Here is a 57671-nt window from a genome sequence, read left to right as displayed (position 1 = left end):
AGCGACTGGTGGGTGTGCATGCCGGAGCCGTTGTCACCGAACAGCGGCTTGGGCATGAACGTGACGGTCTTGCCGGCCTGCCACGCGGTGTTCTTGACGATGTACTTGTACAGCTGCATGTCGTCGGCCGCGTGCAGCAGCGTGTTGAACTTGTAGTTGATCTCGGCCTGACCGCCGGTGCCCACCTCGTGGTGCCCCTTCTCCAGGCTGAAGCCGGCCTTGATCAGGTTTTGCAGCATCCTGCCGCGCAGGTCGACATAGTGGTCGACCGGGGCAACCGGGAAGTAGCCACCCTTGGGGCGCACCTTGTAACCGCGGTTGGGGCTGCCGTCGTTCTCGGTCGGCTCACCGCTGTTCCACCAACCCGAGATCGCGTCCACCTCGTAGAACGAGCCGTTGGTGCGCGAATCGAAGCTCACCGAGTCGAAGATGTAGAACTCGGCCTCGGCGCCGAAGTAGGCGGTGTCGGCGACGCCCGTGCTCTTCAGGTAGTTCTCCGCCTTGCGGGCGACGTTGCGCGGGTCGCGCGAGTACGCCTCGAGGGTGAAGGGGTCGTGCACGAAGAAGTTGAGGTTCAGCGTCCGGGCTTCAGTGAACAGGTCGATCTGCGCGGTCGCCGGGTCGGGCAGCAGCAACATGTCCGACTCGTGAATTGACTGGAATCCGCGAATCGACGAGCCGTCGAAAGCCAAACCATCGTCGAAAACGCTCTGGTCGAAGAATGAAATCGGAATCGTGAAGTGCTGCATGATGCCGGGCAGGTCACAAAATCGAACATCGACAAATTCGACGTTCTCGTCCTTGGCGAGCTTGAAGACGTCGTCGGGCGTCTTTTCCGTCACTGAGTGCTCCTTTGCTTGATAATCCGCGGCCTGACGCTATGAAGATGATGTTGCCCGCCAATCAACCCCGTGTTGCGCGGAGGTTACGTGACCACGCGTCCCACAACTCGGAGTGGAGCAACGGCGGGATCTATTGTGAGGCCCATGGACCGCAAAAGCGTATCTGGTCGGCCTCGCGGACGCAGTAGCCCGTCCCGGCCCAACGCGCCGAGGGGTCGATGATGCCGGAATCGCGCCCGGCATACCCCGGCGAGACGCTGGGCTTGCCGCAGAGCGGGCCGGGATCGCTGGCGTCGATGGGACGCCGCCTGGCGGCGCTGATGGTGGACTGGCTGCTCGCCTATGGGCTGGCGGCGCTGGCGATGGCGTTCGGTCTCTTCTCCGAACGAGTGTTGTCGACGGCGGTGCTGGTGATCTGGTTCCTGCTCGGATTGGTGGCGGTGCGGCTGTACGGATTCACCCCCGGTCAGCTGGCGCTCGGCCTTGCGGTGGTGGCGCTGGACGGACGGCTGGGCCTCGGGCGGGTCGCGGCGCGCGGCCTGCTGGTCGCCCTGGTGGTCCCGGCGTTGTTCACCGACTGGGACGGGCGGGGTATCCAAGACCGGGTGACCAACACGGCCGTGGTACGGCGTTAGGGATCTCTACTTGCGGCGGACGGTGCGCTGCACGCCGCGCATCTTGCCCGAGTTGGGCAGCGGCCCCTTGGGCATGATGGCGGCACCCGCGCGTGACCCCAGCGCGGCCAGTCGCGACTCCAGCGCGTCCATTTGCTTGACGGTGATGTTGGCCGGAAGCCGGGTCAGGTGGCGCTCCAGCTTGGAGAGCGGGACCTCGCCGTCGCCGCTGCCGACGACGATGTCGTAGATCGGTATGTCGCCGACCAGCCGCGCGGTGCGCTTCTTCTCTTGGGCCAGTAGCGGTTTGACCCGGGTCGTCGACCCCTCGCCGACGAAGATGACGCCAGGGCGGCCAATCACCCGATGCACCGCGTCGAAGTGGCCGGTGGCCGCGACACCCGGAGTGACCCGCCACTTGCCGCGCAGGTTGTCCAGCACCCAGGCAGCCGCGCCGGTTTGCCCCTCGGCTTGGCGGTAGACCGACTTCTGGGCCCGGCGGCCGAAGATGATGAACGCCACCAGCAGACCAAGCACCACGCCGAGCGGGATCAGGGTGAACGTGGTGATTCCGCCGACCAGCACACCCACCGTGACCGAGACGGCCACGATCACAACGAACGCGCCGATCATGTAGGGGAGCAGGCGCTTATCCTGTTTGCGCTGCATGTTGAAGGCCTGCCACAGCTGGCCGCGGCGCTCCTTGGCCGCGGCCTTGCGGGCGGCCTGCGCCGCTGCCCGGGCGGCCTTGTTCTCGGCGGTGCTGCGGGATTTAGCCATAATCACTAAGAATACGTACGCGCGGTTGGCCGATGGCCCCGAGTTACCCCACGGCGTCCGAGGTGCGGCTGCGTACGGCTTGCTGATACAGCCGGCCGGCCCGGTACGACGAGCGCACCAGCGGCCCGGCCAGCACGCCCGCAAAGCCCAACCCCTCGGCGTGCTGCGCAAACTCGTCGAACTCCTCGGGTTTCACCCAGCGCTGCACCGGATGATGGCGCGCCGAGGGTCGCAGGTACTGGGTGATGGTGACGATGTCGCAGCCGGCGTCGTGCAGGTCGGCCAGGGCGGTGCGCACCTCGTCGGGTGTTTCGCCGAGGCCGAGAATCAGGTTGCTCTTGGTGACCAGCCCGACGTCGCGGGCTGCGGTGAGCACGCCCAGGCTGCGTTGATAAGTGAAGGCGGGGCGGATCCGCTTGAAGATGCGCGGGACCGTTTCGACGTTGTGCGCCAACACTTCTGGGCGCGACTCGAAGACTTCCGCAAGGCGGGCGGGCTCGCCGTTGAAGTCGGGGACCAGTAGCTCGACGCCGGTCGACGGGTTGAGCTCTTTGATCGCGCGCACGGTTTCGGCGTACAGCCACGCCCCGCCGTCCGGCAGGTCGTCGCGGGCGACGCCGGTGACGGTGGCGTAGCGCAACCCCATCGTCTGCACGCTTTCGGCGACGCGCCGGGGCTCGTCGCGGTCCAGCTCGGCGGGCTTACCGGTGTCGATCTGGCAGAAGTCGCAGCGGCGGGTGCACTGGTCACCGCCGATCAGGAAGGTTGCTTCCCGGTCTTCCCAGCATTCGAAGATGTTCGGGCAGCCGGCCTCTTCGCAGACGGTGTGCAGACCTTCCCGTCGGACCAGGCTTTTGAGCTCGGTGTACTCCGGCCCCATCCGGACCCGGGTCTTGATCCACGGTGGCTTGCGCTCGATCGGCGTCTGCGCGTTACGCACTTCCAGCCGCAGCAGTTTGCGGCCTTCGGGGACGACAGTCACATCGCTGATGCTACGCGGGCGGCGTCGTGTGCCCGCACCGGTAAGACACCGTCGAGGGCATCGCACACGGCCCCGGCGACGGCCGCGCGGACCTCGTCGACGGCGACGGTGCGCCCGAGTTCGGCCGACAGCGACGTCACCCCGGCGTCGGTGATGCCGCAGGGCACGATGGGGCTGAACGCGGCCAAGTCGCAGTCGCAGTTGAGCGCGAACCCGTGCAGCGCAGTCGAACGCGAGACTCGGACGCCGATCGCAGCGATCTTGCGCGCGGGCCTGCCGGGCAGCCAAACGCCGGAGCGGCCATCGACCCGGCCCACGTCCAGGCCCAGATCGCAACACACCTTGATCAGCGATTCCTCAAGGCGTCGAACATAATTCACCACATCGAGGGGTTCGGCCAGGCCGATGATCGGGTACCCGACCAGCTGCCCCGGACCGTGCCAGGTGATTTTGCCGCCGCGGTCGGTGTCGACGACGGGAATGCCTTGAAGGGATGGGTCCGGTCGTTCGTGCGGCTCGGTGCGCCGTCCGGCGGTGTAGACCGCGGGATGTTCCAGCAGCAGCAGGGTGTCGCTGCCGCCGGCGACCCTGGCGTCCGCCAGGTCACGCTGCAGCTGCCACGCGGTGCGATATTCGACCGCCCCCAATTGGCGGACCTCGATCGCGGTGGTGTGCGACCGGATGGAACCCCTCACGCTGGCCAACGCTACGCGAACAGTTGGGGGTTCGCGGCTGTGTACTGCTCCAAGTATTGTTCGACGCTCAGTGCGGGTTGGCCGGTAATCTGCTCGACGTCGTCGGTGGACCGGTCGTAGCGGCCGGCGCGGTGCAACTGGGCCATCGTGGCGAGATGTTGCTGAACGTGTGCGGGCAGCCCCAGGGGCCGCAGCACCTCCTCGACCCAGGTGTCGTGCGCGACGTCGGTGCCGGTGATCGGTCGGTTCAGCCCGCGGGCGTACTCCGCGGCCAGTCCGTCGATGTCCAGGCTCTGCGGACCGGTCAACTCGTAGACGGCGCCGACGCGATCGGCCGGGTCCAGCAGCACCGCGCAGACCACCCGGGCAACGTCACTGGCCGCGATCGGCGAGGTCTTGCCGGCCCCGAACGGCAGCACCAGCAGGTTCCGTTCGCGCAACGACGGCGCCGCCAGCGAGGTCAAGAGCGGATTGTCCAGAAACACCGTCGGCCGCACATGCACCACCGGCACGCCCGACCAATTCATCACGTGCTCGGCGAGCCAGTGCAGGCGATGCTGACGGGACTCGCCGGTGCTCGTCAGCGTCATCTGCGACACCGTCATCTGCGACATGTTCACGATCACCTCGAGGCGACCCGATTCCAGCGCCGCCGCGCACACCACCGCGGTCGCCTGCAGATAGTCCGGTGAGACACTCATGGAAAAGAACATCCGGTCCGCTCCGGCCATCGCGTCGACGACGTCCTGCGGCACGGTCAGGTCGCCGACCACCACCTCGGCGCCCAACGCACGCAGCGAGTCGGCTCGTTCGTCGTCACGGTGCACCAGGGCGCGCACCTGCTCGCCGCGGGACCGCAATTCTTCGACCACGGTCCGGCTTACGCCGCCGACACCCCCGCCCGCTCCGGTGACCAAATACATGTCTAGTCCTGGTCGCGCCGGGCGGTGGCGTAAGCCAGCGCCTCGCCAATGGTGTTGTGGTGGAACTGAAAACCCGCGCGCTCCAAGGCGGATGGGATGGCACGCTGACCGGTCAGCAGCCCCTCGTCGGCGAATTCTCCGAGCGCGGCCCGGACAGCGAAGGCCGGCAGCATCATCGGAGTCGGACGGTTGATCGCGCTGCCCACGGCGGTGGTGAACTCGGCGTTGGTGACGGGCGCGGGGCCGGTCAAGTTCACCGGGCCGGACAGTGACGGGTGCGCGATGGCGAACAGCAAGGCCCGCACTTCGTCTTCCAGGCTGATCCACGACATGTACTGACGGCCACTGCCCAGCCGGGCGCCCAGGCCCACCGAGAACAGCGGGCGCATCCGGCGCAAAGCACCACCGGCCGCGGCCATCACCAGGCCGGTGCGGGCCAGCACCACGCGGGCGCCGCCATATTGGGCCGGCAACGTCGCGGCCTCCCAGTCTTCGCACAGCCGGGCGAGGAAACCCGTTCCCGCCCGGTCGTTTTCATCGACCACGCGGTCTTTGGTATCTCCGTAATAACCCACCGCGCTGGCGTTGATCAGAGTCTGGACGCCGGCCTCGGCGACCGCGTTGGCCAGCACCTCCGTGGGGGCGATGCGGCTGTCGCGCAGGCTCTGCTTGAACGCGCCCGACCACCGGCGCCGGCCGACGTTGACGCCGCACAGGTTGACGACCGCGTCGACATCGGTCAGCGGTTCGGGATCGAAATCACCGCTTTCCGGATTCCAGTGCAGCTCATCGGGATTGCCCGGCGTCCGGCGGACGATGCGCAACACCCGGTGGTCGGCGGCCCGCAGGGCCGCAGCCAAGGCGGAGCCGATCAGGCCGGATGAACCCGCAATCGCGATGACGGGCTTGGCCACTGCGCTAAAGCCCCAAATCGGCCTCGAACGCTGCCTCTTCGAGCCGGTGCTTGATCGTGGTGACGAATCGTCCGGCATCGGCCCCGTCGATCAGCCGATGGTCGTAGGTCAGCGGGAGGTAGCAAACCGAGCGCACCCCGATGGACTCGTTGCCCAACTCGTCGACGATCACCCGGGGCCGTTTGACGATGGCCCCGGTGCCCAGCATGGCGGCCTGCGGCGGAACCAGGATCGGGGTGTCGAACAACGCGCCCTGGCTGCCGATGTTGGTGATCGTGAAGGTGCCGCCGGACAACTCGTCGGGTTTCAGGTTGCCCGAGCGGGCGCGCTCGGCGATATCGGCGATCGCACGGGAGAGCCCGGCCAGCGACAGGTCGCCGGCATTGTGAATCACCGGGGAGAGCAGGCCCTGCTCGGTGTCGACGGCGAAACCGAGGTGCTCGGCGTCGTAGTAGGTGATCTCCTTGGAGTCCTCGTTGTAGCTGGCGTTGACGTTGGGGTGAATCTTCAGCGCGTCGATCACCGCCTTGGCGATGAACGGCAGGTAGGTCAGATTCACGCCCTCACGCTCGGCGAACGCCGTCTTGGCCCTGGCCCGCAGACCCACGATCTTGGTCATGTCGACCTCGTGGGTCTGGGTGAGCTGCGCCGTGGCCTGCAGGGATTCGCGGGTCTTCTTGGCGGTGAGCTGGCGGATCCGGTTGGCCTTCTGCGTGGTGCCGCGCAGGTGGGCCAGCGCGGGTGACGGCGTCGCAGCCGCGGGAGCCTTGGCTGCCGGCGCGGCGGGAGCCGGCGCGGCCGGTGCCGGCGCCTTCGCGGCCTCTTGCTTCTGCTGCGCGGCGGCCAGCACGTCCTGCTTGCGGATGCGGCCACCGACGCCGGTGCCCTTCACCGCGGAAAGGTCGATGTTGTTTTCGGTGGCCAGCTTTCGCACCAGCGGGGTCACGTACGGAGTGCCGTCACCCTGGGCTTCCACCGCGGGCTGGGCGGGTGCGGCTTGCGGAGCCGGGGTGGGCTCGGGCTTGGGTTGTGGCGTGGGCTCCGGAGCGGGCTTGGGGGCAGGCGGGGCCTCGGCCTTGGGTTGGGGCGCCGGTTCGGGCTTCGGCTCTGGCTTGGGAGCGGGCGGCGGAGAGGCAGAAGGAGCAGGCGCGGCGGAGCCGCTGCCGATCCGGGCCAACTCACCGCCGACCGCCACGGTGGCGTCTTCGTCGGCGGTGATGCTGAGCAGGACTCCGGCCACCGGTGACGGGATCTCGGTGTCCACCTTGTCGGTGGAGACCTCCACCAGCGCTTCGTCCACCTGGACCGAATCGCCGACCTTCTTGAGCCACCGGGTCACGGTGCCCTCGGTGACCGACTCGCCGAGCTCGGGCATCAGCACCGGGGTAGCGGTGCCGTCGCCGGAGCTCTGCGGCGCGGCCTGCGCAGCGGGTTCGGGCTGACGCTCGGGCTCCGGTTGAGGCGTGGGCTCGGGTTCCGGCTCGGGCTCCGGCGTGGATTCGGCCGCCGGTTGGCTGGGCGCCTGGGCGGGCGCGCCCGAGGCGCCGTCTTCGGCGGCCTCGCCGATGACGGCCAGCTCGCCGCCGACCTCGACGGTGTCGTCCTCCTGGGCGACGATCTTGGTCAGCACACCCGCGGCGGGTGCCGGGATTTCGGTGTCGACCTTGTCGGTCGACACCTCGACAAGCGGTTCGTCGAGCTCGACCGTGTCGCCTTCCTGCTTGAGCCAGCGGGTGACCGTCCCCTCGGTCACGCTCTCACCGAGTGCCGGCATCTGGACGGAGAAGGCCATCTCTTTTGACTCCTCGATTGCTCGTGGGTCGGCGCAGGACGACATCTGACTTACCACACCGTGGTGTACTGCAAGTTGACGTCGAAACTATCCTGTCATTGCCTCTGCGTCGGCACACAGCCAGGGCTGACCCGCTTGCTACGGTGTGCCGAATTGCCAGAGGTTCGCGGGGAGGCGGAGGTTCGATGCCGGCAACACAGCAGTTCGTCGACAGCGCGGACGACGTCCGCGTCGCGGTCTACGAAGAAGGCAACCCCAACGGTCCGACGGTTGTGCTGGTGCACGGCTGGCCCGACTCGCACGTGCTGTGGGACGGGGTCGTTCCGCTGCTGGCCGAGCGGTTCCGGATCATCCGCTACGACAACCGCGGGGTCGGCCTGTCCGGGGCGCCCAAGAGAGTCTCGGCGTACACGATGGCGCGCTTCGCCGACGATTTCGCGGCGGTGACAAGCGAACTGAGCGCCGGCCGGCCGGTGCATGTGCTGGCCCACGACTGGGGTTCGGTGGGTGTCTGGGAGTACCTGAAACGGCCTGGGGCCGGCGACCGGGTCGCCTCCTTCACGTCGGTGTCCGGCCCGAGTCAGGAGCAACTGGTCGAATACATCTTCAGCGGTCTGCGCCAACCGTGGCGCCCACGAAGGTTTGCCCGCTCGATCAGCCAGGCGCTGCGGCTCACCTACATGGTCTTCTTCTCGATCCCGGTGCTGGCGCCGCTGCTGATTCGGGCGGCGTTCTCGCTGCCCGCGCTGCGGCGCAACGTCGTCGATAACATTCCCGATGAGCAGATTCATCACTCCGCCAACATCGCCGGGGATGCGGCCAGTTCGGTAAAAACCTATCCCGCCAACTACTTTCGTTCGTTCTCCGGTCGCGGCCAGGCCATCCACGTCGTGGACGTGCCGGTGCAGTTGATCGTCAACACCCGTGACCGCTACGTGCGCCCGTATGGCTACGACGAGACCGCGCGGTGGGTGCCGCGGCTGTGGCGGCGTGACATCCGGGCCGGTCACTTTTCGCCGATGTCCCACCCGCAGGTGATGGCGGCCGCGGTGCACGAGTTCGCCGACCTGGCCGTGGGCAAAGCGCCCAGCCGCGCGCTGCTGCGCGCGCAGGTGGGCCGGCCCCGCGGCACCTTCGGCGACACCCTGGTGTCGGTCACCGGCGCCGGCAGCGGAATCGGTCGCGAGACCGCGTACGCCTTCGCCCGCGAGGGCGCCGAGCTGGTCGTCAGCGACATCGACGAGGCCGCCGTCAAGGAGACCGCGGCCGAGATCACCGCACGGGGCGGGGTCGCGCACGCCTACGTGCTCGACGTGTCCGACACTGGCGCGGTCGAGGCCTTCGCCGAGCTCGTCAGCGCCGAACACGGCGTGCCCGACATCGTGGTCAACAATGCGGGGATCGGGCAGGCCGGCCAATTCCTGGACACCCCCGCCGAACAGTTCGACCGGGTGCTCGACGTCAACCTCGGCGGCGTGGTCAACGGCAGCCGGGCGTTCGGGCGACGCTTGGTCGAGCGTGGCACCGGCGGGCACATCGTCAACGTGTCGTCGATGGCCGCCTACGCGCCACTGCAGTCGTTGAACGCCTACTGCACCTCCAAGGCGGCGACCTACATGTTCTCCGACTGCCTGCGTGCCGAACTCGAGGCCGCCGACATTGGCCTGACCACGATCTGCCCGGGCCTCATCGACACGAACATCATCAACACCACCCGGTTCGACGCTCCCGCCGGCAAGCACGACGGGCACGTCGACGGCCGGCGAGGCCAGCTGGGCAAGATGTTCGCGCTGCGCCGTTACGGGCCCGACAAGGTCGCCGACGCGATCTTGTCGTCGGTCCAGAAGAAGAAACCGATCCGCCCGGTCGCGCCGGAAGCCTATGCGCTCTACGGCGTTTCGCGGCTGCTGCCGCAAGCGCTGCGCAGTACCGCGCGCTTCCGGGTGATCTGAGGCGGCTTACCGCGCCGCGCCGTTCCCTAGCCCTTTTCGCAGATGTCTTCCAGCACGGCGAACATCGTCCGGGTCGGAACCCCGGTGGAGCCTTTCGGCGAGTACCCCCACGGGCTGCCGGTGTTGAAGGCCGGACCGGCCACGTCGATGTGCGCCCACTGCACGCCGTCGGCGACGAATTCGCGCAGGAACACCCCGGCCACCAGCATGCCGGCGAAGCGCTGGCCACTGATGTTGGACAGGTCGGCTACCTGGGACTTCAGGTCGTCCTTGAGGTCGTCGGGCAGCGGCATCGGCCAACCGTTCTCGCCCTCGGCCTGCGAGATCGCCGCGACCCGGTCGCGGAACTCGTCGCTGCCCATCACCCCGGGGATGCGGGCGCCCAGCGCCACCGTCTGTGCGCCGGTCAGCGTGGACGTCTCGATCAAATAGTCCGGGTTGTCTTCACATGCGCGCACGATGGCATCGGCCAGGATCAGTCGGCCCTCGGCGTCGGTGTTCTGCACCTCGACGGTGATCCCGCCGTACTGGGTGAGCACGTCGCCGGGCCGCTGCGCGGTCGCCGACGGCATGTTCTCGGCCATCGGCACGGTGGCGATCACGTCGATCGGCAGCTCGAGCTGCGCGGCCAGCGTGACGGTCGCGATCACGGCGGCGGCACCGCCCATGTCCGAGGTCATGTGATGCATCGAGGCGGCCGGCTTGATCGAGATGCCGCCGGTGTCGAACGTGACGCCTTTGCCGACCAGCGCAACCTTGCGGGCCTGTTTCGGTTTCTTGGCCAGCTTCGAACCGCGGTGGATCAACCGCACCAGCCGCGGGGGCCGCGACGAGCCCTGTCCTACACCGACAATGCCGCCGTAGCCGGCTCTTTGCAGCGCCTTGTCGTCCAGTATCTCCACTTCAAGGCCCACAGATTCCCCTAAAGCCCTTGCGCGCTTGGCGAATTCGGCGGGATACAGGTGGCTGGGCGGGGTGTTGACGAAGTCGCGCGCGGTGGCGACCGCGGTCGCGACGGCCGCACCGTGTTCGCTCTGCTGCTTGGCCTCTTTGGCCCCTTGTTTGTCCGAGGCGAGCACGGTGATTTTGCCCAGCCCTTGGTCTTTGGGCGCGGTCTTGCTGCTGCGGAAGGCGGTGAACCGGTAGCTGCCCAGGATCAGCCCTTCGACCGCGGCGGAGCCGACGCCCTCGCCGGGCAGCTCGGCGAGCGTGGTGATCACCGCTTCGGCCTTGCCCAGCGAGCGCGCGGCTACCCCGGCGGCCCGCCGGATGGTATCGGCGGGCCATTCGGATTGCGGCTTGCCCAGGCCGATCGTGAGCACGCTGGCCACCGGAAGCGACGGTATGACGAGCCGGTGTACCTGTTCACTGCCGCCGGTGGCGTCCAGCGCCCGCAGGCCGGCTTCGATGTCGGCGACGGCTTCGGTGGACAGGAAGGGCTCGGCGCAGACAACGGTCGCGCCCGGCCGGTCTTCGTCACCGGTCGAGACGACCGGCACGAGCAATACCGACGAACCCACACCACGTTTCGGCAGCGACGTGGCGACAGTGACGGAAGGAGCCTGGTATCCCGGTTCGGTACTCACGCGTAATAACCCTAGTCACCGGGGTAGGGGTTAGGTCGGCTACGTCCCCGCGTGCAGATCGAACGCGGCGACCGGAGCGTCAAAACCCTTGAGTGTCAACGGGCCTCGCGCGACCGCGGGCCACTCCGGCAACCTGTCACGCAGCTCGGTGGTGGCCAGGATCTGTTCCGGCGCCGCGGCGGCCACGAGTCGGGCGGCCAGGTTGACCGGGTTGCCGAAGTAGTCGCCGTTGATGGCCACCACCGTGCCGAATGCCAGCCCGGCGCGGACCTGTAGCCCCTCCTCGCGCGCCGCGGGGTGCTCGACGAGATCAACCGCCGCCCGCACCAGCGCCTCGGGCGCCGAACTCACCCACATCACCTCGTCGCCGATGAACTTCACTATCCGGCCGCCGTCGGCATGTACCACGTCGGAGACGGTGCCGGCGAACTCGTTGAGCATGTGCGACAACTCCGCCGGCGTCAGTGCCTGCGTCAGCGCGGTGAAGCCGGACAGATCCGCGAAGCCGACACCGCACACCACGGCCGAGGACGTGTCGCGAAGGACACCCTCGAAATGCGTTCGAGCGCTGGTCAGGTGATGGCGGTGCACGATGTCGATCAGTGCACCGAGTCGGGGGATGAACTCGGCGACCGACCGGTAGGCCTGCGCGGTGGCGAGTTCATCGCGGGTGTGAGTCATCTGGATGTCCGGCGTCCCGGCGCGGATCATCGTCGCCTCGGCTTCGGCGAGCCGGGCCATCGCGGCGCCCAGTACCCGCAGCAGGCCCAATGCGCCGTCCTGGCCGACCACGGTCTTGAGTGCCAGCCAGGTGGCCAGGGCGTCGACGTCGGCCTGGCTCAACACCGGAATATCGGGACCGGCGACGGTCAGGCCGAGTAAAGCCCAGGCGCGCGCGACGTCCTCGGCCGCGATCCCGAGTTCGTCGGCCGCGGTCTGCAACGTGTAGATCGGCCGTCCCGACCAGGACAGCACGTCGCCGGCCAGGCCGAACAGCCGGCCGCGCAGTTCGGCTTCCACCATCTCGTCGGTCGTGAAGCCAAGGTCGTCCAGATACTTGATCAGGTCGGCCCGCTCGCGCGCGTTGGCCACCCCGGCGGCCTCTAGCGCCTCGAAGTCCAGGAGATCGGCCACCCACCTGAGTGTGCCAGGTAGGGGTGACGATTAGGGTCGGATGGCGTGAGCGATGCGCCGGAGCTACTCAAGGGACCACTGGAAGACCGCCATCGCGAGTTGGGCGCCAATTTCGCCGAGTTCGGCGGCTGGCTGATGCCGGTGTCCTATGCGGGCACGGTCAGCGAGCACAACGCAACGCGCAACGCCGTGGGCCTGTTCGACGTCAGCCACCTCGGCAAGGCGCTGATCCGCGGTCCGGGCGCTGCCGAGTTCGTCAACTCCGCGCTGACCAACGACCTGGACCGGATCGCGCCGGGCAAGGCGCAATACACACTGTGCTGCACGGAATCCGGTGGCGTCATCGACGACCTGATCGCCTACTACGTCGACGACGACGAAATCTTCCTGGTGCCCAATGCCGCCAACACCGCCGCGGTGGTCGAGGCGCTGCAGGCCTTCCAGACCACCAATGCACCCGCCGGCCTGACGATCACCAACGAGCATCGCAACTACGCGGTGCTGGCGGTGCAGGGACCGCGATCGACCGACGTGCTCGGCGAGCTGGGCCTGCCGACCGACATGGATTACATGGCCTATGCCGATGCCACCTTCTCTTCGGTGCCGGTGCGGGTCTGCCGCACCGGGTACACGGGCGAGCACGGCTACGAACTGCTGCCGCCCTGGGACACCGCGGGCGTGGTGTTCGACGCGCTGGTGACGGCGGTGTCGAACGCGGGCGGCGAACCGGCCGGCCTGGGTGCCCGCGACACGCTGCGCACCGAGATGGGTTACCCGCTGCACGGGCACGAGTTGTCGCTCGACATCTCGCCGCTGCAGGCCCGATGCGGCTGGGCGATCGGCTGGAAGAAGGACGCATTCTTCGGCCGAGATGCGCTGCTGGCCGAGAAGGCGGCGGGGCCGCGACGGCTGCTGCGGGGTCTGCGGATGTCGGGCCGCGGTGTGCTGCGGCCCGCGCAGACGGTGCTTGTTGGGGATAAGCCGGTCGGGGTCACCACATCCGGGACGTTCTCGCCGACGTTGCAGTCGGGCATTGCTCTCGCATTGATCGACACCGACGCGGGGGTCGAAGACGGCCAGCAGATCACCGTCGACGTCCGCGGCCGCGCCGCGGAGTGCGAAGTGGTGCGTCCGCCGTTCGTCGAGCTGAAAACCCGCTAGCCGCCGCCGGTTCAGGGGGCAGAAACCGGTTGGTGCGCGCATATACAATCGGCGCATGACGAGCGGCCTTCTCGAGTTCACCGTTCAACGCGCGCCTAATCCCGCTTCGGGCGTTGAACGTGACTCCATCCTGGCCGACCCCGGTTTCGGCAGATTCTTCACCGACCACATGGTCTCAGTCGACTACGACGAGGCCCAGGGCTGGCACAACGCGCGGGTGGTTCCGTACGGCCCGATTCAGCTGGATCCATCGGCGATCGTGCTGCACTACGCGCAGGAGGTGTTCGAGGGGCTGAAGGCATACCGGTGGGCCGACGGCTCCGTTGTGTCGTTTCGCCCGGACGCCAACGCCGCCCGGATGCGCTCGTCGGCCCGGCGGATCGCGATACCCGAACTGCCCGCCGACATCTTCCTGGAATCCCTGCGCCAGCTCATCGCTGTCGACAACGCCTGGGTGCCGCGCGCGGGCGGCGAAGAGGCACTTTATCTGCGGCCGTTCATCTTTGCGACGGAACCGGGACTGGGGGTACGGCCGGCCAAGCACTACCGGTACCTGCTGATCGGTTCACCGGCCGGCGCGTACTTCAAAAACGGCATCAACCCCGTCGACGTCTGGGTGTCAACGGATTACGTGCGGGCCTGCCCCGGCGGCACCGGTGCGGCCAAGTTCGGCGGCAACTATGCCGCGTCGCTGGTGGCTCAGGCCGAAGCCGCGGAAAACGGTTGCGACCAAGTGGTTTGGCTGGACGCCGTCGAGCGTCGCTTCGTCGAAGAGATGGGCGGCATGAACCTGTTCTTCGTGCTGGGCAGCGGCGGCACCTCGCGGCTGGTCACCCCGGAGCTGTCCGGCTCGCTGCTGCCCGGCATTACCCGGGATTCGTTGCTGCAGTTGGCACTTGATGCCGGGTTCACGGTCGAAGAGCGCAAGATCGATATCGACGAGTGGCAGAAGAAGGCCACCGCGGGGGAGATCACCGAGGTATTCGCGTGTGGTACTGCCGCGGTCATCACGCCGGTCGCGCGGGTGAAGTACGCCGACACCGAGTTCACCATCGCCGATGGTGAACCGGGCGAAGTGACGATGGCGCTGCGCGACACACTGACCGGCATCCAGCGCGGTACCTTCGCCGACACGCACGGCTGGATGTCCCGGCTGGGCTAGGTACACGGCTGGCGAGTGTGCGGCCAGCTTCACGTTCGGCACCGAGTGCGCGGCCAGCCGCACACTCGGCCTGAGTGCGCCCGGCTAGAAGCGGACCAGCGCCGCAAGCGTCACCGCGCTGACCGTCGTGGTCAGCTCGATCGCCGCGCCCAGCACGTCGCCACTGATGCCGCCGAAGCGGCGCACGCAGTGCCCGACCAGCACCGCGCCGAAGCACACCCCCAGCAGCACCGCGGCCGGCCCCTGCCACGGTCGCGGACCCGCTACCAGCGAAACCCCAACCAGCACCACGATCCAGCCGGCGACGACCGGGATCGGTTGAGTACCGGCGACCTGGGCGCCCAGGGCGCTTCCGCCGGCCGCCGGCACCGAACGGCGGCAGGCCAGCACCGCGCTCACCCGGCCGGCGGCGACCGCCACGACGATCGCGGGGAGCCCATGCCGCCAGGTCGCGCAGAGCGCCGAAAATGCCAATCCCTGCACCATGATTACCAGCACGACGGCCGCGACGCCGAACGGTCCCGTAGACCCGTCGCGCATCACCGCCAGTGCGCGTGGCGGCGGCCCGTAGCAGCCCAGCCCGTCGGCCGTATCCGCGACGCCGTCGATGTGCAGTCCGCGGGTGGCGAGCAAAAGCACTGCCACCGCCAGCAATCCCGGCAGCGGGCTGGACACACCGAAGGCCAGCGAGGCGCCCCAGCTGATGCCCGCCGCCAGGGCTCCCAAGGCTGTGCCGACCACCGGCAGCGCGGTCATGGCGCCACGGCCCATCGGCGCGTCGGGTACGGCCGGCACGGGCAAGACCGTTCCGAATGCGAAAGCCGTTGCCACCGAACGAATCACGGGGAAGGTAGCGCATCGTCGGGCCGGGCGGCGACACCGGCCTCGGTGAACGTCGCCATCGACGACAGCGTGGCGACCGCGGCCCGCAGCACCGGCAGCGCGAGCGTCGCGCCGCTGCCCTCGCCCAGCCGCATGCGCAGGTCCAGGATCGGGTCCAACTCCAGCGCGGTCAGGGCCAGCGCATGACCCGGTTCGGTAGAGCGGTGGCCCGCCTGCCACCACTGTCGTGCGCCCGGTGCCAGGCGTTCGGCGACCAGCGCGGCGGCCGTCACCGCCATGCCGTCGAGCAGCAGCGGGGTGCGCCGCACCGCGGCTTGTGCGCAAAAGCCGGCCATCGCGGCCAGATCCGCGCCACCGCAACAGCGCAGCACCGCGACCGGGTCGGGCAGTACCGGTCGCGTCCGGAAAAGCGCATCGCGGACCGCGGCCGTCTTGCGGGCCCAGCCGGCGTCGTCGATTCCGGAGCCGAAGCCGACCACGGCGACCGGCTCGGCATTCGTCAGCGCCGCCACCAGAACCGCCGCCGCGGTGGTGTTTCCGATACCCATGTCGCCGGCGATGAGCAAGTCGGCGCCCGCGTCGACCTCTTCGTCGGCGATGCGCTGGCCCGCCGCGATCGCCCGGGCCGTCTCCTCGTCGCTCAACGCGTCCTGTACCGCGATATCGCCGCTGGCCCGCCGCACTTTGTGGGCGCCGATCTGCTCCGAGAGCGGCTCGCCGTCCACCGCCAGATCGGCGATCCGCACCGTCGCGTCCGCGATCGCGGCCAGCGCGTTGATCGCCGCCCCACCGGCGTCGATGTTGGCGACCATCTGGGCGGTCACCTCCGGCGGATACGCCGACACCCCGGAGCGGGCCACGCCATGGTCACCGGCAAACACCACCACCCGGGCGCGCTCGAACTGCCGTGGCGGGCAATGCCCCTGGCACGACGCGATCCAGACGGACAGGTCCTCGAGGCGGCCCAGGGCGCCACGCGGCTTGGTCAGGCTGTCCTGACGCGCGCGGGCAGCCGCGGCGGTGGTCGCGTCGGGCGACGAGATCGGCGCGAATTCCATTATCTCCCTGACGGTTTGATCGACACCGGCTGACCGGCCATCACCAACACCACCTGCTCGCACAGTGCCGCGACGCGTTGGTTGACCGAACCCAGCTCGTCGGCAAACCGGCGGCCCGACGCGGTGGCGGGCACCACGGTCAGCCCCACCTCTGGACTGACGAGCACCAGCGTCGATTCAAATGCGGCGACCGCGCCGACCATTTCGTCGATCGGCGCGGCGACCGAGCCGTTCTCCCATGCGTGGTGGCGATCCAGCGTGCCGGTCAGCCAGGCGCCGAGGTCGTCGACCAGCGTCGGGGTATTTGGCGACCGCCGTAATTCGCTTGTGATGTCCTGAGTTTCGACTGTCGACCAGTGCGCGGGCCGACGGTCGCGGTGTGTGGCGACCCGGTGTGCCCAGTCCGCATCATCCTGGCCGCCGGGGCCCGACGCCAGGTAACGGACCGGCTGGCCGGGGGGAAGGGACCTGGCGATGGCCTCCTCGGCCCAGCGGGACTTGCCCGACCTGATCCCGCCGAGCACCAGGGTGCGCACTGGGGTCAGAAAGCTTTGCGGCAACGGTCAGTCGACACGGCTGCCGCGCTCGACCTGGGGCCGGGGAGCCCGCATCCGGCGCATCTGGGAAGCCCGACCGGCCGCATAAAGCCCAAGCTTCCAACGGCTTTCGGTGTTGCTCGGGAATTTCGCGTCGACCAGCTTGCTGACCTTGCGGCCCAGGATCACGCCGTCGATGCCCATGACCACAGTAATCACCAGCATTGCGGGCGAGATGAACAGCTGCAGTTGCGGAACGGCGAACATCACGAAGAGCAGGGCCAGCGTCGACGGCATGAACAGGCCGAGCACGTTGCGCCGGGAATCCACCACGTCGCGCACATAGCGGCGGATCGGACCCTGGTCGCGTGGCAGCAGGTATGCCTCGTCACCGGCCAGCATGCGTTCCCGGCGATCGGTCATCCGGGCCCGGCCGGCAGTGCGCTCGGCTTTGCGCTCCTCGCGGCTGAGTTTGGGGCCGGCCAAGGTTTTGCGGCGAGCCCGCGCCTCGGCGGCGGTCTTGGGTGCCGGGGCAACGGGCCCCTTCTTCGCATTCCGTCGGGCGGCTTCGCGCTTGGGCGTGGGCCGGCCCTTGGGGTCGGTCCGGCGTGCCGCGCGAGACGCCGCATCCGAGGCGGCATCGGAGGTGGCCGGTGCCACGAGGTCGCCGTCCGGGACCTGCGCATGGGTTTTCTTACGGCCCAACAACTTCACAACCGCCAGGTTACTTCGCGGCCGACCCGGTTTCCGAATGACCCCGTCAGGCATCGCGATAGCTCTGCGGCCGCAGGTTAGTTGGACCTACCCTTAACAGTGATGAACGGCTACGGGTGATGGACAACGGCTCGATGGCCTCGGACGATGTAGCCACTGGTCTTTCTCCGGGTCGATTGCAGTTGCCGGCTATGCGGGTGCTGGTGGCCCCGGATTGCTACGGCGACAGTCTTTCGGCGGTAGAAGCTGCCGCCGCTATCGCGACCGGCTGGGGTCGGTCGCGTCCGGGCGACCAGTTCATCGTTGCCCCGCAGTCCGACGGCGGCCCGGGTTTCGTCGACGTGCTGGCCAATCGAGTGGGGGAGAAGCGATCCGTCGAGGTCTCCGGGCCGATGGACACGACGGTGGATGCGGAATGGGTGTGGGACGCGGCGTCGGCGACCGCGTACCTGGAGTGTGCGCAGGCCTGCGGCACGGGATTACTCGGCCGTCCGGCCGACCCGGAGACGGCGCTGACGGCGCACAGCAGGGGAGTCGGACAGCTCATCGCCGAAGCGCTGCGGTGCGGGGCGAGGCGGATCGTGGTCGGGCTCGGCGGCAGCGCGTGCACCGACGGCGGGCAGGGCATGATCGCCGAGCTGGGCGGCCTGGAAGTCGCTCGGCGGCAGTTGGCCGACGTCGAGCTCATCGCGGCCGCGGACACCGAATATCCGCTGGTGGGGCCCTGGGGTGCGGCCAGGGTGTTCGGGCCGCAGAAGGGCGCCGACACGGCCACCGTCGCGGCACTGGAAGTCCGCCTCGAGGCGTGGGCGCTGCAACTGGAAGCGGCGGCCGGACGTGACGTCAGCTCCGAACCCGGGGCCGCCGCCGCCGGGGGGATCGGCGCGGGTCTGCTCGCGCTCGGAGGCCGCTGCGAGTACGGCGCCGAGATCATCGCCGAGCACACCCACTTGGAGGAGGACCTCGAGACGGCAGACATGATCGTCACCGGTGAGGGCAAGTTCGACGAGCAGTCGCTGCACGGGAAGGTGGTCGGGTCGCTCGCGGCCGCGGCCGGCCCGCTGGGGATTCCGGTGATCGTGCTGGCCGGGCAGGTCGGTCTGGAGAAAACCGCGGTGCGCACGGCGGGCATCATGTCCGCGCTGTCCATGGCCGAGTACGCCGGCTCGGTGGGATTGGCACTGGCCGACGCGGCAAATCAGCTGATGGGATTAGCGTCACAGGTGGCGGCGCGGCTCGGGAATAGCGGTCCCGCGAGGTACCGTTGAGACATTGGGTTTTACCCGAGTGGCTCGGGTGCCCGGGCACCTACCCAACAACAGGCATGTAGGAGAAGCAATGACGGTGCAAAACGAGTCGAGCGCCACGACCACCCACGGCGTAATCCTGACCGAGGCCGCCGCCACCAAGGCGAAGTCCCTGCTGGACCAAGAGGGACGCGACGACCTGGCGCTGCGTATCGCGGTGCAGCCGGGCGGATGCGCTGGCCTGCGCTACAACCTGTTCTTCGACGACCGCGCGCTGGACGGCGACCTGACCGCGGACTTCGGTGGTGTGAAGCTGACGGTGGACCGGATGAGCGCGCCCTACGTGCAAGGCGCGTCGATCGACTTCGTGGACACCATCGAGAAGCAGGGCTTCACCATCGACAACCCCAACGCCACCGGTTCGTGCGCCTGCGGGGACTCCTTCAACTGACCCGCAACGGCTAGCACCGGGCGCTTAGTACGAGCCCCCGGTACGCAGCACGTACGAGCACACCAAGATGTCGCCGCGCTGGAACAGCAGCTGCGCGACGCCTTGGACCTGACCGCGCAGCGGGCCGCCGGTGGCAGGCGAAACCTGCATCGTGAACAGCGCCTGAGCCTGGTACTGCGACAAGTAGACGATCTTGTCGACCGAGGTCAGCTCGACCTTCGAAAACTGCTTGCGGAACGCGTCGCTGCTCAACTTGGCCAGCGCCTGGTCGGAACGCCTGTCGCGCACGCCGTCATACAGGCCGCAGAGCGCGTTGCGGGCGATCTCCTCGGTGTTGCGGCTCTCCAGCGCGTCCAGATAGCCCTGAATCGCGGTTTTGGCCGATGTCTCGGAGAACGCGGCACCGGTATTGGCCCCATTGGTGCGCACCCCGTAGACGATCGCCGCCGTCAGCGCGGCGACCAGTGTGATGGCCGCCACCACCCCGATGATCACCCGCCGCGGTGAGCGCCGCTTCGCATACCCCGGCGGCGGGCCGGGGTATCCGCCCGGCGGCGGTTCGTGGGCTGGCCCGGGCGCGTAGGCGGTGTCGCCGACCGGGGGATCGTGCGGGAAGTCGACCGGCTCGCTGTAGGGCGCGGGTCCATCGCCGCCGACAGCGTGGTTCGGCGAGTGGGGACCGCCCATTGTCGTTCTCCTACGGTGGTAGACGAGACCACGAGCGGGTACCGCCCGGGTATTCGGTCCCGGCGACTTGAGTGAGTTCCCTAGGGAGGCTAGCGCACCCCCTTTCGCCGACCGCGGACGCAACGTCGGTCGAAACGCGTGGGTAGGCTGGACGCGCTTACCAATGAAGGGTGGAGATTTCGTGACGATCGCGGTGACCGGTTCGATTGCGACCGACAATCTGATGCGTTTCCCTGGCCGGTTTTCCGAGCATCTGCTGGCCGAGCATCTACAGAAGGTTTCGCTCAGCTTCCTGGTCGACGACCTGGTGATTCATCGCGGCGGCGTGGCGGGCAACATCGCCTTCGCCATCGGTGTGCTGGGCGGTGACGTCGCGCTGGTCGGTGCGGCCGGCGACGATTTCGGCGAATACCGCGAATGGCTGGAGCGCCACGGGGTCAACTGCGAGAACGTGCTGATCTCCAAGACCGCGCACACCGCCCGGTTCACCTGCACGACCGACGAGGACATGGCCCAGATCGCGTCGTTCTACCCGGGCGCCATGTCGGAGGCCCGCAACATCAAGCTGTCCGACGTCGTGTCGTCGGTGGGTAAGCCGGACCTGGTCATCATCGGGGCCAACGACCCCGACGCGATGGTCGTGCACACCGAGGAGTGCCGGAAGCTCGGCTTGGAGTTCGCCGCCGACCCGTCGCAGCAGCTGCCCCGCCTGTCCGGGGAAGAGATCAACAAGCTGATCGAGGGTGCGGCCTACCTGTTCACCAACGACTACGAGTGGGAGTTGCTGCTCAACAAGACCGGCTGGTCAGAGGCCGACGTGCTGGAGAAGGTCGGCCTGCGGGTGACCACGCTGGGCGCCAAGGGCGTGGACATCGTCGATCGTGACGGCACCACCACCCACGTCGGCGTGGTGCCGGAGAACAGCCTCACCGACCCGACCGGCGTCGGCGACGCGTTCCGGGCCGGCTTCCTCACCGGCCGCAGCGCCGGGCTGAGCCTGGAGCGTGCGGCCCAGCTGGGCTCGCTGGTGGCGGTGCTGGTGCTGGAGTCGACCGGTACGCAGGAGTGGACGTGGGACCGCGACGTCGCCAAGACCCGGCTGGCGGACGCCTACGGTGACGAGGCCGCCGCCGAGATCGCCGCGGTGCTGGTCTAACCCGACCTAAGCCCGCTTCGCTTCGCGAATGTAACGCCATTGCTGTTTGCGGCGCGATTTTTCGCCGTGGCGTTACATTCACGGCGACATTCACGGCGCGCACGACATTCACGGCGGGCACGCTAGAGCTGCACCGGGTACACGGGCTCGCTGATCTGGGGCACCACGGTGTGCTCGACGAAGATCGCGTGCCAGAGCATGAAGATCAGCACCGTCCACAGCCGGCGGCTGTGGTCGGTGACGCCGCTTCGGTGTTCGTCGAGCATCCGGCGCACGGCGGCGGCGTCGACCAGGTATCCGGTCTGCGAGGCGTCCACCATCGCGTAGGCCCACTCCAGCAGTTCGCCGGCGCGCAGCCAATGCCGGATGGGCACCGGAAACCCGAGTTTGGGCCGGTGCAGCACGTGCGCGGGGACGATGGGTTCCAATGCTCGCCGCAGCGCGTACTTGGTGGTCGTCCGGGTGATCTTCGCCTCGACGGGTAATCGGGACGCGACGGCGAATACCTCCGGATCCAGGAACGGCACCCGAAGCTCCAGCGAGTTGGCCATCGTCATCTTGTCGGCCTTGACCAGAATGTCGCCGCGCAGCCAGGTGAACAGGTCGACGTGCTGCATCCGGGCGACCGGGTCCCACCCCGTCGACTCGGCGTACACCGACGCCGTCACGTCGGTATGCGTCCACTCCTCGCGGAACCCGGTCAGCACGTCGCGCAGCTGCGCGTCCGAGAAGCTGCGGGCGTTGCCGTAGTAGCGCTCCTCGAGGGTCAGCGAACCCCGATGCAGCAGGCTCTTGCCGCGCATGCCCTGGGGCAGCGGTTTGCTCATCTTGCCCACCGAACGCCGCAGCGGCCGGGGCAGATAGTCAAAGGGCTTGAGCGACAACGGCTCTCGATAGATCGTGTAGCCGCCGAACAGCTCGTCGGCGCCTTCGCCGGAGAGCACCACCTTGACGTGTTTGCGGGCCTCGCGCGCGACGAAGAACAGCGGGACCAGTGCGGGGTCGGCCACCGGCTCGTCGAGGTACCACACGATCTCGGGCAGCGCGGCGACGAACTCGCCCGGGCTGACCACCTTGGCGATGTGGCGGGCGCCGATCGCCTCCGCTGAGGCCACCGCGACGTCGACCTCGGAGAATCCCTCCCGCTCGAATCCGGTGGTGAAGGTGATCAGCCGGGGGTTGTGCCGGATGGCCAGCGCCGCGATGGCGGTGGAGTCGATGCCGCCGGACAGGAACGCCCCGACGGTGACGTCGGCGCGCATGTGCTTGGCCACCGAATCCTCGAGCACCGCGGTGATCTCGTCGTAGCGCGCCTGCTCGGTGTCGCGGGTCAACGGCACTGCGGCGAACCGCGGCACGAAGTAGCGCGTGATCTGCGGTGCCAACCCGGGCCGGATCCGCGCGTAGCAGCCCGATTCGAGCCGGCGCACCCCGCGGTGCAGCGTCTCGGGCTCCGGCACGTACTGCAGGACGGTGTAGTGCTGGACGGCTCGGGTGTCGATCGCGGTGTCGAAACCCACCAGATCGGCCAGATCCAGCAGGCATTTCTTCTCACTGGCCACCGCCGTGCCGCCGCTGCCGGTCGCCATGAACAGCGGCTTGATCCCGAAAGGGTCGCGGGCGCAGAACAATTCGCGGGTGACGGTGTCCCACAGCGCGAAGGCGAACATCCCGCGCAGCCGTGTCAACACGGCGGCGCCCCAGTGGTGGTAGCCGGCGACGATGGCCTCGCCGTCCCCGTCGGTGGCGAAGGCGGCGCCGTGCTGGGCGGCCAGTTCGGCGCGCAGCTCGAGGTAGTTGTAGATCTCGCCGTTGAACACCAGGACGTAGCGGTCGGGGGCCTCGGGGGGCCCCCAGCGCAGCGGCTGATGCGAGTGCGCGATGTCGATGAAGGACAGCCGGTTGAAGCCGAACATGACTTTTCCTGGTGCGCCGTCCATGTCCGGGTCGAACAACCCGCCGGGCTCGTCGGGCCCGCGGTGGCGCATCAGGCGCAACGAGCGGGTGATGGCGTCATCGGTGCTGCTTGAGCCGGGGCCGGCCGCCCGGTTGTCCAGGCTGGCCGGGTCCGCGACAAAGGCCAGGAGTCCACACACGGCGCCTCAGTATGCCGCACTTCGGCGATGCTTGGGGGCGCCGCACCGGGCCGGCTCGCGACGACGCGGCGGCTGACGGGCCGGGGTTTAGTCGCCGGGCTGAGCGGCGTGGTCTACGCTGCGTAGTATTCGACATTCGAGCAGGAGGCGCCAAGGTGACACCCGGCGGGCAGTTCCGTTCGCAGCGTTTGTCGCAGGGCATATTTCGACCGCTGGCGCTGGCCGGGACGCTGGCGATACTGGCGGTCACCCTCAGCGGATGCAGCTGGCAAACGGTGTTTGCTCTGGGCTGGCCCGAGGGCATCACGCCGCAGGCGCACGTCAACCGCGAACTGTGGATCGGCGCGGTGATCGCTTCGCTGGTCGTCGGTGTGATCGTGTGGGGCCTGATCTTCTGGTCGGCGGCTTTCCACCGGAAGAAGGCCACCGACACCGAGCTCCCGCGCCAGTTCGGCTACAATATGCCGCTGGAGCTGGTGCTCACGGTGACGCCGTTCCTGGTCATCTCGGTGCTGTTCTACTTCACGGTTGTCGTCCAGGAGAAGATGCTGCACCTGGACAAGAACCCCGAGGTTGTGATTGACGTCACGGCCTTCCAGTGGAACTGGAAGTTCGGCTATCAGCGCGTCAACTTCAAGGACGGCACGCTGAGCTACGAGGGTGCCGACGACGCCCGCAAAAAGGCGATGGTCTCCAAGCCGGAGGGCAAAGACGAGCACGGCGAAGAGCGCGTCGGGCCGGTACGCGGAATCAACACCGAGGACCGGACCTACCTGAACTTCGACAAGGTCGAAACCCTGGGGACCCCCGAGGAAATTCCGATCCTGGTGCTGCCGGCCGGCAAGCGCATCGAATTCCAATTGAATTCAGCTGATGTCATCCACGCTTTCTGGGTACCGGAATTCCTCTTCAAGCGCGATGTGATGGCGTACCCGAAGCAAAACAACTCTGTCAACGTGTTCCAGGTCGAAGAGATCACCAAGACCGGGGCATTTGTCGGGCACTGCGCGGAGATGTGCGGCACGTATCACTCGATGATGAACTTCGAGGTCCGAGTGGTTGAGCCCAATGACTTCAAGGCCTATTTGCAGCAACGGATCGACGGAAAGACGAACGCCCAAGCGTTGCAGGCGATCGCCCAGGCCCCGCTAGCGGTGACCACCCATCCGTTCGAGACCCGCCGCGGCGAACTGACCCAACCAGTAGGTTAGGACACGCAATGCATATCGAAGCGAGGCTGTTCGAATTCTGCGCCGCGTTCTTCGTGTTCTGCGCGGTGCTCTACGGCGTGCTGACCGCGCTGTTCGCCACCGGCGGTGAAGAGTGGGCGGGCACCACCGCGTTGGCGCTGACCGGCGGCCTGGCGCTGATCACGGCTACCTTTTTCCGGTTCGTGGCTCGTCGTCTCGACACCCGACCCGAGGACTACGAGGGAGCTGAAATCAGCGACGGTGCAGGGGAATTGGGATTCTTCGCGCCGCACAGCTGGTGGCCGCTGATGCTCGCGTTGTCGGGTTCGGTGGCCGCTGTCGGCATCGCGCTCTGGCTGCCGTGGCTGATCTTCGCCGGCGTGGTGTTCATCCTTGCTTCGGCCGCGGGATTGGTCTTTGAGTACTACGTAGGCCCGGAGAAGCACTGATTTGCGTCTCAAAGGTAACAATCCGGGCATCAGTTGAGCCGTCGCCCGTTTGCCCCGACTTCTTTGCGCTGCTCGGTTCGGTAGGGTTTGCGCAGGCACATGAGAATCTCCCGAGCACGCGTGGCACGACGTACGCCTCAAGCCCCGTGCGCAGGTGATGCAGTTGGACAGGGCAGGCAGACATGAGCGGGCCGAAACCCCCGGGATGGGAACCCGAAGAATCCGATTCCGCCAGTGAGCTCCACCACGAACCGAATTCCGTCAGCGATCCCGACGACGAATTGGAACCGGCCGACGAGCACGACGGCGAATTGCATTCCGATCGCGAACTCGAACCGTTAGGCGACAGCGGCGCAATAGCGGCGGCGGACCGAACCGGAGAGACGGACGCCTATTCGCGCGCCTACTCCGCACCCGAGTCCGAGCATTTCATCAGTGGGCCGTATGTACCGGCCGACCTGGGACTCTACGACTACGAGAGCTACGACGACGCACCCGATGACGACGACGACGATGGCGACTCCGCTCCTCGCTGGCCGTGGGTGGTCGGCGTCGCCGCCATCGTGGCTGCGATCGCGCTCGTGGTGTCGGTGTCACTGTTGTTCGCGCGCAATGACACCAACAAACTTGCCAATCCTGGCACCAGCACCTCATCGACGCCGCCGGTGCAGGACGAAATCACCACGACCAAGCCCCCGCCACCGCCGCCTACCACCGAACCACCACCGCCCCCGACAGCTACGGAGACCCAGACCGTGACGGTGACGCCACCGCCTCCGCCTCCGCCGCCACCACCGGCGCCCACCACCGCGCCGCCCGCCACGACGTCGGCCACCGCGGCCCCGCCGCCGGCGCCTCCGCCGCCGACGACACCGGCCGGTCCGCGACAGGTCACCTATTCGGTGACCGGTACCAAGGCACCGGGCGACATCATTTCGGTGACCTACGTCGACGCCTCCGGCCGGTCGCGCACCCAGCACAACGTGTACATCCCGTGGTCGATGACGGTCACACCGATCTCGCAATCCGACGTCGGCTCCGTCCAGGCGTCCAGCCTTTTCCGGGTCAGCAGGCTCAATTGTTCGATCACCACCAGCGACGGAACGGTGCTGTCGTCGAACAACACCGACCAGCCGCAGACGAGCTGCTGATGGTCAGCAGATACTCCGCGTACCGACGCGGGTCCGACGCCGTTCCGCCGGATGTCATCGATCGGATTCTGCTGGGTGCGTGCGCGGCGATCTGGCTGCTGTTGCTGGGGGTCAGCGTGGCCGCTGCCGTCGCGCTGGCCGATCTGGGCCGGGGCTTCCACAGCGCGGCCGGGAACGCGCACAGCACGCCGTGGGTGCTCTACGCCGTCATCATCGTGTCCGCGTTGATCATCGCGGGGGCCGTCCCGGTGCTGCTGCGGGCCCGCCGCATGACCAAGGCCGAACCGCCGGTCGTTCGTTCGACGGCGCTGCAGGGACGCCCGTCGACCAGACCGCCCGCCGCGCGCACCGTGGTCGAGCGGGTACGCCCCCGGCGCGCTCAGGCGGCGGACGCGGCCGGGGAGTGGTCCGGCGAGGCCGTGGACCGAATCTGGTTGCGCGGCACCGTCATTTTGACCGGCATCATGGGCATCGCGCTGATTGCGGTTGCCGCGGCGACCTACTCGATGGCCGTCGGCCACGACGGGCCGTCCTGGGTCGGCTACGGGCTGGCCGGGGTCGGCACGGCGGCGATGCCGGCGGTCGAGTGGCTCTTCGTCCGGCAGCTACGCCGCGAGGTTGCCGCGAAGTGATCTAGGGCCTCAGCCGTCGTCAGGAGGCCTTGGCGTACCGGCGGACCAACTCGTTCTCCCGGAACGTGCTGGTGTACTGCAAGCCACCGTCGTCACGGCAGAAAAATGTCCATTTTCCCGGACTATTCTGCGGCGCGCCAATCATCTTGACCGTGTACCGCAGACGGGTGGGGACCAACGTGCCGATGACGTCACCGACCCGAATCTGCGAGGGATGAATCTCGGGTGCGTCGCTCCAGTCTTGTATCGCCATCATTTTGTTTGGCATCCCCACTTCCGTTGCCCTCACACTACGTGCAATCCCGCCGTCCACGTTCATTACCGAGAGGGCGGATCGGTAGCCGCCTGCTCGTGGCGTACCGTCAAGCGTGAGTTTTGCTTTCGTTGTCCAGCGGGCGTCCACCGCGTCGGCGCGGATGACACCTACTCCGCCGCCCTCCACCGGTGAGGGCGATGCCGACGGCGAAGGGAACCAGCCCGTGAATTGCGCAGCCCTCACCATCGCGGGCCGGCGACATCTGCGATGAGCCGTCCGTTCGGCGGTCGGGGCCGAGCCAATCCCGTCCGGCTATCGGTGGCTCGTGAGCTTGGCCGCGCCATCGACGGCGCGTGGTGGCCACGCGCCGACCGCATCACCAACGAATTGCCTGACCTCGTCGCGATCCTGAATCCCATGTTGGGAGCCGTGACTTCGATCAACGTCAACTGGCAACCGCTGCAACGGCCACCCGACCTCAATTGGCCGGGATGGGAACACAAGCGGCAGCACGTCATGACCATCAACGGCGAAGATGCTTGCGTCAACCTGCTGATCATTCCCTATGCGACGTACAGCGCGCTTGCCCTGATGGTGCTGCGGTGCGCCGCCAATTTGCCGGTCGGTGTGGCCGACCGCGACAAGCCGGCATTTGTGACCGCCGGCTCAATCCTGCGGGCCGCCCAACAGCAACGCGACCCGGCTGGCGCTAGCTAGTGCTCGCCGTTCGCGGACCCGTTGGTGCTGTCTTGGCGTTCGCGTAGCGCGGTCAGGGCGCGTTGCTCGGAGGCGTGAGCCGCCTCGCGCAGGGCGGCGTCCTCGGACGGCGGGTCGGCGAACAGGAAGCTGCCGCTACCCGGCGAACCGGCCGAGCCCAGCTTGTTCATCTTCACCGGCACCGGCGCGCCCTGGTACTCCAGCGGAATCGGGTGGCCGTGATCGTCGACCGGACCGAGCGGCTGGTGCAGCTCGACGTAGGCACCGTGCGGCAGCCGCTTGATGATGCCGGTCTCGACGCCGTGCTCGAGCACCGCACGGTCGCTGCGTTGCAGTCCAACACACCAGCGATAGGAGACGAAGAAGACGAACGGCGGCAGGATCACCATGCCGATGCGCCCGATCCACGTCGTCGCGTTCAGCGAGATGTGGAACGTGAACGCGATGATGTCGTTCATCGCGCAGAGCGTCAGCAGCATGTAGAAGGCGATCGCCATCGCGCCGATCGAGGTGCGAACCGGGACATCCCGCGGCCGCTGCAGCAGGTTGTGGTGGGCGTTGTCGCCGCTGAACCGCTTCTCCAGGAACGGGTAGACGACCAGCAGACCGAAAACCACGCCCATCAGAATCGCCACCCAGACCACCGCGGGGATGGTGTGGTGCCAGAAGTAGAACTCCCAGGGCGGCCAGATACGGGCCAGGCCTTCCGTCCACATCATGTAGAAGTCGGGCTGCGATCCGGCCGACACCTGAGATGGCTTGTAGGGCCCCAGGTTCCAGATCGGGTTGATCTGTAGCAGGCCACCCATCAGGCCGAGCACACCGACGATCGCGGCGAAGAATGCGCCGGACTTGACCGCGAACACCGGCATCACCCGCACGCCGACGACGTTGTGCTCGGTGCGGCCCGGGCCGGGGAACTGGGTGTGCTTCTGGAACCACACCATGGCCAGGTGCATCCCGATCAGGGCCAGGATGATGCCGGGGATCAGCAGGATGTGCAGCGCGTACATCCGCGGAATCAGGATGGTGCCGGGGAAGTCGCCGCCGAACAGGGCCCAGTGCAGCCAGGTTCCGATCACCGGCATGCCCAGCGTGATCGAGGAGAGCGCGGCCCGCAGCCCGATGCCCGACAGCAGGTCGTCCGGCAGCGAGTAGCCGAAGTAGCCCTCGAACATGGACAGGATCAGCAGCAGCGAGCCGATGACCCAGTTCGCCTCGCGCGGCCGGCGGAACGCGCCGGTGAAGAAGATGCGCGCCAGGTGCACCATGATCGACGCGGAGAACATCAAGGCGGCCCAGTGGTGGATTTGGCGGACGAACAGGCCGCCGCGGACTTCGAAGGAGATGTCGAGCGCCGACTGGTAGGCCCGCGACATCTCGACGCCGCGCAGCGGCTGGTAGACACCGTTGTAGGTGACGTCGACCATCGACGGGTCGAAGAACAGCGTCAGGTACACGCCGGTGATCAGCAGCACGAAGAAGCTGTACATCGCGATCTCACCGAGCAGGAACGACCAGTGCGTGGGAAAGACCTTGTTGAGCTGTCTGCGCACTGCCGCCGACGGGTGATACCGCGAATCGATGTCCTCGCCTTGGCGGGCCAGGACATCGCCGATCTTCGGGGGACTTAGTTTCGGACTCATGTTGTCGTCCTCTCCCAGAATGCCGGTCCGACGGGCTCGATGAAGTCACCGTTGGCAACCAGATACCCGTTCGAGTCGATGGTGATGGGCAGTTGCGCCAACGCACGGGCGGCCGGGCCGAAGATCGGCTTGGCGAAGTGCAAAGCGTCGAACTGCGACTGGTGGCAGGGGCACAGGATTCGGTAGGACTGCTGCTCGTAGAGCGACGACGGGCAGCCCAGGTGTGAGCAGACCTTGGTGAACGCGAAGAACTCGCCGAAGTTGAAGCTCTCCTGGTTCTGTCGTTTGACCACGCGGGGCATGTCGGTGGGCCGAATACGGATGAGCATCACGGGATTACGGACGCCCATCTTGATCTCGTTCAGCTTTTCGTGGGACTCCACAGTGGTGCCGTCGCCGTCGGACTCCCGCCACGGGAACACGGTCTCCATGCCGCCGGCGTCGATGTCCTCGGGGCGCATCTTGACGAACGGCGCCCCGCTGGTGGCTCCGGTCGAGCGCGCCAGATAGATCGTCTCGCCGTGGAAGCGCGGGGTCCAGCCCGACGTCCACAGCACTGCTTTCAGACCGTCGGCGGTGGGCACGACCGGCTTCCACGGGTTCTTGATCAGGCCGCCGGCAAACGCCACCAAGGTGCCGAGGCCGAACGCCCCCATGCCCAGGCCGAAGGACGCACCGATCAGCTTGCGGCGGCCGATCGTCGACGTCTGGTACGCGTCGGTCAGGTTGGCCACGACCGTCTTGCGGTCGAGGTCACGGGAGGCGCCGTCATGGCGGTCCTGAATCGAAATCTCTTCCGGGATAAACCGTTTCTGGTAGAGGATCGCGCCGATCGCGATCGACAGGACGGACGCCCCGAAGGTCAGGCCGTACAGCGGGGTGGCCAGCGAGTAGAGGAAGTTGCCGGACTCCTCGTTCGACTTGTACTCCCACGGCCAGAACAAGAAGATCAGCAGCAGCGCCAGCCCGAAACCGCCGCCCAGCAAAAGCCACAGGGCAACGCCGCGCTCGGCGCGCTTTTCGGCCTTCGTGCCCTCGACCGGCCAGCGAGGCTCCTTGAAAACGGTCTCGACCCCGTCGATCTTGCCGCCCAGGACGAGCAGTTCCTGGTTGGACATCGCGGCCAGCGCCGCCTCGTCAGGCTCGCGGGGCGTGCCGGTGCCCTCCGTGATTTCCGGGTCACTCATGCTCGCGCCCCAATCCACAGTGCCAACGCGATGGCGGCGACCATCCCGATGATCCACATCGCCATGCCCTCGGGTGCGGGTCCGAACCCGCCGAGGCCATAGCCGCCCGGCGAACGCTCCTCGGTGACGCTCTTGACGTAGCCGATGATGTCCTTCTTGGCCTCGAAGGAAAGCTGCCGGTCGGCGAACTTCGGCATGTTCTGCGGGCCGGTCAGCATCGCGGTCAGGATCTGCTGCTCGTTGGCCTCACCCAGATCGGGCGCGAACTTGCCCGACGACAGCGCCCCGCCCTTACCGGTGAAGTTGTGGCACGACGCGCAGTTGAGACGGAAGAGATCACCGCCGCGGCCCAGGTCGGTGCCGCGCAGCGAGTGCATCGCGATGCTGCCGTCGGGGTTGCGCACCACGGTGGGGCCACCGCCGTTGGCCTGCACGAATGCTCCGATCGCGTCGATCTGGGCCTCGTCGAAGATCGGCGCTTTACGCGGTGCCTGCGCCTCGCCGCGCATGGCCGGCATCCGGCCGCTGGAGACTTGGAAGTAGACGGCCGCCTCGCCGACGCCGATCAGGCTGGGCCCGTGGTCGGGCACGCCTTGCAGATTGGCCCCGTGGCAGGACACGCACGAGGTGTCGAACAGCTGCTTGCCGTTACGCAGCAGTGCCGAGTTCGACTCGTCGGCGACGGCTACCTGGGGAGTAGGGGTCAGCACGGCGGCCAGCCCACCGGAGATGGTCAGCGCGATCATCAGCAGCAGGCCGCCCGACAGCCGGCGGCGAAGCCGCCGTCGCGACTGTTCTTTTCGCGGCTGGCTCTGCGGCTTGCGGCCGCGGGATCGGGTGAATCCCAGTTTCTTCAACCGAGCACTCCTGTTCATTCCTCTTTGAAAGCGCCGGCCTTCAGCGGATGAAATAGATCACGGTGAACAGCGCGATCCACACGATGTCGACGAAATGCCAGTAGTAGGAGACGACGATGCTGGCCGTCGCCTGCGCCGGGGTGAACTTGCTCATTCCGGTGCGGGCGAGCAGGAAGATGAAGGCGATCAGCCCGCCGGTGACGTGCAGGCCGTGGAAACCGGTGGCCAGATAGAACACGCTGCCGTAGGCGCTGCCGTGGATGGTCGTCCCGTGGGTAGCCAGGTGGAAGTACTCGTAGCCCTGCCCGAGGACGAAGAACAGCCCCATCAGGAAGGTGATCACGTACCAGCGGCGCAGGCCGAAGACGTCGCCGCGCTCGGCGGCGAACACGCCCATCTGGCAGGTGAACGACGACGCGATGAGCACCAACGTCACCGGCACGGCCTGGTACAGATTCAGCTCGGTGGGGGGCGGCGGCCAGTTCCCACCGGCCTGCGCCCGCGCCGTGAAATAGAACGCGAACAGGCCAGCAAAGAACATCAGCTCGCTGGAAAGCCACACTATGGTGCCGACACTGACCATATTGGGCCGATTCAGCGAATGCACCCGAGACGTGATCGCAGTCCCCGAGGTCCCTACAGCACTCGTCACATCCGCAAGTATGACGCTTTGTAGTTGTTGAACTCTACCCGGGGCGGAAATTCGCTCGGGCGCGTCGTCTTCGGAGACTCTGCAGGAGCCTTTGCAAGGGTCTTTTGGAAGAGCCCGTAGCGACGGTTGGGCGGGAGTTGATCCACATGGGACCATCGGCGCGTGGCTGTGTCATCTGAGGCTCCCTCGCCCCGGGCGTTTTCCGCGGCGTCGGCCGGGGTCGTGCCGACGTGGCCGCAACTGCTGGGCCGTTTGTCCGACGGGCAGGACCTGGCCCGGGGCCAGGCCGCGTGGGCGATGGACCAGATCATGACCGGCAATGCGCGCCCGGCCCAGATCGCCGCGTTCGCGGTCGCGATGAAGATGAAGGTGCCGACCGCGCCCGAGGTCAGCGAGCTGGCCGACGTGATGCTGAGCCACGCGCGCCGCATCCCCGCGGACGCGATCCGCGACGACGCCGTCGACATCGTCGGAACGGGCGGCGACGGGGTCAACACCGTCAACCTGTCGACGATGGCGGCGATCGTGGTCGCCGCCGCGGGGGTGCCGGTGGTCAAACACGGCAACCGGGCGGCCTCCTCGCTGTCCGGCGGCGCCGACACCCTCGAGGCCCTCGGCGTGCGGATCGACCTGGGACCCGACCAGGTCGCGCGCAGCCTCGCCGAAGTCGGGATCGGGTTCTGCTTCGCGCCGATGTTCCACCCGTCCTACCGGCACGCGTCAGCGGTGCGCCGCGAGATCGGAATACCGACCGTCTTCAATCTGCTTGGGCCGCTGACCAATCCGGCTTTGCCGCGGGCCGGGCTGATCGGCTGCGCGTTCGCCAACCTCGCCGAGGTGATGGCCGGCGTGTTCGCCGCGCGACGCGCCAGCGTGCTGGTCGTGCATGGCGACGACGGTCTGGACGAATTGACCACGACCACCACCAGCACGATCTGGCGGGTGCAGGCCGGCACGGTGGACAAGCTGACATTCGACCCCGCCGGCTTCGGGTTCGCCCGCGCCGAGATCGACGACCTGGTCGGTGGCGACGCGCAGGCCAACGCCGAGGAGGTGCGGGCCGTGCTGGGCGGTGCCCAGGGCGCGGTCCGCGATGCCGTCGTGCTCAACGCCGCCGGCGCGATCGTCGCGCACGCGGGCCTATCCAGCCGCGCTGAATGGTTGCCGGCCTGGGAGGACGGCCTGGCCCGCGCCAGCGCGGCCGTCGACTCCGGGGCCGCCGAACAGCTGCTCGCGCGTTGGGTGCGGTTCAGCGAGCGGGTCTGAGTCCAGTCGCCAGCCGCCCGCCGACGATGCGGGCCGAGCAGCGGCCCGCGCAGGAAGCGGGCCATCGGGCCACGTCTGTTCGGCCGCCAGCCGTGCCGAGCGCGCCGCTGCCGCCCATCCCGCCCAAGCGCCCGCCGATCGCAGCGGCGAGGCCCACCCGATGTCGTCGGCGACTCGCACGATGCGTACTCCCGGGGCGCCCAGCCAGCGTGCGATCAGAGCAGTCTCTTCGACCAGCGCACCGCCGAGTGGCGCGGCGGCCGTCAAAATCGCTTGTGCGCCAGCATGAATGGCGTCGACTACCGGCATCGGGGGCACCCCACGGCGGGCGCTGCCGGCCGCGGCGAGCTGGCCGTAGCGGATGACGGCGAGGTGATAGCCCCCGCTGCCGTCCGGGGCCGCGGCGATCAGCTCGGGCAGCGCGGCCAGCGCCCGTAGGCGCTGGCCCCGCCACAGCACCTCGACGGCGGTGGCGGTGTGGTCGCGCAGGCGCGCCGCACTCTCGAAGTGGCGATGCTCGGCGAGGGCGCCGATCTGACGAACGGCCGCGTCCAGCGCGCTGCTGTCGGCGCCGTCGATCAGGGCCGCGGCGCGTTGGACAGCCTCGGCGTACTGCGTCGCAATCACATCGCGGGTGGCGGGGCACGGCGACACTTCGACCTCGGCGCAGGCTGGACCGTGGCGGCCCGAACGCCCGAGTCGGGTTGTGCAGGTGCGGATTCCGGTGAACCGCGCCAGCAGCCGCGCGGTGTCGGCGGCGTCGGTGCGGGACCGAAACGGTCCGATGGCGCGGTCGTGTCGCGGGGCCCGCACCACCACCAGCCGCGGGAACGCCTCGTCGCTCAGTACCACCCACCACCAGCGCTGGGGAAACCTCGACCGGCGGTTGTACGGGGGAGCGTGCGCGGCCAGCATCCGCAGCTCCCGCACCCCGGCCTCCAGCGCGTGGGCGCACTCGACATGGTCGACCGTGCCGGCCAGCGTGACCATCTCCTTCATCCGGCCGCGCGGGTCGGCCCCGGTGAAGTACTGGCTGACCCGGCGGCGCAGGTCGACGGCCGTGCCGACGTAGAGCACCTCGCCCGCGGGTCCGCGGAACAGGTAGACCCCGGGCCGGTGCGGCAGGCCGTCGGCGAGCACGCGCTTGCGGCGCTGGGCGGGTGTCACGTTGGGCAGGTACGAGCGCAGCTCGCCATAGGTGTGCACGCCCTGGTTGCCCACTCGCTCGATCAGGGCGTGCAACACGTCGACGGTGGCGCGGGCGTCGTCGAGGGCACGGTGGGTGGGTTGGGTGGCCCCCCCGATCTGGTTGGCGAACAGCCGCGCCAGGCCGGCCAGCGCCACGCTGGGGGCCTCCTCGCGGCTCAACACCCGCCGCGCCAGCCGGACCGTGCACAGCACTTGCGGTTGGGGCCAACGGATTTCGCAGTGTTGTGCGGCGGCCCGCAGAAACCCGATGTCGAACCCCGCGTTGTGGGCGACGAGCACCGCATCGCCGGCGAACTCCAAGAACATCGGCAGTACGGCGTCGATGGTGGGGGCGTCGCACACCATCGCCGTGGTGATGCCGGTGAGCGCAACGATCTGGGGCGGGATACTGCGCCGCGGGTCCACCAGGGTGGCGAACTCGCCGAGGACGACGCCGCCGCGGACCTTGACCGCCCCGATCTCGGTGATGGCGTCGGCGGGTGTGTCGTCGTTTCCGCGGCTGCGTCCGCCGGTCGTCTCCAAGTCCACCACGACAAAGGTGGTCTCGCGCAGCAGGGTTTCCGCGCCGGATTCCAGGTCGGCGAAACTCAGTTGAGTCCCACCAGTCACACCCATGAGCGTGACGTTAAGTACGCGCACCGACAGCCGCGGTGTTCCCACGCCGGGGTGTTCCCACGCCGGGTCGTGCTCGGCAAAAGATGTCGGTGCCCGCGGTTAGCGTTCGGGATAGCACGACCAAGCCGGAGGAGAGGACCCATCTTGATGGCGCATTGCAGCGGACCCGACAGCAAAGGTGTCGCGGCGCCTGGACCGGGCGCACCGGTGGTGATCGATTGCGACGACTGCGCGGCGCGCGGCCCGGGATGCCGGGATTGCGTGATCAGTGTGCTACTCGGGGTACCGGAAACTTTGTTGCAGGACGAACGTGCGGCCCTCGAGGTGCTCGCGGAGGTCGGATTGGCGCCGCGGCTGCGTCTGGTGCCGATACATCGAAATCGCGGGTCCGGGGTCGCCTAATGGCCCTGAGTGCCAAAACCCCTGGACCGACTCATTTACCCTGTCTTGTTCACATACTTATGACAGAAATCTTTCCATTTTCTTAACGATCTTGTTTGGACAACGCCGATATCGTTTCGTAACCTGTTTGAGACCTAAACCCAGCTCGACCTCGAACGTCGACGGCAGTTTAAGGAAGCAATACTTTGAGTCTCGGCTCTGTGCATTCGATCTCGCGTGTCATCAGGCGGTCCGTAGTCGGGACGCTCGCAGGTTTCGCGGTTTTATCGGGTGTGTGCGCCGCCAATGTCATGGCCGATCCGGCCGACGACGCCCTGGCAAAGCTCAGCGAGCTATCCCGGCAGGCCGAGCAGACCACCGAGGCGATGCACAGCGCGCAGCTCGACCTCAACGAGAAGCTCGCCGCCCAGCAGGCCGCCGACAAGAAGCACGCGGATGACCAGGCCGCGGTGGAGGGCGCGAAGGCTCGGCTGGCCACCTTCCAGAACGCCGTCGACAAACTTGCCGCCGCGACCTACATGGGTGGCCGCACCGACGGCATGGAGGCCATGCTCACCGCCCAGTCACCGCAGGGGCTGATCGACAAGATGGCCGTCCAGCGCGTGATGGCAACTCAAATGTCCACGCAGATGGCGAGTTTCCGCGTCGCCGGCGAGCAGGCCGCCAGGGCTGAGCAGGCATCGGCCAAGTCCGCCGCCGACGCGAAGAGCGCGGCCGAGCAGGCTGCCGCGGTCCGGGCCAGCCTGCAGTCCAAGCAGAGCCAGCTGCAGGTTCAGATCGCGGTCGTGAAGTCGCAGTACGTGTCGTTGTCGCCACAGCAGCGCACCGCGCTGGCCGACCCCGGGCAGATGCCGGCCGCGGCTCCGCCGCCCGGTGCGCCAGCGCCGGACGCATTGCCGCCTGGTGCCGCGCCGGCTCCCGGTGCGCCGGCACCGGGTGAGGTGCCGCCGCCGGGTGGCATGCTGCCCGGGTTCCCCGGGATGGCTCCCGGTGGTCCCGGTGGCCCCGGTGGTGACCGCGCCAACGTCGTGCAGGCGGCGCTGACCCAGGTTGGAACGCCGTACTCGTGGGGCGGTGCCGCTCCCGGCGGGTTCGACTGCTCCGGCTTGGTGATGTGGGCCTTCCAGCAGGCCGGCATCTCGCTGCCGCACTCCAGCCAGGCGCAGGCTCACGGCGGTCAGCCGGTGGCGCTGTCGGACCTGCAGCCCGGCGACGTGCTGACCTTCTATTCGGACGCGTCACATAGCGGCATCTACGTCGGCGACGGCATGATGATCCACTCGTCCACCTACGGTGTGCCGGTGCGGGTGGTGCCGATGAATTCGTCCGGCCCGATCTACGACGCCCGCCGTTACTGACCGATCCGACGCGGCACAATTCGGTCGGCAGCGCCGGTGGCTTCCGACCCTGCTGGCCTGGATCTTTGTTGTCGAGTTCGTTGCGGCGGCGGCCGTGCCGCTCGACGCGCGCGACGGCCGGATAAGACGCGCGCAGCTGGTCGCCCCCGCTGGCAGCCACCCGATCGCCGTGCGAGCACCCCTGAGCGTCGGCGACCGCGAGGTCCGCTTGATCGGCCTCGGCGGTCCGGCGGCCGAGCGCCTGCTGACCCGCATCGCAGCGGAGATGCCCACCGCGATCGACAAAGTGGAGGCCTTCTGGGGACTCGACTGGTCGCGGGACATCTCGGTGGTGGTTGCCGGCTCCGACGACCAGTTTCGCGCCGCTGCCGGCGGCGGATCGCCGTCACAGTGGGCCGACATCGCGGCAGTAACCGTCGCCGATCGGATTGATCCGGCGCACCGGACGGTGGTCGGCGAGCGGATCGTGTTCGCGCCCGGCGCCGCGGCCATGAGCGACTCGGCGTTGCGAATCGTGCTGACTCACGAGCTTTTCCATTACGCGTCGCGCGCCGATACCGCGCTGGACGCACCGCGATGGCCGGCCGAAGGCGTCGCGGATTTCATCGCCCGGCCCAGTGTCCCGGTCCCGGCCGAAGTGCGGTCGCAGAACGTGTCCTTGCCGTCGGACTTCGAGCTGGACATGCCCGGGCCGCAGCGCTCGCTGGCCTACGACCGCGCATGGTGGTTCGCCCGCTTCGTCGCCGACACCTTCGGAACGCCGAAATTGCGCGGCTACTACCTCGCCGTCTGCGGCGTCGCACACCTCGACCCGTTCGCTGCCGCCCGCGACGTGCTGGGCATCGACTCGGTGGGCCTGCTCGCACGCTGGCAGCAGTGGATGGTCGGCGGGGCTTGATTGCCCGACTCGCCCCCTCGCCGCTGCGCGGCTGGGGGGTGCCCCCACCTCAGACCACCGCGTGGTCTGCATCGTCGTCAGGCTAACCTGACCCAAGTGAGCCGGGTCCTGCTGGTAACCAACGACTTTCCGCCGCGGCGCGGTGGCATCCAGTCCTACCTGGCCGAGTTCGTCGACCGGCTGGTGACCGCCGGGTCGCATGCGGTGCTGGTGTACGCGCCGCAATGGAAGGGCGCCGAGGCCTATGACGCGGCCGCGGGCGGCTACCGGGTGGTGCGCCATCCGGGCACGCTGATGCTGCCCGGCCCGGCGGTCGACGCCCGGATGCGCCGGCTGATCGGCGACCACGGCATCGATACCGTGTGGTTCGGCGCGGCTGCGCCCCTGGCGCTGCTGGCGGCGCGTGCCCGGCAGGCCGGAGCGACCCGGGTGCTGGCCAGCACGCACGGCCACGAAGTGGGCTGGTCGATGCTTCCGGTGGCGCGATCGGTGCTACGACGCATCGGCAACGACACCGACGTCGTGACCTTCGTCAGCCGTTACACCCGGTCCCGGTTTGCGACGGCGTTCGGGCCCGCGGCGTCACTGGAATACCTGCCGTCGGGGGTCGACACCGACCGGTTCCGGCCCGACCCGGCCGGTCGCGCGGAGCTGCGCCACCGCTACGGGCTGGGGGAGCGGCCCACGGTCGTGTGCCTGTCCCGGCTGGTTCCGCGCAAGGGGCAGGACATGCTGATCAAGGCGCTGCCGGCGATCCGGGAGCGAGTCGACGGCGCGGCGTTGGTGATCGTCGGCAGCGGCCCGTACCTCGACACGCTGCGCAAGCTGGCCCAGGACTGCGGGGTGGCCGACCACGTGACCTTCACTGGTCCGGTGCCGTCGGCCGAGCTCCCCGCCCATTACGCGCTGGCCGACGTGTTCGCGATGCCGTGCCGGACCCGCGGTGCGGGCATGGATGTCGAGGGCCTGGGCATCGTCTTTCTGGAGGCCTCGGCGACCGGCGTGCCGGTGATCGCCGGCGAGTCGGGTGGAGCTCCGGAAACCGTGCAGCACAACAAGACTGGGGTCGTCGTCGATGGAAACTCGGTGCAAAAGGTGGGCGACGCCGTCACCGAGTTGCTGGCTGATCCGGACCGGGCCGCGGCGATGGGCGCGGCCGGGCGCGAGTGGGTGACGTCGCAGTGGCGCTGGGACCTTCTGGCCGCCCGGCTGGCCGAGTTGCTGCGGGGTCAATCCTCGTCGGCCACGCTGGCCTGACGCGCTATTCCTTTTCGTAGAGCGCCTCGATGTCGGAGGCGAACTTCTCGGCCACCACGTTGCGCTTGAGCTTCATCGTCGGGGTCAGCTCGCCGGTATCCTCGGTGAAGTCGACCGGCAGGATGCGGAACTTGCGGATCGACTCGGCGTGCGAAACCGACAGGTTGGCCTGCTTGACCGCCGCGTCGATCTCGGCCACCAGGTCCGGATCGGTGGCAAGATCGCCCACCGCTGAGCCGTCGGCCTTGCCGTTGCGTTGCTTCCAACCGTCGAAGGCCTCCGGGTCGATCGTGATCAGCGCGCCGACAAAGGGTTTGGCGTCGCCGACCACCATCGCCTGGCTGATCAGCGGGTGTGCCCGCAGCTGGTCTTCCAGCACGGCGGGGGCGACGTTCTTGCCGCCGGCGGTGACGATGAGCTCTTTCTTGCGGCCGGTGATCTTCAGGAAACCGTCCTCGTCGAGCGCGCCGAGATCGCCGGTCTTGAACCAGCCGTCGGCGAACGCCTCCTTGGTGGCCTGTTCGTTGTGCCAGTAGCCACTGAACACCACGCCGCCGCGCACCAATAGCTCGCCGTCGTCGGCTATGCGCATGCTGTTGCCCGGCAACAACGTTCCGACGGTGCCGATTTTGACCCTGCCGACCTGGTTGACCGTGATGGCCGAGCTCGTCTCGGTCAGGCCGTAGCCCTCGTGGATGGTCAGCCCGACGCCCCGGTAGAAGTGGCCGAGTCGCGCGCCCAGCGGTGCGCCGCCGGACACCGACGCGTGGCAGTCGCCGCCCAGCGCCGCGCGCAGCTTGTGGTAAACCAGCCGGTCGAACAACGCGTGCCTGGCGCGCAGCAGCAGCCCGGGCCGGCCGCGGTCGTGGGCCTCGCTCCAGTCGACCGCGGTCTGCACGGCCTTGGCGAAGATCGGTCCCTTGCCGTCGTTGGCGGCGTTCTGCTCGGCCGTGTTGTAAACCTTCTCGAAGACCCGGGGTACCGACACCACCACCGTCGGCTTGAACACCGCCAACATCGGCAGCAGGTTCTTGATATCGCTGGTGAAGCCGACGGTCACCTTGTTGGCGAACGCGGACAGCGTGAGCGAGCGGGCCAGCACATGGGCCAATGGCAGGAAGATCAGCAGCCGCTGACCCTCGTCCAGCAGGGTGGGGAGGCACTCCTTGGCTCCCTGCGTCTCGTAGAGCAGGTTGGAATGCGTGAGTTGGCAACCCTTGGGACGTCCGGTGGTCCCCGACGTATAGATCAGCGTTGCGGGATCGTCGGGGCGCAACGCCGCCAGCCGGGCATTCAGCTCCTCCGGGTCGACGGACGCGCCGGCCTCGACCAGCTGGTCGAGTGCCTTGGGGCCCGCACCCTCGATGTGCAGCACCCGGCGCAGGGCCGGAAGGTCGCCGGTGAGCTCGGTGACCATCGCGGCGTGCGCATCGGTTTCGGCGAACGCCACGACGGCTTCGGAGTCCTGCAGCACCCAGCGCACCTGCTCCGCCGACGAGGTCTCGTAGATCGGGACGGTGACGGCGCCGATGGACAGGATGGCGAGGTCGAGGATCGCCCACTCGTAGCGGGTGGCCGAAAAGATGGACACCCGGTCGCCGGCCTGTACATCCAGCGAGATCAGACCCAATGCCGCGGAACGAATTTGCTGGGCGGCCTCCGCGCAGGTGACGTCGGTCCAGACCCCGTCGACCTGGCGTTGATAGATGACAAAGCTGGGGTCGTCGCGTTCGTGCTCGAAGACCATGGCCGCGATGTTGTCGTGCTCGCCGAGGGTGAAGCGGGCAGGAACGCTGTACTCACGCACTCTTTTGACCTCGATTGACCTAGTGACCGGTGGCCGGCTTGCTCTGACCCAGACTAATCGCGGTATTCGCGCAGCAACCAAGCAGTCGGTTGGGCGGCATCGCGATGGCGGCGACGGGCGCGCGGCGCGGCGTGCGGGCCCGGCGTGCCCTCGGCGGCGTGCGGCGAATATCGATGTGTGAAGCTGACACGATGCACAGCATCCAGATCGCGGATCAGACGTATGTCGCGGCCGCTGGCGCACTGGTCGGCGCGGCGGTCGCCGACCGGTCGAGCTGGCGGCGGTGGTGGCCCGATCTGCGGCTGCAGGTCGTCGAGGATCGCGCGGAGAAGGGAATCCGCTGGACGGTCACCGGGGCACTGACCGGCACCATGGAGATCTGGCTGGAGCCGTCGCTGGACGGGGTGGTGCTGCATTACTTCCTGCACGCCGAACCGACGGGCGTGGCGGCCTGGCAGCTGGCCAAGCTGAACCTGGCGAAAATGACACACCGCCGCCGGGTGGCCGGCAAGAAAATGGCTTTCGAGGTCAAGACGACATTGGAACGGTCACGTCCGGTCGGTATTTCTCCGGTAGTTTAACTCCGGTCAAGGTTCGCCCGCAGAGTACCGTTTCGGTCCAAGGGCGGGGTACTACCGGAGATGACCCGGGAGTGGACCGGCTTGCGGGAGAGAAGGGTAGCGGCCAGGTGGCGGAGAAGACGACCCAGACCATTCACATCGAGGCAGATCCAGACACGGTGCTGCAGGTGATCGCCGACATCGATTCGTACCCGGAATGGATCTCGGAATACAAGGAAGCCGAAGTGCAGGAGCGCGGCGCCGACGGCTACCCGAAAACCGTTCGATTCGTGATGGACGCCGGCGTCATCAAGGACACCATGGTGATGTCATATCAGTGGCCGGCGGACCACGAGTCGCTGAGCTGGACCCTGGTGTCCAGCTCGCTGCTGCGTTCCCTTGAGGGATCATATCGGTTGGCGGCCAAGGGATCTGGAACCGATGTCACTTACGAACTGTCGGTCGACCTGGCGATGCCGATGATCGGGTTGCTCAAGCGCAAGGCCGAGCGCAGGCTGACCGACACCGCTCTAAAGGATCTAAAGAAACGAGTCGAGGCTGAGTGAGTCCGGTCCACCCGCTTCTTCCTTTTCGAAGGCCCGAATTAGTCTCTTCGTTGGTAAGGGCGGGGTAGGAAAATCCACCCTCGCTTCTGCTACCGCGGTCTGTGACGCGATCGAGGGGCAGCGCGTGCTGGTGGTGTCAACCGACCAGGCACACTCGCTGGGCGATGTGCTCGGCATCCCGGTGCTGCCGAGTGGTCGGGGCGAACCGGTTCGAGTGCTCGCGGATGACGCCGCCGAGACGGGCAGTGGTTCGCTCGACGCGATGGCGCTGGACACCCTTGCTCTGCTCGAGGCGCGGTGGCAGGAGGTCGTCACCGCGTTGGATCGGCGGTTTCCCGACTCCGAGCTGAGCAGCATTGCGCCCGAAGAACTCTCGGCGTTGCCGGGCATCCAGGAAGTGCTGGGTCTGCACGCGGTCGGCGAGCTCGCGGCGTCCGGGCGATGGGACCGCGTCGTCGTCGATTGCGCCTCGACCGCGGACGCGTTGCGCATGCTCACCCTGCCCGCCACGTTCGGGCTCTACGTCGAGCGCGCCTGGCCGCGGCATCGGCGGCTGTCCGTCACCGCCGACGACCCCCGCTCCGCCGCGGTGGTGGAGCTGATCGAACGCATCAGCACCAGCGTCGAGCGGCTCAGCGCACTGCTCACCGACGGGGAGCTGGTCAGCGCGCACCTGGTGTTGACGCCCGAGCGAGTGGTGGCCGCCGAGGCGGTCCGGACGCTGGGCTCGTTGGCGCTGATGGGCGTGCGGGTCGAGGAGCTGATCATCAATCAGGTTTTGGTGGAAGACGAGTCGTACGAGTACCGCAATCTGCCCGAGCACCCGGCGTTCTACTGGTATGGCGAGCGCATCTCGGAGCAGCGCGCGGTGCTCGAGGAACTCGATGCCACCATCGGTGATGTGGCGCTCGTGATGACCCCGCACCTGGCGGGCGAGCCGATCGGTCCCAAGGCGCTGGGCGGATTGCTGGACAGCGCCCGTCTTCGGCGTGGAGCGGCCCCACCAGGGCCGTTGCGTCCTATTGTGGAGCTCGAGTCCGGGTCGGGACTTGGGTCGACATACCGTATGCGGCTAACGTTGCCCCAGCTCGACCCCGGATCACTGTCGCTGGGCCGGGTGGACGACGACTTGATCATCAGCGCCGGCGGGTTGCGGCGCAGGGTTCGGTTGGCGTCCGTGCTTCGGCGGTGCACGGTGCTCGACGCGCACCTGCGGGGCGGTGAGCTGACAGTTCGTTTTCGACCGGATCCGGAGGTGTGGCCTAAGTGAGTAAGGCACACGCCGATATCGGTCCGGAACTGCGCAAGCTGGCCGAGGCGATTCTGAACGGAATCGACCCCGCCGTGCGCATGGCGGCCGCGATGACGGCCGGCAACGGTGTGGGGACAGGCAAGTGCCAACAGATCTGGTGTCCGGTGTGCGCGCTGGCCGCGCTGGCGACCGGCGATCAGCACCCGCTGCTGACCGTCATCGCGGATCACAGCATCGCGCTGCTCGAGGTGATTCGCGCGATCGTCGACGACATCGACCGTTCGGCGCAACCGCCTCCGGACGATCCGCCCGGCGGCGGGCACGCCGAGGACGGCCCGGCCGACGATGCCAACGGGCGAACTCGCTACCAGCCGATCGCGGTGACGATCGAAGAGTAGATGGGCACGCGTTGAATGTGGTCCCTTCCGTCGCGGATGGGTACAGTTGGCGCAGAACAACCAACGGGGACGGGCGAGAGGGAGGGCCATGTGGTACTGGCTATTCAAGTACATCCTCCTCGGCCCGTTGCTGCAATTGCTTGGCCGGCCGAAAATCGAAGGCCTGCACCATGTTCCGAGTACGGGTCCGGCGATCCTGGCCAGTAACCACCTGGCGGTGATGGACAGCTTCTTTCTGCCGCTGGTGGTGCGCCGCCGAATCACCTTCCTGGCGAAGGCCGAATATTTCACCGGTACCGGAATCAAGGGCTGGTTCAGCCGCTGGTTCTTCACCGCTGTCGGTCAGGTCCCGATCGACCGCACCGACGCCGACGCCGCTCAGGCCGCACTGCAAACCGCTCAACGGCTGCTGGGCGAGGGCAAGTTGATGGGCATGTACCCCGAGGGCACCCGTTCGCCCGACGGCAGGCTGTACAAGGGCAAGACCGGCCTGGCCCGGCTGGCACTGGAGACCGGGGTGCCGGTGATTCCGGTCGCGATGATCGGTACCGACGTCGTCAACCCGCCGGGAACCACGATGCTGCGCTTCGGCCGGGTGACGGTCCGGTTCGGCAAGCCGATGGATTTCTCCCGATTCGAAGGAATGGCCGGCAACCGTTTCATCGAGCGGGCGGTCGCCGACGAAGTCATCTACGAGCTGATGGGCCTGTCCGGTCAGGAGTACGTCGACGTCTACGCCGCGACGGTCAAAAATCGCAGCAGCGACCCGACCGACGAGGGGCCGACCGACGATGAGGCCACGCGCATCCCCGAGACTGCTGCCGGCTAGGTCGCGACGTTCACGTCGCTGATGAGCTGACGATCGACGTCGGAGTCGGTGCCCGCCCGTGAATCCGGCGTAGCCACCCGCGCAGTGACGGTGAGTCCGGCCGTGACGATCACCGCCAGCGCCCACCACACGTAGGACATCCCGAGAAGTTGACGCCACCAGTTGGCCGTCTCCTCGTGATGCTTGGGCATCAGCTCGAGCGGGGTCCAGTCGATCTCCATCAGCGCCACTCCGGCGACGGTGAGCACGGACAGCGCGACGTTGCGGCGCCGCCAGCCCAAGACCGCCGTCACCACCAGCGTCGGTAGCGCCCACACCCAGTGGTGCGACCACGACACCGGCGACACCATCAGTCCGAACAGGGCCACGCAGATGACCGCGAGCGTCGGCTCCCCGGCCTGCAACACCCGCCGCATCGCCCAGACGGTCAAGGCCAGCACGGCCAGGCACAGGCCCACCCAGAGCAGGAAACGCAGGTGCTCCCCAAGTCCGATCCGGGCCAGCGCGCCCGCGATGTTCTGGTCGGTGTTCAGCGCCGCGGAGCCGATCCGATCGGTGTGGTGAACGGTGTGCGTCCAGTACTCCCACGAGTCGCTCCAGGCCAGCACGAATCCGACCAGCGTCGCGGTGGCAAAAGATGTCACGGAAACCAGTGCGCTGCGGAAGTCGCGACGCACCAGGAAATACAGCAGGAACACCGCGGGGGTGAGCTTGAGCGCGATGCCCAGCCCTAACAGCAGTCCGCGGGGCCAGGGGGTGCGGCGCGGCACGCAGTCGGCGATCACCAACGTCATCAGCACGACGTTGATCTGGCCGAAGGCGAAGTTCGAGGCGATCGGCTCCAGCCAGATCGAGGCGGGCGCGACGACGATCACGGCCAACCACCACCGGCGCAGCCACGCCGGCCCGGGCACCAGCGCCGAGGTGTTCCAGACGTCGAGGCGGGTCAGCACGATCACCGTCGAGACGATCAGCAGGGCCAGGGTTAATACCGTGATCGCGACGCTGGCCGCCGGCATGTGCAGCCAGGCGAACGGGCAGAACAGGACCGCGGCCAGCGGGGGATAGGTGAACGGCAGATTCAGTCCGATCGGTGTGTGGAACAGCACATCACCGCGATACAGCGGACGTCCGTCCAGCCAGGTCTGGCCGCCCATCTGATAGATGTCGATGTCGATGCGGTAGGGAATGTGGGCAAACAAGCCCCACGCCGTGTAGCCCAGCGCCGCGGCGGCCAGCAGCCACAACAGACACCAGACCAATGCCCGCCCCGGTCGGCCGCCCACGCCGGGCGCCTGCGAATTAGTCATGTCGCAGAACAGCGTAATCGTTGCCCGTGGCTGTCATGTTGCGCAGCGCGGCTCCCGCGTCGCCGGGAGGCACGGGCGTAGGTTGCAAACGTGTTGCACTGGTTCGTGCCCAGAGTGGACCACTGGTTCTGGGATGGCATCGTCCACGGGGGCCGGCTTCCTTTGCTGTGCTGCCTGGTCGCCTTCATCCTGACCTTCTTCGTCACGCGCACTTTCGTGCGCTTCATCCGGCGCCGCGTCGCCGCCGGCCGCCCCGCCCGGTGGTGGCAACCGCGCAACGTCCACGTCGGCGGAGTGCACATCCACCATGTGACGTTCGGCGTGGTTTTGGTGATGGTCTCCGGGCTGACCCTGGTGACGCTGTCGGTCAACGGGCAAGAACCCGAGAACACGGTGTCGGCAATATTTTTCGGCATCGGCGCGGCGCTGGTGCTCGATGAGTATGCGCTGATCCTGCACCTGTCCGACGTGTACTGGGAAGAGGACGGCCGTACTTCGGTGGACGCGGTCTTCGCTGCCGTGGCGGTGGCCGGATTGTTGATCATGGGGTTGCACCCGTTGATGTTCTTCTTCCCGTTCGTCCATGGCACGGATTCGTTCGCCTGGCACGCCGCGGTGCTCGGTGCGATGGTGATGACGCTGCCGCTGGCGGTGGTGGTGGTGCTCAAGGGCAAGGTCTGGACCGGTCTGCTCGGCATGTTCATCGTCGTGCTGCTGGTCATCGGCGCGGTCCGGCTGTCGCGCCCGCATGCCCCGTGGGCCCGGTGGCGCTACACCACCCATCCGGACAAGATGCGGCGCGCGTTGGATCGGGAACGCAGATGGCGCCGGCCCGTCGTACAGGCCAAGTTGTGGCTGCAGTGCGCGATCGCCGGCACGCCGCGGCTGCCCGACGATCGCATAGTCGACGAGCAGCTCGACCACGAGGTTCATCCCGCGCCACCACCCGAGGGGACCGAGCCCATCCTGATCGGCGGTTAGCCCGGGCCTGGCCTGAAGGGCTTGATGGGCCGCCTCCTTGTTCGTGCCGTACCGGCACTCGTCGTCGTCGGCGGCGGCCTAGGCTTTCTCGGTGCGGTACTTCTACGACACCGAGTTCATCGAGGACGGCCGCACCATTGAGTTGATCTCGATCGGCGTGGTCGCCGAAGACGGTCGCGAGTACTACGCCGTCTCCACGGAATTCGATCCCGAACGCGCCGGAGCCTGGGTGCGCGCCAACGTACTGCCCAAGCTGCCACCGCCCGCGTCGCAGCTGTGGCGCTCGCGCAGGCAGATTCGGCATGATCTGGAAGAGTTTTTCGGCATCTCCGGCGGCCAGGCCCCGGCACCGATCGAACTCTGGGCCTGGGTCGCGGCCTACGACCACGTCGCGTTGTGCCAACTGTGGGGACCGATGCCGGGCCTGCCGAAGGCGATACCGCGCTTCACTCGGGAGCTGCGCCAGCTGTGGGAAGACAGGGGATCGCCACGGCTGCCGCCGCGGCACCGCGACGTCCACGATGCGCTGGTCGATGCCCGCGATCAGATGCGGCGGTTCCGGCTGATAGTGTCCGGCGACGATGCGGGCGCCGACGCGACCCGTTAAGCAGCCTCCGGCCGAGCCGGGGGTCCCCGCCGGGGCGCGTGAGGAATGGCGTTGGCCCTGGCTGGCCACAGATATCATGGACCGATGAACTGGACCGTCGACATACCGATCGACCAGCTGCCGGCGCTGCCGCCGCTGCCCGCTGACCTGCGGACCCGGCTCGACGCTGCCCTGGCTAAGCCGGCCGCTCAGCAACCGGCCTGGCCCGACGACGAGGCTGCCGCGATGCGCACGGTCCTGGAAAGCGTCCCGCCCGTGACGGTTCCGTCCGAAATCGTCCGGCTGCAAGACCAACTCGCCCAGGTCGCCAAGGGAGAGGCATTCCTGCTGCAGGGCGGTGACTGCGCCGAGACGTTCGTCGACAACACCGAACCCCATATCCGCGGCAACGTCCGCACCTTGCTGCAGATGGCGGTGGTGCTCACCTACGGCGCCAGCCTGCCGGTGGTCAAGGTGGCGCGCATCGCCGGTCAGTACGCCAAGCCCCGGTCGGCCGATCTCGACGCGCTGGGCCTGAAGTCCTACCGCGGCGACATGATCAACGGCTTCGCCCCGGACGCCGCGGCGCGCGAGCACGACCCGTCGCGGCTGGTGCGTGCCTACGCCAACGCCAGCGCGGCGATGAACCTGATGCGGGCGCTGACCTCGTCGGGACTGGCCTCGCTGCACGGGGTGCACGACTGGAACCGCGAATTCGTCCGCACCTCCCCGGCCGGGGCCCGTTACGAGGCCCTGGCCGCCGAGATCGACCGCGCGCTGAGCTTCATGAGCGCGTGCGGCGTGGCCGACCGCAATCTGCAAACCGCCGAAATCTACGCCAGCCACGAGGCCCTGGTGCTCGACTACGAGCGGGCCATGTTGCGCTTGTCGACCGACGAAGCCGGGGCGCCGCAACTGTACGACCTGTCGGCGCACACCGTGTGGATCGGCGAGCGGACCCGACAGCTCGACGGCGCGCACATCGCGTTCGCCGAGGTGATCGCGAACCCGATCGGCGTCAAGCTCGGCCCGACGATGACGCCCGAGCTGGCGATGGAATACGTCGAGCGCCTCGATCCGCACAACAAGCCGGGCCGGCTGACCCTGGTCGGCCGAATGGGCAACAACAAGGTCCGCGACCTGCTGCCGCCGATCATCGAGAAGGTGCAGGCCACCGGCCACCAGGTGATCTGGCAGTGCGACCCGATGCACGGCAACACCCACGAGTCGTCCACCGGATACAAGACGCGTCACTTCGACCGCATCGTCGACGAAGTGCAGGGCTTCTTCGAGGTACATCGCGCCCTGGGCACTCACCCGGGCGGCATCCACGTCGAGATCACCGGCGAGAACGTCACCGAGTGTTTAGGTGGCGCACAAGACATTTCGGATCACGACCTGGGCGGTCGCTACGAGACCGCGTGCGACCCGCGGCTCAACACCCAGCAGTCGCTGGAGCTGGCGTTCCTGGTCGCCGAGATGCTGCGCGACTAGCTCGTCAACGCACGGAGCAGCGTTTCGGCGAATCGCCGATGTGTGGTGTTTTGAGCTGAAGCGAACAGCCACTGGCCCTCGATTCGCACTGCGACGCTGGTGTTCACCCGTGTGCGGCGTCGAGCCCACCTTCGATTCCGCTTTACGACGGCGTTTGACACGACCAACGCGACATCGGGGGTGGCAAACCGCACCTGAAGGATCTCGATTTCGAGCTCGGATCCCTTCAGGAACTTCTTGAACAGGGGAACATACGACGCGGCAATTGCTTTGCGGCCTTTGTGGTGGCTGCCCAAGAAGGTGATGTAATCGGCATCGGAAGTGAACACGCCGGCATACGCCTCTGGATCCGCTGCGGCCCAGGCATCTACCTGGCGATCGACCAGATTGCGGATAGCGTCCTCGTCGGCGGTGCGCTCGCTGTTCATCGTGTCGCCGCCATGCGGACCGACGTCGGCTGCTGGCGTTTTCCGGTGGCGAAGGCCGTGGCTGCCCGGGTGAGCGTCTGCGCCAACAGCGTTCGTGCGTTGACCGCCAGGATGCGGGGCAACAGCGCGGGATCCCGGAGCCCGGATTGGGTGTCTATCAGGTTGCCGATCCGGTAGAAGCGTTCGGTCACCGTGACATCGTTGGCGGCGGCGTTCAACGCCGCCCTGGATATCGCGCCCTCCAGCCGCTGCCGCACGCAACGCCGGGTGCGGGCGGGGGAGCTGAGCCTGTCGCGCGTTTGATTGCTAGCCCATGTCGGGCCGATGTACTGGGCCGCGGTGCGGAAAAAGCGTTGTGCGAGTTGGGCATCGCCCGAGCGCAGACAGTCGCGCAGGGTCAGGGCTTCCAGTGCCGCCACGGTCATGCCCTGGCCGTAGGTCGGGTCGAGGCTGCACAAGGCGTCCCCAATCACCAGCAGACCCGAAGGGAACCTCTCCATCTGGTCATAGCGTCTCCACACGGCCGCGGTATGGCGATACGTCACGGCCTCGCCGATGGGCTGCGCACCGCGTAATCCGTTGACGATCGACGCGGGCAGAGATGGCTCGGCCATCCCGAGCATCGCGGCGAAATCGGTTGGCGGCTCCCCGATGTCGGTCAACTGGCCGATCGCCAGCATCCACGTGTCGTGTTCGCCGGCAACCAGCAGGCCGCCGGGTTTGCCGCCTCCGGGGTTGAAGAGCACCAGATATTCGGCGATGCGCCCCTTGGGGATACTCAAGCGTTGGCTCGAGTAGCCCAAGCCGTCCAGGAATGCCGGGGTGCGCGCTGCCCGGCCGGTCGCGTCGACGACCAGATCGGCGACCAGAGTGGTATCAAAACCTGTGGTGCGCTTGGTGATTCGCACGCCGGTGACGGCATCGGCGGCGAAAAGCGGGTCGACGACGTGGTGCTCATCCAAAAAGGTCACATTGGGCAGAGCCTGGACGCGCCGCCGTACGTGAAACTCCAGAAACGGCCGGCTTGCCAGGCACAGGGTGAGCAGCGTCGGATCGGCCAACATCCCCGAGCGTTTCAACTCGTAGCGCCCGATGCGCGTATACACCCGGGATAGGTCGCCGTCGGCAGCGACGACCGCTCCGGCGGCGGCGAGCTCGTCCAGCAATCCGGGGAACAGCTCGGTCAACACGTTGAGGCCACGGCTTAAGAAGTTGTGCACATGGCGTCCCTGAGGAACGCCCTTTCGTTCCGTGGGGTAGCCGGGCAACCGGTCGCGCTCCACCACGCTGACCGAGTCGTAGAACTCTGAAAGCACCCGCGCCGCAAGCAAACCCGCCATTCCGGCACCCAACACCACTGCGTGGTGGCGGTGCATTGTTGAACTCATACAGCAGGACGGTACACCAAAATTAAGAAAAATAAGAGGATCTTGAGGTTACATTAAGATTCCGTGTCGTGGCGGGGGCTCAGACGTCACAACAGGCCGGTCAGATTGCTGCCGAGCGTCCATCCTGCCGTCGCGACCAGACCGGTGAGCGCCAGCACCAGCGCGACCCAGATCAACACCATGCGGCGGCGTCGTTGACGCGCGAGCGTAAATTCGCTCATCGCAATGCCGGCGAATTCGCCTGATACGGGCTCGTATTCGTAGTCATCCTCGTATTCGTAGTCATCCTCGGGTTCGGAGTCGGCCTCGGTTCGGGGTGCCGGATCCGGCCAGTCGCCGGGTCCGCGTGTCAACTGGCGGGTGGGCTGCCGGACCGGAGCCTGCGTCGGCGGTTGGCGCGAGGCGGGCCGCGGCTCGGTCATCCGGCTGTGGTGCAGTGCCGCCGACCGGTGCTGGGCGGAGTTGCGCGGTGCCGGCACCCGGAAGTCGGGCAGGTCCAGCTCGTCGGCGATCGACTCCACCTCGGCGAGCATCTCGAGTGCGTCGGCGTACCGCTCCGCGGGGTCGCGGGCGGTTGCGCACGCCACGAGATCATCGAACTGCGCAGGCACCCCCTCGATCACGCTGCCGGGACGCGGCACGTCGTGGTCCAGTCGTTGGTAGGCCACCGTCAACGGGGAATCGCCGGTGAAGGGTGCACCGCCGGTCAGCAGCTCGTAGATGAGGATCCCCGCGGAGTAGACGTCACTGCGCGGACCGGCGTTTCCGTCGCGCACCTGCTCGGGCGACAGATAGGCCGCGGTGCCCAAAATGACGCTGGTTGAGGTGATTCCGGCGGCGGCGACCGCACGCACCAACCCGAAATCGGCGATTTTGACGTCGCCGTCGTCGGAGATCAGCACATTCTCGGGTTTGACGTCGCGATGCACCAGCCCGGCGCGGTGCGCGGCAGCCAGCCCGCCCAGCACCGGGCGCAGCACCGCCGCCACGGCATGGGGCGGCATCGGACCGCGTTCGGCCAGCAGCTCGCGCAGGGTGCCGCCCTCGATGAGCTCCATCACCAAGAACGGGTGTCGCGCGTCCTGGCCCTGGTCGTAGACGGCGACCAGCCCCGGATTCTTCAGTCGGGCCACCGTGCGGGCCTCGAGCTGGAAGCGGGTCAGGAACTGAGTGTCGCCGGCGTACCGAGAATCCATCACCTTCAGCGCGACCGGGCGGTCGAGCCGGACGTCGAGGCCGCGGTACACCGTCGAGGTGCCGCCGCTGGCGATCTTGCTCTGCACCAGATAGCGGCCATCCAGCAACGTGTTGTCCAACGGGTCACCCGTCCCGGGTCTGGTCACGGGGCCATCGTAGGTGCGGGTCTGTGATCGGTGAGGAGAACATCGGCGCAACGCGCCTCCGCGTTCGGCGACCACGGCTTACACTTGCGCCCGTGGGCAGTATTCCGGCCGGCGACGATGTGTTAGATCCCGACGAGCCAACCTACGACTTGCCCCGGGTGGCCGAGCTGCTCGGCGTACCGGTGAGCAAGGTGCAGCAGCAGTTGCGCGAAGGGCACCTGCTTGCGGTGCGCCGTGCCGGGGGCGTGGTGATACCGCAGGTGTTCTTCACCGACACCGGTGAGGTGGTCAAAAGCCTGCCGGGGTTGTTGACCATCCTGCACGACGGCGGCTACCACGAAACCGAGATCGTGCGCTGGCTGTTCACTCCCGACGCGTCCCTGACGGTGACCCGCGACGGTAGCCGGGATGCGCTCAACAACGCCCGTCCCGTCGACGCGTTGCACGCCCACCAGGCACGGGAGGTCGTGCGCCGCGCCCAGGCCATGGCGTACTAGGCGGCCAAGGGTTCTTCGGCCAGCTCGGCGCGCGCTTCCGGGACCCGATACAGCGTGTACCAGGCGGCCAATGCGGCCACGGTAGCCATCGAAAAGTGCAGCCACGAATACATGCCGTGCGATCCGTCCGGCTTGAAAATAACCATGGCCCAGGTGGAGAGCCCGGCGATAACGGCGATGGCCCGTCGCGACTGGGCCAGCGGGGAAGCCACCGCCAGCGGCCAGGAGTAGTACCAGGGCAGGGCCGCCGGCACGAACAGCACCACGATCAGCATCGACCACGCCATACCGGTCAGCGCGCCCCGGTCGTCGCGGCGGAACCGCCACCACAACAGCGGCAATGACACCGCGATGATCGCGACGCCGATGTAGCGGGTGATCCGCAGCGTGGCATAGAAGTCGACCGGCACAAAACCGTTGACGACGAAGTGAATCACGTTCGCGGCCGCGGTTGGTACGGTCAGCCAGTTGATGATCTTCACCGATCCCGCAAGGGCGGTCAGCCACCCCAGGCCGACGCCGGCCGCCACGGACAAGACGGCGAACACCACGACGAAGATCAGCAGGCCCATCGCGGTGGCCGCCGCGAATGCGCGGGCCGGCCGATATCCCCGCTGGTCGCGCAGATGTCGCATCCACACCCAGACCAGAAACGGCAACGAGAGCCCGGCGGTGGCCTTGACCGCGACCGCGACCGTCACCAGGGTGATGCCCAGGGCATGGCGGCGTGCGAAGGTCAGCGCGATACCGGCGGTCATCAGACCCACCATCAGCATCTCGTTGTGCACCCCGCCCATCAGGTGGATGAGCACCAATGGGTTCAGCACACAGATCCACAATGCGGTTGCGCCGCTGGTGCCGATGTGGTGGGCCAGTCGGGGAACGGCCCAGATCAGCAGCGCCAGTCCGGGCAGCATGCACAACCGCAGCAGCATGGTCCCGGCGATCACGTGATTGCCGACCAGCACCGTGACGAGCTTCGCAATGAGAATGAACACCGGACCATACGGGGCGGTGGTGATGGTCCATATCGGGCTTACGTTGTCCAGCAACACATTCGGGTTGGCCACCGGGCCAACCGCGTAGGGATCGAAGCCGTCGCGCAGCAGTGCGCCCTGGGCCAGATAGGAGTAGGTGTCGCGGCTGAAAACCGGCACGGACAGCAGCAACGGCGCCAACCAGAAGCCGGTGGTGGTGCGCATCATGAATTCGGTGGTTTCCCCGGCGACGACGCGGCGGCCCAGCGCCAGCCAGGCGACCAGCATCATTGCCACACCCGTCCACAACAGAATCGACGACAGCACCAGGCCGTGGCCAAACCGCAGCCAGGACATGTGGATCGACTCCAGCACGGGATCGTGCGGCTTGGTGCTTCCCGCGCCCAGGCCGCCGGCGGTGATCAGCACCGCACCCAGGAAGCCCAGCTTCGCCGGGCGGGCCTGCGGCGCTGAAGTGAACGCCTTGAGTTCTGAAAGCCGCTGGGCGACAGATCTTTTCGCGGTTGACGAGCCGGCTTCGGACGGGCGCAGGGGTGTAGTCATCGACTCAGGCGGACCGATCGGTGGCCATCCTGGCCAGTTCTGCGAGTCCCGCCTTGGCGGATGCGCTGATGGGTGCGGCCGTGAGTGCGGCCAGCGCCCGCCGGGTCAGCGTGGCGATGCGTTGCTCGGCCGCGTCCAGCGCGCCCACCGACTCGATGACGTCGCGCAGCTCGCCCACTTGCGCGTCGGTCAGCGGGGCACCGATCGAGGTACGCAACAGGTTGGCCGCCAAGGGATTCGACTGCTCCGCCAACTCGACTGCCTCGGCCAGCAACACAGTGCGCTTGCCGGAGCGCAAATCGTCACCGGAGGGCTTGCCCGTCACCGCCGGGTCCCCGAATACGCCCAGCACGTCGTCACGCAGCTGGAACGCCACTCCGAGGTCGGTCCCGAACTGCGCAAAGACGGCTTGCACATCCGGCCGGTCAGCGGCGGCCGCGGCCCCCAGCTGCAGTGGCCGCGTCACGGTGTAGCAGGCGGTCTTGAACGTGTCGACGTTCATCGCCGACGCGACCGAGTCCGCGGCGCTGGCCTCGGCGACGATGTCGAGGTACTGGCCGCCCAGCACCTCGGTGCGGATATCGGCCCACACGCGCTGGACCCGTCGCTGCGTGTCGGGTGTCAGGTCGGCCCCGAAGACGATGTCGTCGGCCCAGGCCAGGGCCAGGTCGCCGAGCAGGATGGCCGCCGAAATCCCGAACCGGTCCGCGGAGCCCCGCCAGTTCCGGTCGCGGTGCAGCGCGGCGAAGCGGACGTGCACCGTCGGCCTGCCGCGGCGGGTCGAGGAGTCGTCGATGACGTCGTCATGCACCAGCGCGCAGGCATGCAGCAACTCCAGCGCGGAAAACAGTTGCAGCACTTGCGCGTCGGGTTCCGTGTCGGCCACCGCACGCCATCCCCAATACGCGAAGGCGGGCCGCAACCGCTTGCCGCCGCCCAGCACAAAGTCTTCGAGGGCGGAGACCAACGCGGCGTAGTCGTCACCGATGTAAGCGGTCTCACCACGCCGCTCGCGCAAGTACCGGCGAAGTTGGTCGGCAATCGCACCGTTCAACTCGACGGTTGCCGCTGCTCCTGCGGATTTCAGGCTCAGCGCGGCGCCCCTTTCTGCTCGCCATGCCCCGGGTGTTCTCTAAGCTCGATCAGTGTATTCGCCGTCACAGGCGGTGGCTCTTTCGCCACGACCCGCGTGCCGATGTGACCCAGGTTGCTCGGGCGGTTCACGATTCCCCCGCCACGGCGGCCGGTAACCTCACGCCCCTATGCTGGCGTGGTGCGAACCGCCCGAGAAAGAGGAGTCGCGTGACGCTCAACACCATTGCGCTCGAGCTGGTGCCGCCCAACGCGGACGAGGGTCGGGAGCGGGCGCTTGACGAGGCGCGGAAGGTAGTGCGGTACTCGGCCGAATCCGGCCTGGACGGCCGCATCCGCCACGTGATGATTCCCGGCATCATCGCCGAGGACGACGACCGCCCCGTCGCGATGAAGCCCAAGTTCGACGTGCTGGACTTCTGGTCGATCATCAAGCCCGACCTGCCGGGCATCAACGGTCTGTGCACACAGGTCACCGCCTTCATGGACGAATCCTCGCTGCGCCAGCGGCTCACCGATTTGACCGACGCCGGAATGGAAGGCGTGGTGTTCGTCGGCGTCCCGCGCACCATGAACGACGGCGAGGGCTCCGGCGTCGCACCGACCGACGCCCTGTCGATCTATCGCGACCTGGTGGCCAATCGTGGCGTGATCCTGATCCCCACCCGCGAGGGCGAACACGGCCGGTTCAACTTCAAATGTGACCAGGGCGCCACCTACGGCATGACCCAGTTGCTGTATTCCGACGCGATCGTGGGCTTCCTGGCGGAATTCGCCAAGACCACCGATCACCGGCCCGAGATTCTGCTGTCGTTCGGCTTCGTCCCGAAGATGGAAAACAAAACCGGCCTGATCAATTGGCTCATCCAGGACCCGGGCAACGCCGCGGTGGCCGCCGAGCAGGAGTTCGTCAAAAACCTGGCCGGTTGCGAACCGCCCCAGAAGCGCCAGCTGATGCTCGACCTGTACAAGCGGGTGGTGGACGGCGTCGGCGAGCTCGGTTTTCCGCTGAGCATCCATCTGGAGGCGACCTACGGTCTGTCCGGGCCGGCGTTTGCGACCTTCGCCGAGATGATCGACTACTGGTCACCGGCCCAGCGCGTTTAGCCCGCTCGGCGACGATGCAGCCCGGGACGGCCTGAGGCGGGGGCACCCCCGGCCGCGCGGCGAGGGGGCGAGTCGAGCGATCTAGCTGGGCGGCTGATTGCCCGGTGTGGTGAACCGCTCGGAGCGGTCCCGGCTCATCCAGGCCAGCAGCGCGACCACGCCGGCCGCCGCGAAGGACGCGATGCCCAGCCACACTCCCGCGCCGGTGAAGGAACGGGTGTTGGGATCGGTGTAGCGGGCCTGGGCGGTCATCGTGCTCACCACGCCCGGCTTGAGCTTCCACGACACCGCATCGGGATCGACGCGGTCACCGTTGGTCGACGTCACGATGCCGGGAAAGGCGACGGTGAGCTCGACGTCGGCGTCCGGATCGGTCAGCGACGTCAGATCCGCGCGGCCTTCCAGGATCACCACGTTGCCGTTGCGGCGCAGCGACAGATTCACGCCGGCGGCATCGGAGTTCATGTTGGCCAGCTGCGGCAACTCGGAGAACGTCAAATCGGAGAACACGGCCTGCGAGCCGACGTAGCCGTCGCTGTCGTAGTTCGACACGGCGACCTTCTGGTTGAACGGCAAGTTGTTCGTGTCGAGCTGCGGACCGGTGTCCTTGGCAGTTTTCGGTTTGGCCGCCGCGATGATCTCCCCGGAGACCAGGTCGTCGGGCGAGACGGTGAGCGAGGCTCTGGCCCGCAGGCAGCCGGTTGCCAGGGGAACAAGCAGCATCAGCATGGCGATGGCAAGCACGCGGCGCCGGCGGGCAGTAAACCCTCGGGCTTGGCGTGGGGGAGAGCTGGCGCGCACCAGGTCATCGTGCCAGATCCGGTGTGTCGCTTGCCCACGTCGTCGGTTTGCGGCACTGGCGGGTCGTGCGGCGGCCATCGGTGTCGTCACGCAGCTAGAGCGGCAGCGGGCGGCCGAGGATCGCGAATGCCCGTGGGTCACCGGCGAAGTGGTAGCGCCGGATGATGTCGTTGAAGCCCAGCCGCCGGTACAACCGCCACGCGCGGTTGGCCTCGCCGTTGGTTTCCGGCGTCGAGAGCAGGACGTTGCGCTCGCACCGACCGGCGAGCAGCCGGCGGGCCAGTGCCTCGCCGATGCCGCGGCCCTGGGCGCGCGGATGGATATGCAGTTCGGTCAGCTCGAAATAGCTGCTCGTCAGCTGGGCGATCTCCTGCGGCGGCAGGCCACCGCGTTGCATCCCCAAGACAACCTGTTGCTGCCACCACTGCCCGGGCGCCCCGGGGTAGCCATAGGCCACCCCGAGCAACGGCGCATCGCTGAGTTCCGACGCCGGCGGCACGTCGCCTCCCTCGGCGGCCTCCACCTCGACCGCCGCGGCCGCCTGCCACCCGCGCCGGCGGAGGTGCTCCAGCCACATGGCGGCCCGCTGGTTTTCGGTGCCCGCCGGGTATCGCATCGCGTTGA

56 protein-coding genes and 1 pseudogene (2 of these 57 cut by a window edge) are annotated in these 57671 nt (G+C 67.7%); 27 read left to right on the top strand and 30 right to left on the bottom strand.

Annotation, left to right across the window (positions count from 1 at the left end; genetic code table 11):
• Positions 1–842, bottom strand: the 5' portion of a protein-coding gene (gene glnA, locus OK015_RS17970) for a type I glutamate--ammonia ligase (protein ID WP_268125029.1). It extends 595 nt beyond the left edge of the window; only the first 842 of its 1437 coding nucleotides appear in the window; it begins with the start codon at positions 840–842; its stop codon lies beyond the left edge, outside the window.
• Between the two features lie 218 nt (positions 843–1060).
• On the opposite strand from glnA, the gene OK015_RS17965 reads away from it, so the two are divergent.
• On the top strand, positions 1061–1477 hold the full coding sequence (locus OK015_RS17965; protein ID WP_268125027.1) for an RDD family protein: 417 nt from the start codon (positions 1061–1063) through the stop codon (positions 1475–1477).
• 6 nt (positions 1478–1483) lie between these two features.
• Here OK015_RS17965 and OK015_RS17960 read toward each other — a convergent pair whose 3' ends face one another.
• The 6 genes from OK015_RS17960 to sucB are packed head-to-tail and all read right to left on the bottom strand — an operon-like array spanning position 1484 to position 7542.
• Positions 1484–2236, bottom strand: coding sequence for a DUF4191 domain-containing protein (locus OK015_RS17960; protein WP_268125025.1), 753 nt, complete (start codon positions 2234–2236; stop codon positions 1484–1486).
• Between the two features lie 43 nt (positions 2237–2279).
• Positions 2280–3218, bottom strand: a complete 939-nt coding sequence (gene lipA / locus OK015_RS17955; RefSeq protein WP_268125023.1) for a lipoyl synthase — start codon at positions 3216–3218, stop codon at positions 2280–2282.
• Complete coding sequence (gene lipB / locus OK015_RS17950) at positions 3215–3913, bottom strand: lipoyl(octanoyl) transferase LipB (protein ID WP_268125021.1); 699 nt, start codon at positions 3911–3913, stop codon at positions 3215–3217. The genes lipA and lipB overlap by 4 nt, the downstream gene beginning before the upstream one ends.
• An 11-nt stretch (positions 3914–3924) precedes the next feature.
• Positions 3925–4836, bottom strand: a complete 912-nt coding sequence (locus tag OK015_RS17945; RefSeq protein WP_268125019.1) for an NAD(P)H-binding protein — start codon at positions 4834–4836, stop codon at positions 3925–3927.
• 2 nt (positions 4837–4838) lie between these two features.
• On the bottom strand, positions 4839–5750 hold the full coding sequence (locus OK015_RS17940; RefSeq protein WP_268125017.1) for a TIGR01777 family oxidoreductase: 912 nt from the start codon (positions 5748–5750) through the stop codon (positions 4839–4841).
• A 4-nt stretch (positions 5751–5754) separates the two neighbouring features.
• Positions 5755–7542, bottom strand: coding sequence for a 2-oxoglutarate dehydrogenase, E2 component, dihydrolipoamide succinyltransferase (gene sucB, locus OK015_RS17935; protein WP_268125015.1), 1788 nt, complete (start codon positions 7540–7542; stop codon positions 5755–5757).
• 185 nt (positions 7543–7727) lie between these two features.
• Here sucB and OK015_RS17930 point away from each other — a divergent pair, with 185 nt between their 5' ends.
• Positions 7728–9494 carry an SDR family oxidoreductase gene (locus tag OK015_RS17930; protein ID WP_268125013.1) on the top strand — a complete coding sequence of 589 codons (1767 nt, stop codon included), beginning with the start codon at positions 7728–7730 and terminating at the stop codon, positions 9492–9494.
• Positions 9495–9520: 26 nt separating this feature from the next.
• Here the strand turns inward: OK015_RS17930 and OK015_RS17925 are convergent, their stop codons facing one another.
• Positions 9521–11080, bottom strand: coding sequence for a leucyl aminopeptidase (locus OK015_RS17925; protein ID WP_268125011.1), 1560 nt, complete (start codon positions 11078–11080; stop codon positions 9521–9523).
• Positions 11081–11119: 39 nt separating this feature from the next.
• A complete protein-coding gene (locus tag OK015_RS17920) occupies positions 11120–12214 on the bottom strand; it encodes an adenylate/guanylate cyclase domain-containing protein (protein ID WP_268125009.1) in 1095 nt (364 codons plus the stop codon).
• A 45-nt stretch (positions 12215–12259) separates the two neighbouring features.
• Between OK015_RS17920 and gcvT the strand changes: the two genes are divergently transcribed.
• Both gcvT and OK015_RS17910 read left to right on the top strand, forming a co-directional pair.
• Positions 12260–13375: a glycine cleavage system aminomethyltransferase GcvT gene (gene gcvT, locus OK015_RS17915; RefSeq protein ID WP_268125007.1), complete on the top strand. Its 1116-nt coding sequence runs from the start codon at positions 12260–12262 to the stop codon at positions 13373–13375.
• A gap of 55 nt (positions 13376–13430) precedes the next feature.
• Positions 13431–14537 carry a branched-chain amino acid aminotransferase gene (locus OK015_RS17910; protein WP_268125004.1) on the top strand — a complete coding sequence of 369 codons (1107 nt, stop codon included), beginning with the start codon at positions 13431–13433 and terminating at the stop codon, positions 14535–14537.
• Positions 14538–14621: 84 nt separating this feature from the next.
• Here the strand turns inward: OK015_RS17910 and OK015_RS17905 are convergent, their stop codons facing one another.
• From OK015_RS17905 to OK015_RS17890, 4 genes are read right to left on the bottom strand one after another with little or no spacing between them, the layout of a single operon-like run.
• Positions 14622–15380: an adenosylcobinamide-GDP ribazoletransferase gene (locus OK015_RS17905; RefSeq protein WP_268125002.1), complete on the bottom strand. Its 759-nt coding sequence runs from the start codon at positions 15378–15380 to the stop codon at positions 14622–14624.
• Positions 15377–16441 (bottom strand): nicotinate-nucleotide--dimethylbenzimidazole phosphoribosyltransferase, encoded by a 1065-nt coding sequence (gene cobT, locus OK015_RS17900; RefSeq protein WP_268132867.1) that lies wholly within the window; start codon positions 16439–16441, stop codon positions 15377–15379. Before cobT ends, OK015_RS17905 begins: the two co-directional genes overlap by 4 nt.
• Complete coding sequence (locus OK015_RS17895; protein WP_268125000.1) at positions 16438–16974, bottom strand: bifunctional adenosylcobinamide kinase/adenosylcobinamide-phosphate guanylyltransferase; 537 nt, start codon at positions 16972–16974, stop codon at positions 16438–16440. Before OK015_RS17895 ends, cobT begins: the two co-directional genes overlap by 4 nt.
• A 27-nt stretch (positions 16975–17001) precedes the next feature.
• A complete protein-coding gene (locus OK015_RS17890) occupies positions 17002–17688 on the bottom strand; it encodes a DUF3043 domain-containing protein (RefSeq protein WP_442791128.1) in 687 nt (228 codons plus the stop codon).
• Positions 17689–17879: 191 nt separating this feature from the next.
• Here OK015_RS17890 and OK015_RS17885 point away from each other — a divergent pair, with 191 nt between their 5' ends.
• Both OK015_RS17885 and OK015_RS17880 read left to right on the top strand, forming a co-directional pair.
• Entirely contained in the window at positions 17880–18956 is a 1077-nt protein-coding gene (locus tag OK015_RS17885) for a glycerate kinase family protein (protein ID WP_268132863.1), read from the top strand.
• 70 nt (positions 18957–19026) lie between these two features.
• Entirely contained in the window at positions 19027–19386 is a 360-nt protein-coding gene (locus OK015_RS17880) for a HesB/IscA family protein (protein WP_268124998.1), read from the top strand.
• Between the two features lie 24 nt (positions 19387–19410).
• On the opposite strand, the gene OK015_RS17875 is transcribed toward OK015_RS17880, so the two are convergent.
• Positions 19411–20073, bottom strand: coding sequence for an Rv0361 family membrane protein (locus tag OK015_RS17875; RefSeq protein ID WP_268124996.1), 663 nt, complete (start codon positions 20071–20073; stop codon positions 19411–19413).
• Between the two features lie 181 nt (positions 20074–20254).
• Here OK015_RS17875 and OK015_RS17870 point away from each other — a divergent pair, with 181 nt between their 5' ends.
• Positions 20255–21229: a carbohydrate kinase family protein gene (locus OK015_RS17870; protein ID WP_268124994.1), complete on the top strand. Its 975-nt coding sequence runs from the start codon at positions 20255–20257 to the stop codon at positions 21227–21229.
• Positions 21230–21351: 122 nt separating this feature from the next.
• On the opposite strand, the gene asnB is transcribed toward OK015_RS17870, so the two are convergent.
• Positions 21352–23325, bottom strand: a complete 1974-nt coding sequence (gene asnB, locus OK015_RS17865; protein WP_268124992.1) for an asparagine synthase (glutamine-hydrolyzing) — start codon at positions 23323–23325, stop codon at positions 21352–21354.
• Between the two features lie 155 nt (positions 23326–23480).
• Here asnB and ctaC point away from each other — a divergent pair, with 155 nt between their 5' ends.
• The 4 genes from ctaC (at position 23481) to OK015_RS17845 (ending at position 26747) form a co-directional block, all read left to right on the top strand.
• A complete protein-coding gene (ctaC, locus tag OK015_RS17860) occupies positions 23481–24536 on the top strand; it encodes an aa3-type cytochrome oxidase subunit II (RefSeq protein ID WP_268124990.1) in 1056 nt (351 codons plus the stop codon).
• Positions 24537–24544: 8 nt separating this feature from the next.
• On the top strand, positions 24545–24964 hold the full coding sequence (locus OK015_RS17855; RefSeq protein WP_268124988.1) for a cytochrome c oxidase subunit 4: 420 nt from the start codon (positions 24545–24547) through the stop codon (positions 24962–24964).
• Positions 24965–25146: 182 nt separating this feature from the next.
• Complete coding sequence (locus OK015_RS17850; protein ID WP_268124986.1) at positions 25147–26115, top strand: MmpS family transport accessory protein; 969 nt, start codon at positions 25147–25149, stop codon at positions 26113–26115.
• The gene (locus OK015_RS17845; protein WP_268124984.1) at positions 26115–26747 is read left to right on the top strand and encodes a DUF2561 family protein; all 633 of its coding nucleotides are present in this window, start codon (positions 26115–26117) and stop codon (positions 26745–26747) included. Before OK015_RS17850 ends, OK015_RS17845 begins: the two co-directional genes overlap by 1 nt.
• Positions 26748–26766: 19 nt before the next feature.
• On the opposite strand, the gene OK015_RS17840 is transcribed toward OK015_RS17845, so the two are convergent.
• Positions 26767–27000: a hypothetical protein gene (locus OK015_RS17840; RefSeq protein ID WP_268132861.1), complete on the bottom strand. Its 234-nt coding sequence runs from the start codon at positions 26998–27000 to the stop codon at positions 26767–26769.
• Positions 27001–27270: 270 nt separating this feature from the next.
• On the opposite strand from OK015_RS17840, the gene OK015_RS17835 reads away from it, so the two are divergent.
• Entirely contained in the window at positions 27271–27720 is a 450-nt protein-coding gene (locus tag OK015_RS17835; protein ID WP_268124982.1) for a DUF5994 family protein, read from the top strand.
• Here the strand turns inward: OK015_RS17835 and qcrB are convergent.
• From qcrB to ctaE, 4 genes are read right to left on the bottom strand one after another with little or no spacing between them, the layout of a single operon-like run.
• Positions 27717–29366 (bottom strand): cytochrome bc1 complex cytochrome b subunit, encoded by a 1650-nt coding sequence (qcrB, locus tag OK015_RS17830; protein WP_268124980.1) that lies wholly within the window; start codon positions 29364–29366, stop codon positions 27717–27719. The genes OK015_RS17835 and qcrB overlap by 4 nt on opposite strands.
• On the bottom strand, positions 29363–30553 hold the full coding sequence (gene qcrA / locus OK015_RS17825; RefSeq protein WP_268124979.1) for a cytochrome bc1 complex Rieske iron-sulfur subunit: 1191 nt from the start codon (positions 30551–30553) through the stop codon (positions 29363–29365). The genes qcrB and qcrA overlap by 4 nt, the downstream gene beginning before the upstream one ends.
• Positions 30550–31410, bottom strand: a complete 861-nt coding sequence (qcrC, locus tag OK015_RS17820) for a cytochrome bc1 complex diheme cytochrome c subunit (RefSeq protein ID WP_268124977.1) — start codon at positions 31408–31410, stop codon at positions 30550–30552. The genes qcrA and qcrC overlap by 4 nt, the downstream gene beginning before the upstream one ends.
• A 40-nt stretch (positions 31411–31450) precedes the next feature.
• A complete protein-coding gene (gene ctaE / locus OK015_RS17815; RefSeq protein WP_268124975.1) occupies positions 31451–32062 on the bottom strand; it encodes an aa3-type cytochrome oxidase subunit III in 612 nt (203 codons plus the stop codon).
• Positions 32063–32224: 162 nt separating this feature from the next.
• Between ctaE and trpD the strand changes: the two genes are divergently transcribed.
• Positions 32225–33328, top strand: a complete 1104-nt coding sequence (trpD, locus tag OK015_RS17810) for an anthranilate phosphoribosyltransferase (protein ID WP_268124973.1) — start codon at positions 32225–32227, stop codon at positions 33326–33328.
• Here the strand turns inward: trpD and OK015_RS17805 are convergent.
• A pseudogene (locus OK015_RS17805) lies at positions 33266–35152 on the bottom strand (DEDD exonuclease domain-containing protein); the annotation flags it as partial. The gene trpD and the pseudogene OK015_RS17805 sit on opposite strands and share 63 nt — an antisense overlap.
• Positions 35153–35299: 147 nt before the next feature.
• Here OK015_RS17805 and OK015_RS17800 point away from each other — a divergent pair.
• From OK015_RS17800 to pimB, 4 genes are all read left to right on the top strand, one after another.
• The gene (locus tag OK015_RS17800; protein ID WP_268124971.1) at positions 35300–35554 is read left to right on the top strand and encodes a hypothetical protein; all 255 of its coding nucleotides are present in this window, start codon (positions 35300–35302) and stop codon (positions 35552–35554) included.
• A gap of 185 nt (positions 35555–35739) precedes the next feature.
• Complete coding sequence (ripC, locus tag OK015_RS17795; protein WP_268124969.1) at positions 35740–36912, top strand: peptidoglycan hydrolase RipC; 1173 nt, start codon at positions 35740–35742, stop codon at positions 36910–36912.
• A gap of 49 nt (positions 36913–36961) precedes the next feature.
• Positions 36962–37810 (top strand): hypothetical protein, encoded by an 849-nt coding sequence (locus tag OK015_RS17790; protein ID WP_268132860.1) that lies wholly within the window; start codon positions 36962–36964, stop codon positions 37808–37810.
• 96 nt (positions 37811–37906) lie between these two features.
• Positions 37907–39067 (top strand): GDP-mannose-dependent alpha-(1-6)-phosphatidylinositol monomannoside mannosyltransferase, encoded by a 1161-nt coding sequence (gene pimB / locus OK015_RS17785; RefSeq protein WP_268124967.1) that lies wholly within the window; start codon positions 37907–37909, stop codon positions 39065–39067.
• A 4-nt stretch (positions 39068–39071) separates the two neighbouring features.
• On the opposite strand, the gene OK015_RS17780 is transcribed toward pimB, so the two are convergent.
• Positions 39072–40874, bottom strand: a complete 1803-nt coding sequence (locus OK015_RS17780; protein WP_268124965.1) for an AMP-dependent synthetase/ligase — start codon at positions 40872–40874, stop codon at positions 39072–39074.
• 191 nt (positions 40875–41065) lie between these two features.
• Between OK015_RS17780 and OK015_RS17775 the strand changes: the two genes are divergently transcribed.
• The 5 genes from OK015_RS17775 to OK015_RS17755 all read left to right on the top strand — a co-directional run bounded on the left by OK015_RS17775 (position 41066) and on the right by OK015_RS17755 (position 44479).
• Positions 41066–41455 (top strand): polyketide cyclase / dehydrase and lipid transport, encoded by a 390-nt coding sequence (locus tag OK015_RS17775; protein WP_268132858.1) that lies wholly within the window; start codon positions 41066–41068, stop codon positions 41453–41455.
• Positions 41456–41562: 107 nt separating this feature from the next.
• Positions 41563–42000 (top strand): SRPBCC family protein, encoded by a 438-nt coding sequence (locus tag OK015_RS17770; protein WP_268132856.1) that lies wholly within the window; start codon positions 41563–41565, stop codon positions 41998–42000.
• Positions 41993–43270 (top strand): ArsA family ATPase, encoded by a 1278-nt coding sequence (locus OK015_RS17765; RefSeq protein ID WP_268132854.1) that lies wholly within the window; start codon positions 41993–41995, stop codon positions 43268–43270. Before OK015_RS17770 ends, OK015_RS17765 begins: the two co-directional genes overlap by 8 nt.
• A complete protein-coding gene (locus OK015_RS17760; RefSeq protein WP_268124963.1) occupies positions 43267–43650 on the top strand; it encodes a hypothetical protein in 384 nt (127 codons plus the stop codon). The genes OK015_RS17765 and OK015_RS17760 overlap by 4 nt, the downstream gene beginning before the upstream one ends.
• Positions 43651–43738: 88 nt before the next feature.
• Positions 43739–44479: a lysophospholipid acyltransferase family protein gene (locus OK015_RS17755; RefSeq protein WP_268124961.1), complete on the top strand. Its 741-nt coding sequence runs from the start codon at positions 43739–43741 to the stop codon at positions 44477–44479.
• On the opposite strand, the gene OK015_RS17750 is transcribed toward OK015_RS17755, so the two are convergent.
• Positions 44476–45789: a glycosyltransferase 87 family protein gene (locus tag OK015_RS17750; protein WP_268124959.1), complete on the bottom strand. Its 1314-nt coding sequence runs from the start codon at positions 45787–45789 to the stop codon at positions 44476–44478. The genes OK015_RS17755 and OK015_RS17750 overlap by 4 nt on opposite strands.
• Positions 45790–45903: 114 nt before the next feature.
• Here OK015_RS17750 and OK015_RS17745 point away from each other — a divergent pair, with 114 nt between their 5' ends.
• The 3 genes from OK015_RS17745 (at position 45904) to OK015_RS17735 (ending at position 48850) form a co-directional block, all read left to right on the top strand.
• Positions 45904–46770, top strand: coding sequence for a hypothetical protein (locus tag OK015_RS17745; RefSeq protein ID WP_268132852.1), 867 nt, complete (start codon positions 45904–45906; stop codon positions 46768–46770).
• Positions 46771–46861: 91 nt separating this feature from the next.
• Positions 46862–47377, top strand: coding sequence for a polyadenylate-specific 3'-exoribonuclease AS (locus OK015_RS17740; RefSeq protein WP_268124957.1), 516 nt, complete (start codon positions 46862–46864; stop codon positions 47375–47377).
• A gap of 84 nt (positions 47378–47461) precedes the next feature.
• Positions 47462–48850 carry a class II 3-deoxy-7-phosphoheptulonate synthase gene (locus OK015_RS17735; RefSeq protein WP_268124955.1) on the top strand — a complete coding sequence of 463 codons (1389 nt, stop codon included), beginning with the start codon at positions 47462–47464 and terminating at the stop codon, positions 48848–48850.
• Here the strand turns inward: OK015_RS17735 and OK015_RS17730 are convergent.
• The 3 genes from OK015_RS17730 to OK015_RS17720 all read right to left on the bottom strand — a co-directional run bounded on the left by OK015_RS17730 (position 48847) and on the right by OK015_RS17720 (position 52009).
• Complete coding sequence (locus tag OK015_RS17730) at positions 48847–49278, bottom strand: SgcJ/EcaC family oxidoreductase (protein WP_268124953.1); 432 nt, start codon at positions 49276–49278, stop codon at positions 48847–48849. The genes OK015_RS17735 and OK015_RS17730 overlap by 4 nt on opposite strands.
• Entirely contained in the window at positions 49275–50666 is a 1392-nt protein-coding gene (locus tag OK015_RS17725; protein WP_268124951.1) for an FAD-dependent oxidoreductase, read from the bottom strand. The genes OK015_RS17730 and OK015_RS17725 overlap by 4 nt, the downstream gene beginning before the upstream one ends.
• An 86-nt stretch (positions 50667–50752) precedes the next feature.
• On the bottom strand, positions 50753–52009 hold the full coding sequence (locus tag OK015_RS17720; protein WP_268124949.1) for a protein kinase domain-containing protein: 1257 nt from the start codon (positions 52007–52009) through the stop codon (positions 50753–50755).
• 92 nt (positions 52010–52101) lie between these two features.
• On the opposite strand from OK015_RS17720, the gene OK015_RS17715 reads away from it, so the two are divergent.
• Positions 52102–52506, top strand: coding sequence for an Rv2175c family DNA-binding protein (locus tag OK015_RS17715; protein WP_268124947.1), 405 nt, complete (start codon positions 52102–52104; stop codon positions 52504–52506).
• Here the strand turns inward: OK015_RS17715 and OK015_RS17710 are convergent.
• Both OK015_RS17710 and idsA2 read right to left on the bottom strand, forming a co-directional pair.
• Complete coding sequence (locus OK015_RS17710; RefSeq protein WP_268124946.1) at positions 52503–54047, bottom strand: alpha-(1->6)-mannopyranosyltransferase A; 1545 nt, start codon at positions 54045–54047, stop codon at positions 52503–52505. The two genes, OK015_RS17715 and OK015_RS17710, sit on opposite strands and share 4 nt — an antisense overlap.
• Positions 54048–54051: 4 nt before the next feature.
• A complete protein-coding gene (gene idsA2 / locus OK015_RS17705) occupies positions 54052–55101 on the bottom strand; it encodes a bifunctional (2E,6E)-farnesyl/geranyl diphosphate synthase (protein WP_268124945.1) in 1050 nt (349 codons plus the stop codon).
• Between the two features lie 248 nt (positions 55102–55349).
• On the opposite strand from idsA2, the gene OK015_RS17700 reads away from it, so the two are divergent.
• Positions 55350–56246 carry a mycobacterial-type methylenetetrahydrofolate reductase gene (locus OK015_RS17700; RefSeq protein ID WP_268132850.1) on the top strand — a complete coding sequence of 299 codons (897 nt, stop codon included), beginning with the start codon at positions 55350–55352 and terminating at the stop codon, positions 56244–56246.
• Between the two features lie 81 nt (positions 56247–56327).
• Here OK015_RS17700 and OK015_RS17695 read toward each other — a convergent pair whose 3' ends face one another.
• A complete protein-coding gene (locus OK015_RS17695) occupies positions 56328–56975 on the bottom strand; it encodes an LppM family (lipo)protein (protein WP_268132849.1) in 648 nt (215 codons plus the stop codon).
• 166 nt (positions 56976–57141) lie between these two features.
• Positions 57142–57671 carry the 3' portion of a GNAT family N-acetyltransferase gene (locus OK015_RS17690; RefSeq protein ID WP_268124943.1) on the bottom strand. Its footprint extends 73 nt past the window's final position, so 530 of the gene's 603 nt are visible here — the last part of the coding sequence; the start codon falls outside the window, past its right edge; its stop codon occupies positions 57142–57144.

The sequence above is a fragment of the Mycobacterium sp. Aquia_216 genome (assembly GCF_026723865.1).
In the GTDB taxonomy this organism is placed as follows: Bacteria; Actinomycetota; Actinomycetes; order Mycobacteriales; family Mycobacteriaceae; genus Mycobacterium.
The sequence above is the reverse complement of the archived record's forward strand: the minus strand, read 5'-3'. Positions and strand labels throughout refer to the sequence as shown.

What these genes read in the sequence shown, in the direction of transcription:
- OK015_RS17750 (WP_268124959.1), bottom strand. Translation starts at nt 45,789, where the DNA reads ATGACTAATTCGCAGGCGCCCGGCGTGGGCGGCCGACCGGGGCGGGCA.
- OK015_RS17710 (WP_268124946.1), bottom strand. Translation starts at nt 54,047, where the DNA reads ATGACTACACCCCTGCGCCCGTCCGAAGCCGGCTCGTCAACCGCGAAA.
- OK015_RS17725 (WP_268124951.1), bottom strand. Translation starts at nt 50,666, where the DNA reads ATGAGTTCAACAATGCACCGCCACCACGCAGTGGTGTTGGGTGCCGGA.
- OK015_RS17880 (WP_268124998.1), top strand. Translation starts at nt 19,027, where the DNA reads ATGACGGTGCAAAACGAGTCGAGCGCCACGACCACCCACGGCGTAATC.
- OK015_RS17775 (WP_268132858.1), top strand. Translation starts at nt 41,066, where the DNA reads ATGCACAGCATCCAGATCGCGGATCAGACGTATGTCGCGGCCGCTGGC.
- sucB (WP_268125015.1), bottom strand. Translation starts at nt 7,542, where the DNA reads ATGGCCTTCTCCGTCCAGATGCCGGCACTCGGTGAGAGCGTGACCGAG.
- OK015_RS17930 (WP_268125013.1), top strand. Translation starts at nt 7,728, where the DNA reads ATGCCGGCAACACAGCAGTTCGTCGACAGCGCGGACGACGTCCGCGTC.
- OK015_RS17840 (WP_268132861.1), bottom strand. Translation starts at nt 27,000, where the DNA reads ATGGCGATACAAGACTGGAGCGACGCACCCGAGATTCATCCCTCGCAG.
- qcrB (WP_268124980.1), bottom strand. Translation starts at nt 29,366, where the DNA reads ATGAGTCCGAAACTAAGTCCCCCGAAGATCGGCGATGTCCTGGCCCGC.
- qcrA (WP_268124979.1), bottom strand. Translation starts at nt 30,553, where the DNA reads ATGAGTGACCCGGAAATCACGGAGGGCACCGGCACGCCCCGCGAGCCT.
- OK015_RS17945 (WP_268125019.1), bottom strand. Translation starts at nt 4,836, where the DNA reads ATGTATTTGGTCACCGGAGCGGGCGGGGGTGTCGGCGGCGTAAGCCGG.
- OK015_RS17910 (WP_268125004.1), top strand. Translation starts at nt 13,431, where the DNA reads ATGACGAGCGGCCTTCTCGAGTTCACCGTTCAACGCGCGCCTAATCCC.
- OK015_RS17730 (WP_268124953.1), bottom strand. Translation starts at nt 49,278, where the DNA reads ATGAACAGCGAGCGCACCGCCGACGAGGACGCTATCCGCAATCTGGTC.
- OK015_RS17800 (WP_268124971.1), top strand. Translation starts at nt 35,300, where the DNA reads ATGGCGCATTGCAGCGGACCCGACAGCAAAGGTGTCGCGGCGCCTGGA.
- OK015_RS17845 (WP_268124984.1), top strand. Translation starts at nt 26,115, where the DNA reads ATGGTCAGCAGATACTCCGCGTACCGACGCGGGTCCGACGCCGTTCCG.
- OK015_RS17835 (WP_268124982.1), top strand. Translation starts at nt 27,271, where the DNA reads ATGAGCCGTCCGTTCGGCGGTCGGGGCCGAGCCAATCCCGTCCGGCTA.
- OK015_RS17875 (WP_268124996.1), bottom strand. Translation starts at nt 20,073, where the DNA reads ATGGGCGGTCCCCACTCGCCGAACCACGCTGTCGGCGGCGATGGACCC.
- OK015_RS17735 (WP_268124955.1), top strand. Translation starts at nt 47,462, where the DNA reads ATGAACTGGACCGTCGACATACCGATCGACCAGCTGCCGGCGCTGCCG.
- OK015_RS17695 (WP_268132849.1), bottom strand. Translation starts at nt 56,975, where the DNA reads ATGCTGATGCTGCTTGTTCCCCTGGCAACCGGCTGCCTGCGGGCCAGA.
- OK015_RS17850 (WP_268124986.1), top strand. Translation starts at nt 25,147, where the DNA reads ATGAGCGGGCCGAAACCCCCGGGATGGGAACCCGAAGAATCCGATTCC.
- OK015_RS17755 (WP_268124961.1), top strand. Translation starts at nt 43,739, where the DNA reads ATGTGGTACTGGCTATTCAAGTACATCCTCCTCGGCCCGTTGCTGCAA.
- OK015_RS17965 (WP_268125027.1), top strand. Translation starts at nt 1,061, where the DNA reads ATGATGCCGGAATCGCGCCCGGCATACCCCGGCGAGACGCTGGGCTTG.
- OK015_RS17885 (WP_268132863.1), top strand. Translation starts at nt 17,880, where the DNA reads ATGCGGGTGCTGGTGGCCCCGGATTGCTACGGCGACAGTCTTTCGGCG.
- OK015_RS17855 (WP_268124988.1), top strand. Translation starts at nt 24,545, where the DNA reads ATGCATATCGAAGCGAGGCTGTTCGAATTCTGCGCCGCGTTCTTCGTG.
- OK015_RS17960 (WP_268125025.1), bottom strand. Translation starts at nt 2,236, where the DNA reads ATGGCTAAATCCCGCAGCACCGCCGAGAACAAGGCCGCCCGGGCAGCG.